Annotated in this window: 49 protein-coding genes; 25 read left to right on the plus strand and 24 right to left on the minus strand. The window is 43.7% G+C overall.

Translation table 11 applies throughout. The features are described 5' to 3' along the window. The 5 genes from AACT23_RS12415 to AACT23_RS12435 form a co-directional block, all read left to right on the plus strand. Nucleotides 1–669: bacteriophage T4 gp5 trimerisation domain-containing protein (locus tag AACT23_RS12415; protein WP_445286081.1), on the plus strand; the 669-nt coding region annotated here is incomplete at its 5' end. Next, the gene (locus tag AACT23_RS12420; RefSeq protein WP_013868308.1) at nt 645–1,466 is read left to right on the plus strand and encodes a DUF4123 domain-containing protein; all 822 of its coding nucleotides are present in this window, start codon (nt 645–647) and stop codon (nt 1,464–1,466) included. The genes AACT23_RS12415 and AACT23_RS12420, both read left to right, overlap by 25 nt. Continuing rightward, nucleotides 1,463–3,598 (plus strand): T6SS phospholipase effector Tle1-like catalytic domain-containing protein, encoded by a 2,136-nt coding sequence (locus AACT23_RS12425; protein WP_094126652.1) that lies wholly within the window; start codon nt 1,463–1,465, stop codon nt 3,596–3,598. Before AACT23_RS12420 ends, AACT23_RS12425 begins: the two co-directional genes overlap by 4 nt. 1 nt (nt 3,599) lies before the next feature. Continuing rightward, nucleotides 3,600–4,337 (plus strand): DUF2931 family protein, encoded by a 738-nt coding sequence (locus tag AACT23_RS12430; RefSeq protein WP_094126654.1) that lies wholly within the window; start codon nt 3,600–3,602, stop codon nt 4,335–4,337. 76 nt (nt 4,338–4,413) lie between these two features. Further along, complete coding sequence (locus AACT23_RS12435; protein WP_094126656.1) at nt 4,414–4,809, plus strand: MAPEG family protein; 396 nt, start codon at nt 4,414–4,416, stop codon at nt 4,807–4,809. 5 nt (nt 4,810–4,814) lie between these two features. On the opposite strand, the gene AACT23_RS12440 is transcribed toward AACT23_RS12435, so the two are convergent. Beyond that, nucleotides 4,815–5,447 (minus strand): START domain-containing protein, encoded by a 633-nt coding sequence (locus AACT23_RS12440; protein WP_094126658.1) that lies wholly within the window; start codon nt 5,445–5,447, stop codon nt 4,815–4,817. A 172-nt stretch (nt 5,448–5,619) separates the two neighbouring features. Between AACT23_RS12440 and AACT23_RS12445 the strand changes: the two genes are divergently transcribed. After that, nucleotides 5,620–6,369 (plus strand): substrate-binding periplasmic protein, encoded by a 750-nt coding sequence (locus tag AACT23_RS12445; protein ID WP_094126660.1) that lies wholly within the window; start codon nt 5,620–5,622, stop codon nt 6,367–6,369. 57 nt (nt 6,370–6,426) lie between these two features. On the opposite strand, the gene AACT23_RS12450 is transcribed toward AACT23_RS12445, so the two are convergent. After that, nucleotides 6,427–7,383: an AEC family transporter gene (locus tag AACT23_RS12450; RefSeq protein ID WP_094126662.1), complete on the minus strand. Its 957-nt coding sequence runs from the start codon at nt 7,381–7,383 to the stop codon at nt 6,427–6,429. 126 nt (nt 7,384–7,509) lie between these two features. Between AACT23_RS12450 and AACT23_RS12455 the strand changes: the two genes are divergently transcribed. The 3 genes from AACT23_RS12455 (at nt 7,510) to AACT23_RS12465 (ending at nt 10,704) form a co-directional block, all read left to right on the plus strand. Beyond that, a complete protein-coding gene (locus AACT23_RS12455; RefSeq protein ID WP_013868315.1) occupies nt 7,510–8,118 on the plus strand; it encodes a TetR/AcrR family transcriptional regulator in 609 nt (202 codons plus the stop codon). A 147-nt stretch (nt 8,119–8,265) separates the two neighbouring features. Further along, nucleotides 8,266–9,123 (plus strand): alpha/beta fold hydrolase, encoded by an 858-nt coding sequence (locus tag AACT23_RS12460; RefSeq protein ID WP_019283476.1) that lies wholly within the window; start codon nt 8,266–8,268, stop codon nt 9,121–9,123. 195 nt (nt 9,124–9,318) lie between these two features. Then, nucleotides 9,319–10,704, plus strand: a complete 1,386-nt coding sequence (locus AACT23_RS12465) for an SLC13 family permease (RefSeq protein ID WP_017045011.1) — start codon at nt 9,319–9,321, stop codon at nt 10,702–10,704. A 64-nt stretch (nt 10,705–10,768) separates the two neighbouring features. Here the strand turns inward: AACT23_RS12465 and AACT23_RS12470 are convergent, their stop codons facing one another. Beyond that, nucleotides 10,769–11,392 carry a DUF2057 family protein gene (locus AACT23_RS12470; RefSeq protein ID WP_026027524.1) on the minus strand — a complete coding sequence of 208 codons (624 nt, stop codon included), beginning with the start codon at nt 11,390–11,392 and terminating at the stop codon, nt 10,769–10,771. Nucleotides 11,393–11,866: 474 nt separating this feature from the next. Here AACT23_RS12470 and AACT23_RS12475 point away from each other — a divergent pair, with 474 nt between their 5' ends. The 7 genes from AACT23_RS12475 to AACT23_RS12505 all read left to right on the plus strand — a co-directional run bounded on the left by AACT23_RS12475 (nt 11,867) and on the right by AACT23_RS12505 (nt 20,615). Further along, entirely contained in the window at nt 11,867–14,416 is a 2,550-nt protein-coding gene (locus AACT23_RS12475; protein WP_094126664.1) for a glycosyl hydrolase family 18 protein, read from the plus strand. A gap of 159 nt (nt 14,417–14,575) precedes the next feature. Continuing rightward, nucleotides 14,576–14,947, plus strand: a complete 372-nt coding sequence (locus AACT23_RS12480; protein ID WP_026028428.1) for a GntR family transcriptional regulator — start codon at nt 14,576–14,578, stop codon at nt 14,945–14,947. Further along, the gene (locus AACT23_RS12485) at nt 14,944–15,807 is read left to right on the plus strand and encodes an ABC transporter ATP-binding protein (protein ID WP_017049278.1); all 864 of its coding nucleotides are present in this window, start codon (nt 14,944–14,946) and stop codon (nt 15,805–15,807) included. Before AACT23_RS12480 ends, AACT23_RS12485 begins: the two co-directional genes overlap by 4 nt. Beyond that, nucleotides 15,807–16,664: a hypothetical protein gene (locus tag AACT23_RS12490; RefSeq protein WP_094126666.1), complete on the plus strand. Its 858-nt coding sequence runs from the start codon at nt 15,807–15,809 to the stop codon at nt 16,662–16,664. Before AACT23_RS12485 ends, AACT23_RS12490 begins: the two co-directional genes overlap by 1 nt. 325 nt (nt 16,665–16,989) lie before the next feature. Continuing rightward, complete coding sequence (locus tag AACT23_RS12495; protein ID WP_094124805.1) at nt 16,990–18,876, plus strand: methyl-accepting chemotaxis protein; 1,887 nt, start codon at nt 16,990–16,992, stop codon at nt 18,874–18,876. 161 nt (nt 18,877–19,037) lie between these two features. Continuing rightward, nucleotides 19,038–19,772: an IclR family transcriptional regulator gene (locus AACT23_RS12500; protein ID WP_010316838.1), complete on the plus strand. Its 735-nt coding sequence runs from the start codon at nt 19,038–19,040 to the stop codon at nt 19,770–19,772. 6 nt (nt 19,773–19,778) lie between these two features. Continuing rightward, nucleotides 19,779–20,615, plus strand: a complete 837-nt coding sequence (locus AACT23_RS12505; RefSeq protein ID WP_013868324.1) for an arginase family protein — start codon at nt 19,779–19,781, stop codon at nt 20,613–20,615. A gap of 117 nt (nt 20,616–20,732) precedes the next feature. Here the strand turns inward: AACT23_RS12505 and AACT23_RS12510 are convergent, their stop codons facing one another. Together AACT23_RS12510 and AACT23_RS12515 are read right to left on the minus strand one after the other, a co-directional pair. After that, a complete protein-coding gene (locus AACT23_RS12510; RefSeq protein ID WP_013868325.1) occupies nt 20,733–22,301 on the minus strand; it encodes a methyl-accepting chemotaxis protein in 1,569 nt (522 codons plus the stop codon). Between the two features lie 23 nt (nt 22,302–22,324). After that, entirely contained in the window at nt 22,325–22,885 is a 561-nt protein-coding gene (locus tag AACT23_RS12515; protein WP_047688797.1) for a hypothetical protein, read from the minus strand. Nucleotides 22,886–23,326: 441 nt separating this feature from the next. Here AACT23_RS12515 and AACT23_RS12520 point away from each other — a divergent pair, with 441 nt between their 5' ends. Beyond that, entirely contained in the window at nt 23,327–25,204 is a 1,878-nt protein-coding gene (locus tag AACT23_RS12520) for a PhoX family protein (protein ID WP_094126668.1), read from the plus strand. Nucleotides 25,205–25,516: 312 nt separating this feature from the next. Then, nucleotides 25,517–26,272, plus strand: a complete 756-nt coding sequence (locus AACT23_RS12525; protein WP_094126670.1) for a phosphatase PAP2 family protein — start codon at nt 25,517–25,519, stop codon at nt 26,270–26,272. Nucleotides 26,273–26,358: 86 nt separating this feature from the next. On the opposite strand, the gene AACT23_RS12530 is transcribed toward AACT23_RS12525, so the two are convergent. Together AACT23_RS12530 and AACT23_RS12535 are read right to left on the minus strand one after the other, a co-directional pair. Continuing rightward, complete coding sequence (locus tag AACT23_RS12530; protein WP_013868329.1) at nt 26,359–27,063, minus strand: DUF445 domain-containing protein; 705 nt, start codon at nt 27,061–27,063, stop codon at nt 26,359–26,361. A gap of 97 nt (nt 27,064–27,160) precedes the next feature. Beyond that, nucleotides 27,161–29,005 carry an ABC transporter ATP-binding protein gene (locus AACT23_RS12535; protein WP_094126672.1) on the minus strand — a complete coding sequence of 615 codons (1,845 nt, stop codon included), beginning with the start codon at nt 29,003–29,005 and terminating at the stop codon, nt 27,161–27,163. A 511-nt stretch (nt 29,006–29,516) separates the two neighbouring features. Here AACT23_RS12535 and AACT23_RS12540 point away from each other — a divergent pair. Continuing rightward, a complete protein-coding gene (locus tag AACT23_RS12540) occupies nt 29,517–30,488 on the plus strand; it encodes an arginine deiminase-related protein (protein WP_017045022.1) in 972 nt (323 codons plus the stop codon). Here AACT23_RS12540 and AACT23_RS12545 read toward each other — a convergent pair. From AACT23_RS12545 to AACT23_RS12580, 8 genes are all read right to left on the minus strand, one after another. Next, entirely contained in the window at nt 30,478–31,434 is a 957-nt protein-coding gene (locus tag AACT23_RS12545; RefSeq protein WP_026028163.1) for a diguanylate cyclase domain-containing protein, read from the minus strand. The two genes, AACT23_RS12540 and AACT23_RS12545, sit on opposite strands and share 11 nt — an antisense overlap. 119 nt (nt 31,435–31,553) lie before the next feature. Continuing rightward, the gene (locus tag AACT23_RS12550) at nt 31,554–31,976 is read right to left on the minus strand and encodes a hypothetical protein (RefSeq protein ID WP_094126674.1); all 423 of its coding nucleotides are present in this window, start codon (nt 31,974–31,976) and stop codon (nt 31,554–31,556) included. Nucleotides 31,977–32,164: 188 nt separating this feature from the next. Next, on the minus strand, nt 32,165–33,046 hold the full coding sequence (locus AACT23_RS12555; RefSeq protein ID WP_094126676.1) for an L-ribulose-5-phosphate 3-epimerase: 882 nt from the start codon (nt 33,044–33,046) through the stop codon (nt 32,165–32,167). A gap of 8 nt (nt 33,047–33,054) precedes the next feature. Beyond that, a complete protein-coding gene (locus tag AACT23_RS12560; protein ID WP_088733123.1) occupies nt 33,055–33,702 on the minus strand; it encodes a 3-keto-L-gulonate-6-phosphate decarboxylase UlaD in 648 nt (215 codons plus the stop codon). Nucleotides 33,703–33,707: 5 nt separating this feature from the next. Next, complete coding sequence (locus AACT23_RS12565) at nt 33,708–34,529, minus strand: pyridoxal phosphatase (RefSeq protein WP_094126678.1); 822 nt, start codon at nt 34,527–34,529, stop codon at nt 33,708–33,710. 5 nt (nt 34,530–34,534) lie between these two features. Further along, on the minus strand, nt 34,535–35,227 hold the full coding sequence (locus AACT23_RS12570; protein WP_013868339.1) for an L-ribulose-5-phosphate 4-epimerase: 693 nt from the start codon (nt 35,225–35,227) through the stop codon (nt 34,535–34,537). 7 nt (nt 35,228–35,234) lie between these two features. Continuing rightward, nucleotides 35,235–35,717 (minus strand): PTS sugar transporter subunit IIA, encoded by a 483-nt coding sequence (locus AACT23_RS12575; protein ID WP_017049267.1) that lies wholly within the window; start codon nt 35,715–35,717, stop codon nt 35,235–35,237. An 88-nt stretch (nt 35,718–35,805) separates the two neighbouring features. Further along, nucleotides 35,806–37,566: a PTS ascorbate-specific subunit IIBC gene (locus AACT23_RS12580; protein WP_026028425.1), complete on the minus strand. Its 1,761-nt coding sequence runs from the start codon at nt 37,564–37,566 to the stop codon at nt 35,806–35,808. 390 nt (nt 37,567–37,956) lie between these two features. On the opposite strand from AACT23_RS12580, the gene ulaR reads away from it, so the two are divergent. Both ulaR and ulaG read left to right on the plus strand, forming a co-directional pair. Further along, on the plus strand, nt 37,957–38,712 hold the full coding sequence (gene ulaR, locus AACT23_RS12585) for an HTH-type transcriptional regulator UlaR (protein WP_026027147.1): 756 nt from the start codon (nt 37,957–37,959) through the stop codon (nt 38,710–38,712). A gap of 123 nt (nt 38,713–38,835) precedes the next feature. After that, nucleotides 38,836–39,903 (plus strand): L-ascorbate 6-phosphate lactonase, encoded by a 1,068-nt coding sequence (gene ulaG, locus AACT23_RS12590; RefSeq protein WP_013868344.1) that lies wholly within the window; start codon nt 38,836–38,838, stop codon nt 39,901–39,903. A 99-nt stretch (nt 39,904–40,002) separates the two neighbouring features. Here the strand turns inward: ulaG and glgX are convergent, their stop codons facing one another. Next, entirely contained in the window at nt 40,003–42,000 is a 1,998-nt protein-coding gene (glgX, locus tag AACT23_RS12595; RefSeq protein WP_013868345.1) for a glycogen debranching protein GlgX, read from the minus strand. A 438-nt stretch (nt 42,001–42,438) separates the two neighbouring features. Between glgX and AACT23_RS12600 the strand changes: the two genes are divergently transcribed. Then, on the plus strand, nt 42,439–43,713 hold the full coding sequence (locus AACT23_RS12600; RefSeq protein ID WP_026028891.1) for a carbohydrate porin: 1,275 nt from the start codon (nt 42,439–42,441) through the stop codon (nt 43,711–43,713). A gap of 65 nt (nt 43,714–43,778) precedes the next feature. Beyond that, complete coding sequence (locus AACT23_RS12605) at nt 43,779–44,630, plus strand: MalM family protein (protein ID WP_094126680.1); 852 nt, start codon at nt 43,779–43,781, stop codon at nt 44,628–44,630. 148 nt (nt 44,631–44,778) lie between these two features. On the opposite strand, the gene AACT23_RS12610 is transcribed toward AACT23_RS12605, so the two are convergent. The 3 genes from AACT23_RS12610 to AACT23_RS12620 form a co-directional block, all read right to left on the minus strand. Next, entirely contained in the window at nt 44,779–47,244 is a 2,466-nt protein-coding gene (locus tag AACT23_RS12610; RefSeq protein ID WP_013868348.1) for an amylo-alpha-1,6-glucosidase, read from the minus strand. A 76-nt stretch (nt 47,245–47,320) separates the two neighbouring features. After that, complete coding sequence (gene malE, locus AACT23_RS12615; RefSeq protein WP_026028892.1) at nt 47,321–48,499, minus strand: maltose/maltodextrin ABC transporter substrate-binding protein MalE; 1,179 nt, start codon at nt 48,497–48,499, stop codon at nt 47,321–47,323. A gap of 323 nt (nt 48,500–48,822) precedes the next feature. After that, nucleotides 48,823–49,740 (minus strand): LysR family transcriptional regulator, encoded by a 918-nt coding sequence (locus tag AACT23_RS12620; protein ID WP_094126682.1) that lies wholly within the window; start codon nt 49,738–49,740, stop codon nt 48,823–48,825. A gap of 218 nt (nt 49,741–49,958) precedes the next feature. Between AACT23_RS12620 and AACT23_RS12625 the strand changes: the two genes are divergently transcribed. Next, nucleotides 49,959–51,596: a glycoside hydrolase family 13 protein gene (locus tag AACT23_RS12625; RefSeq protein ID WP_094126684.1), complete on the plus strand. Its 1,638-nt coding sequence runs from the start codon at nt 49,959–49,961 to the stop codon at nt 51,594–51,596. Between the two features lie 345 nt (nt 51,597–51,941). Beyond that, entirely contained in the window at nt 51,942–53,087 is a 1,146-nt protein-coding gene (locus tag AACT23_RS12630) for a tetratricopeptide repeat protein (protein ID WP_017045034.1), read from the plus strand. 111 nt (nt 53,088–53,198) lie between these two features. Here the strand turns inward: AACT23_RS12630 and sstT are convergent, their stop codons facing one another. The 5 genes from sstT to AACT23_RS12655 form a co-directional block, all read right to left on the minus strand. Further along, nucleotides 53,199–54,416 (minus strand): serine/threonine transporter SstT, encoded by a 1,218-nt coding sequence (gene sstT / locus AACT23_RS12635; RefSeq protein WP_026028166.1) that lies wholly within the window; start codon nt 54,414–54,416, stop codon nt 53,199–53,201. 354 nt (nt 54,417–54,770) lie between these two features. Beyond that, nucleotides 54,771–55,214 (minus strand): copper chaperone PCu(A)C, encoded by a 444-nt coding sequence (locus AACT23_RS12640; protein ID WP_094126686.1) that lies wholly within the window; start codon nt 55,212–55,214, stop codon nt 54,771–54,773. Between the two features lies 1 nt (nt 55,215). Further along, the gene (locus AACT23_RS12645) at nt 55,216–55,824 is read right to left on the minus strand and encodes an SCO family protein (RefSeq protein WP_013868355.1); all 609 of its coding nucleotides are present in this window, start codon (nt 55,822–55,824) and stop codon (nt 55,216–55,218) included. After that, on the minus strand, nt 55,821–56,249 hold the full coding sequence (locus tag AACT23_RS12650) for a hypothetical protein (RefSeq protein ID WP_094126688.1): 429 nt from the start codon (nt 56,247–56,249) through the stop codon (nt 55,821–55,823). The genes AACT23_RS12645 and AACT23_RS12650 overlap by 4 nt, the downstream gene beginning before the upstream one ends. Before the next feature lie 143 nt (nt 56,250–56,392). Next, entirely contained in the window at nt 56,393–57,313 is a 921-nt protein-coding gene (locus tag AACT23_RS12655; protein WP_094126690.1) for a DUF368 domain-containing protein, read from the minus strand. Between the last annotated feature and the right edge of the window lie 358 nt (nt 57,314–57,671).

Here is a 57,671-nt window from a genome sequence, read left to right on the forward strand (position 1 = left end):
ACCAACAAAGCGCCGTACACACTGCCGGATAACAAAACTAAAACCGTGCTGCGCAGTGAAACGCACCAAGGAGAAGGGTTTAACGAGCTGAGCTTTGAAGACCAAGCGGCGCAAGAGAAAATCTACCTACACGCGCAAAAAGACTTAGACGCCTTGGTGCTCAATGACGCCACGGCGCACATCAAGCACGACCAGCACCTCACGGTGGATAACGACCAGTTTACGCACGTTAAACATAACCACCACCTCACGGTGGAGGGCGAAAGCCGCGAATCGGTTAAGGGTAGCTGTATATTAATGGTCGATGGTTCTTTACACGTAAAATCAGGGCAAGTTTGGACTAATGAAAGTGGAGATGAAATCCACATCAAAGCTGGACAAAAAGTGGTGATCGAAGCAGGGTCAGAAATTACCGTGACAGCCGGTGGCAGTTTTGTCAAAGTTGATCCTGCTGGTGTCCATCTTTCTGGGGCGTGCGTTAATTTAAACTCAGGCGGAAGTGCGGGCAGTGGTAGTGGTTTTAGTGGAGATTTACCGTTATTACCTGGTGAGCTTGAACTTCAAAAATCCCCTGCGCCACCTCAAACCACTCTTTACCAAGCGCTATTGCAAGCTGAAGAAGCACGAGTGCCAGCCGTAAAAGTATGCCCATTAGCCGGGGATGCCTAATGTTGAAATCGTGGTTTGAAGCACAGTCAGAGCATCAATATTGGTTGGTTGATCATAAACTTCACAAGCTTGCTTTAGCGCAAAATGGTGGTTTTGGATTTGAGGAAGCCGTGCCTTTATTTTATGGCTCCATGTTTGACTCAGTTATGCCGCTATCACCGTGGCTAATTCCTGTCACTGATATTGTCTTGGAGTTGCCAGAATCGCTCCTTGCTCAGGGACTAGTGTTGTCAAGCCAGGTAAGCACACAAGAAGTTTTGGGTCATCTGCGGAGCTTATTAATTGCCGCATTAGATGGCGAAGAAGTGATGTTTCGCTTTTATGATCGTGATGTGATTATTCCCATACTACGAGCGATGGATGAAACTGAGGTGAATCACTTTTTAGGCAACATCAACCAATTGGTGGCGATTGATCACCATGAAGAAGACGCTCTCATTACCTTCAGTAATACCTCATGCAGTGAGTTTGTGCTTCGCCACGGGACTTGGTGGAAGATGTTACCTCACCACTTAGCGCCTTTGTACAACATAAATGTTCATGCCAATTCCTTAGAAAGACGTTGGTGGGAGCTATTGCCGCATCTTTTACAACGCCTAGAATCACCGCAGCAGACGATACTATCAGCCTTGCAATCAGCATTAGAAAAGCAAAATAGCTACGAGGTCGCAGAGCAGCATGCGTTAGTTGCGCTCGTCACTGCAACCGATACCGCGCTTGATGATTTATCCCATCCTTTACATTTAACATCGGATGAACTGAAAGAGTTAAAAGCCATTAAGGAGAGCTGGCAATGAGAAGTACAACAGGAGTTAGCCCTTTTTGTGCGCCGTGTGAAAATCGAACGCATTGGATTGAAATTATCATCCGTGATGAGTTCAATAAGCCATTTGAAGGCATCACTGGTACTATCACTGACTCAGCAAAGCATGAATTTCCCGTCGTATTAGGTGAAGCGCCTATCTTGCTTAAAACGCTTGCCCCCGGCCCGGTGACGCTCACTCTAGATGCTGATCAATGGCTAAGAGAGGCTCAAGGTAAGTTGCGAAAACCCAATAATGAAGCTGACCCCACTTTAGATTTTGCCAAGCAATACCAAGACCATTTAGGAAATAGTGCCGTTTTTCTAAACGTAACCACTGGCGATCTAACCGAATTGACGGCAGAACAAGCTCTACCAGCGAGGCACCAAAAAGGTCAAGCGGATGCTTGCAACTTACTGACAGATAAAAGTTATGTTCTTAAAGTGAGAGGATTTAACTTTATTACCTTACGTGTAGGTATATTTTTTGATGGCACAGCCAATAATACTTACAGTGCACAATGGGGTAAAACTCAGTTAGAGAATTACTATCAAACATGGAAAATGAAATACAACGTTGATTGCGACATTATTTCCAGAAAAACAGGGCGGCTTAAAAACGATATTCCAGCCACTCACTTATCGAGCGAGTGTTTTGATTATCCTAAAAAAGACAATTTCTTTATCTCTTTATTTAAAAATGATGAAGGCGAAGTAGAGACAGTGGCAGGCAGCGCCACTAATGAGCTAACCAATGTACAGAAGTTGTTTGATCGTTATATTCTAAGCGATGATATCCGAGAAGGAGGAATATACACGGATGCTGTGTATATAACTGGTATAGGTACTGGAAATGATACCAATATTGCACCAGCAGATGAATCTGAAATTTTTGGGCAAGGTGCAGGGATAGGTCAATATGGTGTGACGGCAAAAGTGAGCTCAAGTATAGATCAGCTTACTGGCAATCTTGATGCCTTGAAGGCTAAGTTTGCTAGTGCTCAGCCAAATACAGTCGATGGTCTTGATAAGCTGCAGTTCGATGTGTTCGGTTTTAGCCGTGGAGCCGCCGCTGCAAGACATTTTATTAATGTGGTACTAGATGGCGAGCAGGGCGAGTTTGCTCAAGCGTTTAGTAAGGCATGCCAAAAGAGCGGCATTTCCTTGGCGTATGGGTTTGATTGGAGTGAAGCAGATGAGGCTAAAGCCAGCTGTGAGATTACTTTCGCTGGCCTGTTTGATACCGTTGCTTCTGTGGTTGACCTACTCTCTTTTGATTTTTCAACTCATCATGACAACGGTGATGTAAGGTTATGGCTTGATCCTCAGCGCGTTCGGCGTGCTGTTCACTTAACCGCCGATCCTACCATTGAGTGCCGCTATAACTTCAGCCTTAACCATCTTAACTCTGTTGATTCGGTAGATCATTTTCATGAATTTGTCCTTCCAGGAGCCCATTCCGATATTGGTGGCGGTTACCATTCACGCCTGAGCTACAACGAGAGTGATTACCTCTTGCCGATCTTAGAAAAAAAGTTGGTGAAGCGTGTTAGCCGCTCTTTCTCTGACCGCTGGGATAAGGATCGCGCCGAGCAATACGTGAGAAAAAAACTGGCTGAGTATAAGCAACGTGATTTAGCCACTGGCTGGCAGGACAGTGACTATGTAGAGCCAGAAGTTGAGTTTATTAATCATGGTAAAAAAGAGGGCGGAAGAGTGGTTGGTCGCCTTTATATAAAGCGAAAGGTGAAAGGAGAGCTCTCCCGTTTATACCTCAGATTGATGTATGGTTTAGCCGAGTTTCACGGGGTACCAGTAACCGATGATGATGGCTTTCTATGGCAAGACCCGGATCGTGGTGCTTATAGAGTTGTCGACTTTCCTGAACAATCGAATAATATTTTAGCTACCAGTTTTAAGACATTAAATCAAAAAGTACTGGATATGGCAAAGCAAGGGCAGTATGCCAAGTTAGAGAGTGAGTTTGATGCAAAACGTAAACAAGAGTTGATGCAGTTAAACTTATTTCACCATTCATCTGATGATAGTTTTGCACTCAAACCGCTTTGGGATGAAAGTCAAGGCTGCTATAAGCGCGCCAGCTACCCATGCGAAAAAGGAAAGTAGAATGTATTTAAAAAGTGTATCTGTTTTGATGATCACAGCATTGTTAAATGCTTGTTCATCGTATGCGGAGCCAATACCAGAGAAGGCATGGAGCGTTAGCGTCTCTATGCCCTCTTTTTACCCTGTTAAAGTGACTCAAGTCTATGGAGTCAATGAAGCGCAAGATTGGACATCTCCCTTACATACTTTTTCTCAGTTTATGAGGATCAGTGCATTCGATAATATCAACAAACGATTTCATGAATACGATGGCTTCGGATTACCAATCCAAGATTATGCAATGAACCAGAAAAAGCAGGTAGTACAAATTAAGCTACCACCCGATGCTCTTTACTTGTATTGGGTTTCACTTATCAACACTCAGTTTTATGTCACCAAATATACTGTATCTGAAGACGTTAAAAGTTTGATGGCAAGAAAAAGTCTTTACCAAAATCGAGATGGTTCATTGGGTAATGTTTGTTATCGCACCGAATTCGTGTTCGGTTTACTGCCCAATGGACAAGCCAAAGTTTGGCTAAGAGGTTGTGGCGAGACCGTATATCTAGCAGAATTAGCACCAGATAAAGTCATGGATCGTGATAGCAACGGTTTTACAGCTGACACATATAAAGAGGCTTCTTATTTAGGGCGTATTCACCAACGCGCAAAAGACGCAGGTGTATCAATTGACCCGATTCCTTGGGATAAAGTGGATAAGGTGTACTCGGCTCAGGAGATTAAGCCACTCCAGCACTAGAGATTGCTTTGAATCAGAGTAGTGATCTGAACGTGCTTGATGCACTACTATAGAGACACTGCTGACTTGAAAAGGAATGACCATGGTTACTGCTCTATATGCATCGATACTTTCAGTATTATTTTTGTGGCTAGCGATTAACGTTATTAAACAGCGTCGGGCTAACCAAGTGAGATATGCCGATGGTGGAGTACCAGCACTGCAATTAGCTCGCAGCGCGCAAGGAAATGCCGCAGAATACATTCCTATTACTTTAATCCTAATGGGGTTATTGGAGTTTAATGGTGCCAGTGTATGGTGGATCCACGGGGTAGGTATCACGTTTATCATTGGCCGAATTTTACATGCCAGAGCGATTTTAAGTGACCAACTGAAAGGGCGGATTCGTGGTATGAAGCTAACGTTCAGTGCGATGGTTATCTTGATCGTGCTGAATATTGTTTACCTTCCTTTTGGCCAAGTATTGGGTTAAGAATGCTATTCATTCACGGTAGGGTGAAGTTTCTCTTGGTAGGTGGCCAATTCTCGGCGCAAGCCTTTAAATGTGGTAAAGGCACTGTCAGTGGACAGTTTGTTCACTAACCAGTTAGGTAGTGCACCTCCTGGATTAGCGAAGGCAATATAATCGATGTGAGTCATACCATTAGTCAGTTTTTGCAGCGTCCAATGTGCGTTGACTTGAGTGATACGGATGTATCCCGGTTGTTCAGGCAAGTAATTTAGGGCATCCACTATGTCTAAACTTAAACCATTAGGTAGCATTTCAAATTTTGAATAAGTCACCATATCTCTGTTTTTAGCTGGCCATGGTGCCGAGAATTGGGTGTAAACAATATTCTCGGTATCTGAAATTTTTTGCAGCACACGGCTGTTACTCACGTTATCTATCCAGTTTGGTACATGTTCACTGTCATCTAATAGCCGCATAAAAGCGAAATAGCTGGTGGGTACGAACATTTGCGCCCGTATTTGGACTAAGCCATCGCTATGGTGGCGCGAGTAGATCGTAATGCCGTCTTCTGATTTTACCTGTAACCAATCGACCGAAGTCGCTGCCAAACTAGCAACATTGCTAAATAGTAGGCTTAAACCGACTATCCATTTCATCATGGTTCTTTCCTCATTGATGTTGTAGCACGTGGCCTTATTTTTGTCGTGTTGGTTACAAAAAGTGGGTTTAAGAACTGCACTAGCATAAAAACATAAATATATTATGTATACGTTTTGTTTTATTAGTTTTTGTTATGTTTCTTAAAAGTTTGCTCAATGTTCAGGTACGGCAATGAAATCTTTAAGATGGTATGAGGTTTGGTTCTGTCTCATCCTATCATGGATTTCTATCCCCGCATGGGCAGCGCCATCCTCAATACACAATAGTCATATTATTCGTATTAGTGCGGGTGAATGGCCGCCGTTTATTGGTCAACACCTTGAAAATAATGGTTTTGTTGCTGAGATCATCCGTAAAGTATTTAAGGATGCTGGCTACGAAGTTGAGTTTCATTTTTTCCCATGGGCGAGAGCATACGCCGAAGCCAAAGCTGGACGTTATGATGCGACTGCCATTTGGATGTTTAACCAAGAGCGGACGGTAGATTTTTATTATAGCGAAGCGGTGAGCGATGAACGCTTCGTGTTTTTTCACCATAAAGAAACCGACTTTCACTGGGAAAGCCTCTATGATCTTAAGGGGTTACATTTAGGAGGTGGCATTGCCTACAGCTATGGTGCCGAGTTAGACAGATTGTTAGAGACGCAGCAAATAAACATGTCTCGAGTCAATGATCCAAAACAGAACTTCGAACGGCTGGCGAAAAAGCGGATTGATCTCATGCCAGAAGAAATTCATATCGGTTATTACACTCTGGATAAATACTTACCGCAATGGCGAGAAATGATCACGCACCATCCCAAACCTTTTCTCATCAATAATAACTATCTGTTGTTCCCTAAAATGGGTGAACGAAGTGAACAATTGTTGACGCTATTTAATCATGGACTGAAAGAAAGTGATGTCTCCATGATGGAATGATTCGCTTTTTTTGAATGGCCCTTCCTTCTTACCCTTCCGCAGTGAATTAAAAGGCGGTTAAATTAAGTTCAGAGACGCGAGCAGGAAGATGCCTAGTGTACAAGTAAACAGTGAAAATACGGTCGTCAATGCAATGATGTTGGCCGCTAAGGTTGCATTTCCTCCCATTGCTCTTGCCATAACATAACTGGCCGCAGCGGTAGGGGATGCACTCATCAAAAAGACTAGCCCGAGATCTAACCCGCGAAAGCCAAAAAGTAACGCACCCGATGTGATCAATATCGGGGCGAGAATCAGCTTATGGGCAGTGGCAAACCAAGCCGGTGATTTGTCGCTTCTGAGTGAACCTATATTGAGTGAGCCGCCAGTACACAGTAGTGCTAATGGTAGTGTCATATTGGCAAAGTATTGGCCAGCATCAGTGACCATTTTCGGGATTGGAAGAGATAAGGAATAGCATAAAACACCGAGCAGAATACCAATAATCAGTGGGTTTTTGGTGAGTGTTTTGGCAATTACTCCTGCGGCTTTGAGCCCTGAACTTTCCCCTTTTGGCGTGAGTGTTATCACCGCTTGAATATTATAAAGGATAGTGGTTGCGGCAACGTACATCGCCGCTAATGCTAGCCCAGGTTCGCCATAAGTATTTGCGACATAAGCCAAAGCGATAATAGCGGTATTCGCACGAAACCCGCCTTGGATGATCACGCCGTGATCCAGATGTTGTGGGAACGCTTTTTTGGTGAAAAAAGTCGTGAAAAGAAAAAATAGGAAATTAGCGAGTAGTCCATAGCCGATCAGTGCTGCACTGGAAGAAAAATCGTGCTGTGATTTGACTATGCTAAGAAATAGCATGGCTGGTAAGGTGACTTGGAATACGATGCGTGACGCGACATCGATGAAATTATCGTTGATAACCCCCGTTCGCTTCAGTACAACGCCCAGTACTAACATCAAACAGATAGGCCCTGTAATTGAGGCCGAAAACAAAAGTTGTTCGATAATCGTTGTCATATCAATCCATTGAAGTTGCTCATAGCGTTGCTATTCTTCCACAGTTCCTCATTTTGCAAAATCAAATTTGCAAAAAAGAACGAACGTGCTAAAAATAGCATGGTATGAAGTGAGAGTCGGCATAATATGAGCAAAGGTAGAATTACAAGAGAAAATGTACTGAACAAAGCGTTCGAATTAGCCAGTGAAAACGGTTTGGAAAGTCTCACTATCGGTGAGTTGGCAAAACAGTGCGGTTTATCAAAAAGTGGTTTGTTTGCGCATTTTAATGCTAAAGAAAATTTGCAAATTGCAGTATTAGAGCATGCCCATTCTGTGTTTACTGAGCGTGTTATTACGCCGGCTCGCCTGATTGGCGACGAGAATATCGAAGCTAAATTGCGAGTGCTGTTAGAGCACTGGTTAGGTTGGAATCATTCATTCCAAGGCAGTTGTATGTTTTTAGATGCGTGGAAAGATGCCGCAACTTGTGATTGCGCAATTCAAAAAGTACTTAAAAAAACCATCGCGACTTGGATTCATTACTTGCAAATTCAAATTCAAAAAGGGGTTGATAGCGCACAGTTTCATCCGAAGTTGGATGTAAAGCAGGCTGCTTATGAGTTGTATGGACTCTATTTAAGTGCTCATTTGTTCTACTCGATCTACGGCCAAATGGAAAGTTATCAACATTTTTGGAAAGGCGTGGGCGATTTAATGTCTCGATGGCGAAATATAGTGAAGCAGCAATGTTAGCTAATTCTCGCTTTTCACAGCGAGAAGAACGAGCCCGCAACAGCGAAGATGCACTTTTATTTAACAAAATCAAATGCTTAACAAAATAAAAATTTTTAATTAGAAATAGTACGAACGTTCTATTTTCTCGAGAGGAAGGGCAACTCAGTGAGTGAAAAAATCTATTTTAGCACCTCAAACACATTCAGTGTGAAACGTACATTGGTTAATATGAGCACTCGTCTTCATCACACGCTCGCACCGTCACATGCCAAAAAAGTTGCACGAAATGTATTGTTGACTCCGGCAAGAAGTAAGCCTCAAAACCAGCCGCCAATTGGCCTGAAAACTGGCCGTGTAATGTGCGTTGAAGGGGCTCTGACGACTTATCAACTCGGAAGTGGTCCCATTTGGTTATTGACTCATGGTTGGTCTGGCACGGCAAGTCAGTTTTATCCACTGATGGAGCATATTGCGGCACGTGGTTATACGGCATTAGCTTATGATCACCCAGCACATGGTCAAAGCGAGGGCGTGTATGGTCACATTCCTGCGTTTGTTGGAGGGTTGGAAGCGATACTCGATAGTATTGACAATGTTGCTGGTATCGTTGGACACAGTATGGGGACGGCCGCCGCATTAGAGTGCCGACATCATAAAATTGAGCATTGTCCAATGCTATTGGTCGCGCCCGTGCTGGATTATTTGGATAACTTATTCAGCAGTGTGGCAAGGTCTGGCTATTCGATGCGCTTATTTGAGGCCGTTGTTGCGGAAGTTGCCGATCAATATCGTTATCCCATTCAATCTATCGATCCTTACCATAAGCTTGCTCAGCGTCAATCTCGCAGCGTCATTGTTCACGATGAGAATGACAAGTTCACCAAATATTCTGTTTCAAAGCGAGCGGCAGAAGAAATCGAGAAAGTGTCACTTATTACCACCCAAAACCAAGGACATGGACGTGTGATGAAAGGTGAACAAGTTAAGTCCGGATTTGATTTGTTGGCAGGAATACCATGCTAAGGTGTTCGTTTTAAGTTAATTTGAAGCCGTAATTGGATGGGCGTAATTTAACCAATAGTTTTCCATTTATTTCAAAGTGTTAAATTGTTAACCATAGTCTTGATAAGGTTAACAATTTCGCAATAATTATTATCTCCTTGTTTGAATATGTGTGATCATATTGTTGCCAGTAGGCCCTCATAAGGAAAAATAATAATGAATAGAAACGATAGTGTCCCTTTACCCTCCAACACCCGAGAATGGTTTTTTAACCGCAACAGCCTTATCATCCTAGCCGATATTGTCCTGTTTTTTGTCCTGTACAATGCCTTACCTGTTGATACTAATGTCGCTTTGGGCATTAGTATGCTGGCATTTATTGCTGTGCTGTGGTTAACGGAAGCTTTACACGTCACAGTCACGGCCATTCTTGTACCTATCATGGCCATCGTTTTTGGTGTTTTTAACACCCAAACGGCGCTCAATAACTTTGCTAACTCGATTATCTTCCTATTTTTAGGTGGATTCGCATTGGCTGCTGCTATGCATCGGCAGGGGCTGGATAAAGTTATTGCCGATAAAGTTCTTATCATGGCGCGCGGGAAAATGAGCGTTGCGGTATTCATGTTGTTTGGTGTGACTGCCGCGCTTTCAATGTGGATCAGTAACACCGCCACCGCTGCGATGATGCTACCGCTTGTGCTTGGAGTGCTCAGCAAAGTGGATAAAGACCGTGGTCATTCGACCTATGTTTTTGTGCTGTTAGGTATTGCTTACAGCGCCAGCATTGGTGGTATTGCAACCATCGTAGGAAGCCCTCCTAACGCGATTGCCGCGGCTGAGGTTGGTCTTTCATTTACAGATTGGATGAAATTTGGTGCTCCAACGGCGGCGATTATGCTGCCCATTGCGATTACTATTTTATATTTCGCATTAAAACCGGATCTTAATGGAGAGTTCGAGCTCAATTATGAACCTGTTACTTGGGATAAAGGTAAAGTCGTCACGCTTGGTATTTTCGCATTAACGGTTTTTTGTTGGATATTTAGCAAACCAGTCAATGCCATGCTGGGTGGTTTTGCGAGCTTTGATACTCTGGTTGCGCTGGGTGCGATTGTTTTGGTCAATTTTGCCCGAGTGGTGCACTGGAAAGATGTAGAAAAAACGGCAGATTGGGGGGTATTACTGCTGTTTGGTGGCGGCATTTGCTTGAGCAACGTACTTAAGCAAACGGGAACCAGCGTTTTCCTAGCCAATGAACTAAGTGCCCTGATCTCTCATTTAGGTCTGTTCTTTATTGTATTCGTGATTGCTGTTTTCGTGGTGTTCCTAACGGAATTCGCGAGTAATACAGCCAGTGCAGCGCTGCTTATTCCGGTGTTTGCCAGTGTTGCTGAAGCCTTTGGTATCTCACCCGTGATTCTATCTGTATTGATTGCTATTGCGGCTTCTTGTGCATTTATGTTGCCCGTTGCGACGCCACCCAATGCGATAGTGTTTGCCTCTGGACACATTAAGCAAAGTGAGATGATGCGAGTGGGTATGATGCTAAATATTGCTTGTATTGGCTTGCTGACCATGATTGCGATGCTGTTCTGGTAAGCTAAGCACAAACTACTTCAATACTAATGAGCTCTCAATTCAGAGAGCTCATATTGAGATGTTATTACTGTTGGTTAACGAATTCTTTAAAGCGTGCTTTCGTTTTCTCATCAGCCTTGTTGTACCAAAAATGCAGCATTTCTTCGGCGGCGTTTTGTACATTTCCTGACTGAGCTAGTTCATTTTGCAGCATAGCAACATCCGTCATTCCAATAGCTGCAATACCCCCTGCGCGATTATAGTCATTTGCTTCACGGATATAGTCACGGCCTACTTGATACCCTTCTTTAAGAAGGCGATCTTGCTTTATCTCTAGTGTTTGGCCTGCTTGGTCAATCAGTGACCATTGCATTGTTTTAATCTCTTTCTCTGCTCGATGTGCATCACGGTATTCAGGCATGGCAAAATTCAGTTTTGCATCCTTTGCGGTGAATGTGGCAATGACTGCATCGCTTTCGATAATCACGCGATCATTCCCTTGCGTAAAATAAGGCGCGTATTTGAAGACGATTTGTTGTTCACCATCGGCCAGCTCAAGGCTTTTCGCTGAGGAAAATAGGCTGCCAGAAGTTTCGGGCTTCTGACCATTCACCGCTAATAAGTTAATGGTGTCTGGAATTTCAAGAGTGATATTAGCCAATACAGAGGCACTAAAGATCATGGTTAATGTACATAAAGCCGGTTTAATTAGGTTCATTATTTTATCCTTGCAAGCAATAGAGTAGAGGTTGCCGATAGTTGGTTGTAAAAGCAAGTTCTCAACGGCATAAGTGACTAATTTTCATTGAAATGTAACATCTTTAGTGCGAGGCATGCGTCATGCATTCGTCAATATTATCAGATCGTTAGTCACGTGATAATGTCATTCTCTTAATTTTAAATTATGCCATTCAGTCTTCTTCAAAGGCCTTAATTAGCGTAAAAAATTAAACTTACCTGCTTTGCTTTGTCAAAATTCTGAATTCCTGACTCAGAATTGCTTTTAAGATGTAACACGGTGAATCCCCATAACAAAATTTTAACGATGACTCGAAAAGCGTTTTTATTTTTTTGCTAAAAAAAATAAGTCTTGTAAATACTGAAATGGATGTTCTTCAATGCCTTATCAGAAGAGCAGCTTGCTTAAATGTAAGTGAAACATTCAGAAATGAGAGATATAGGTATGAATCGTATTACTTTGTGCGCCGCAAGTATTGCAATGGCTCTTTCGGGCACGGCAATGGCAGCACCAGCAACCCCTAGCGTCGATGTCTATGGGTCGAATAATCTACAGTTTTCTAAAGTTGAATTAGCCATGGAAAGCACGGCTGGTTATAACCAAATGGTCAAATATTATGATCAAGCGCCGATTGCCGTTAAGTTTAACCAATGGAGTGGTACAACAGGCAACACGTATAAAATCTATTTTGATGGCGCACAGGTCGCGACAGGCCCAATCACTGGCAGCCAAACCACCGCAAACTTCAGTTATGCACAAGGTGGTGTTTACCAAATGACAATCGAAGCTTGCGACGCGACAGGTTGCAGCAAAAGTGCACCCGTTGAGATAACAATTGCCGATACCGATGGCTCACATCTCAAACCTTTGGTGATGAATATTGATCCCAATAACAAGACTTACACGACCGATAAAGATACGGTGGTTGGAACCTACTTTGTTGAGTGGGGCATCTATGACCGAAAATATACGGTAGATAACATCCCGGCTGATAATCTGACGCATATTCTATACGGCTTCATTCCAATTTGTGGCCCTAACGAATCATTGAAATCCGTTGGTGGAAACAGCTACAACGCGTTGATGACCGCATGTAATGGGGTGAATGATTACGAAGTGGTGATCCATGACCCTTGGGCGGCCTATCAAAAGAGTTTCCCGCAAGCGGGTCACCAATACAGCTCTCCGATCAAGGGCAACTATGCCATGTTGATGGCGCTCAAACAGCGTAATCCAGACCTCAAGATCCTTCCTTCTATTGGTGGTTGGACACTCTCTGACCCATTTTTTGATTTTACCAACAAGGCCAATCGCGATACTTTTGTTGCTTCAGTGAAGAAATTCCTAACCACTTGGAAATTCTACGACGGTGTTGATATCGACTGGGAATATCCTGGAGGAGGTGGTCAAGCAGCGGATCGCGGTGACCCAGTCAATGATGGCCCTGCGTACATTGCGTTAATGCGTGAACTGCGTGCCATGCTTGATGAATTGCAATCGGAAACTGGTCGTACTTATGAGCTCACGTCAGCAATTGGTGTTGGTCATGACAAGATTGAAGATGTTAATTATGGCGAAGCCATTCAATATATGGATTACATCTTTGCCATGACTTATGACTTTTATGGCGGTTGGAATAACGTATTAGGCCACCAAACCGCGCTTTACTGCGGATCATTCATGCGCCCTGGTCAGTGTGATGGGAAAGGAGTAGATGAAAATGGCGAACCTTATAAAGGCCCAGCTTATACGGCGGATAACGGTATCCAGTTACTGCTAGCACAGGGTGTCCCTGCTAATAAGTTAGTCTTAGGTGCGGCTATGTATGGCCGTGGCTGGGAAGGGGTGATGCCGGCTTCATTAAGTGATCCAACCGACCCGATGACAGGGGTAGGTAACGGAAAATTGAAAGGCACTTCCGCGCAAGGCGTGTGGGAAGCGGGTGTGATTGACTATAAAGGCATCAAATCATTCATGTTAGGGGCTAATAATACCGGTATTAATGGCTTTGAATATGGATACGATGCACAAGCTGAAGCACCTTGGGTTTGGAATCGTACAACGGGCCAACTGGTTACTTTTGACGATAACCGTTCAATCAAAGCCAAAGGCGCCTATGCTCGAAACCTTGGTTTGGCCGGGTTGTTCTCTTGGGAGATTGACGCTGATAATGGTGACATCCTAAATGCGATGCATGAAAGCTTAGCAGGAGGAGGTACTACACCCCCCGCGAACCGCGTGCCCACTGCAAATGCAGGTGTTGATCAATCGGTGGTTGGTCCGGTGAGTGTTGTTCTTGATGGCGGTGCATCAAAAGACAGTGATGGCACTATTGTCAGTTACGTGTGGCAGCAAACGGCGGGCACAGCAGTGAGCTTAGTAAACGCTAATTCTGCACGAGCCAGTTTTGACGCGGCCGAAGTGGTACAAGTACAAACGCTGACGTTCAAGTTGACGGTCACAGATAACAAAGGCGCAACGGCTTCTGATGTTGTGACTGTAACGGTCAAACCTAAAGCAACTGAGCCTGTGAACACGCCACCAGTGGCGGTGATTACTGCGCCAAGCAATGCCAGTGCTGGTGAGGTTGTGGTGGTGGACGCTTCCGCTTCAAGTGACGTCGATCAAGACACCTTAACTTTCGTATGGGATGTACCTGCAGGCTTAAATGCAACCATTCAAGGTGCGAGTGTTTCGTTTGTTGCTCCTGAGTATACACAAGACACCACGCTAAGCTTCACTGTAACTGTCAGTGATGGTAAAGCGGCGGCCTCTGCAAGTGCATCGGTTATCGTGGCGAAGAAAGATTCTGGTGGTGGTGACACTTGCAGCAACTTGTGGGATAAATCAGCGGTTTATACTGGCGGTCAACAAGTTTCTTGGGCTGGTAAAGTATGGGAAGCCAAGTGGTGGACAACTGGCGAAAACCCATCGACTACTGGTGTGTGGGGAGTATGGAAAGAGATTGGTCCTGCGAGTTGCCCAACAAGCTAACGGGTTTAATAAACTTTTTATTGCAAACAATGACTTCAAGCCTCGTTCTAACACGAGGCTTTTTTGTGCGTTTTTCTATGTTTTTTCATTCATCACTTGCAATTCAATATTTTTGCTTTAGTGTTATATATGTGTATAACACTATATCGGTATAAAATTGTGACAGATTGGCAAGATAACCAACCCATATTCCGTCAGCTAGCCGACAAAATTACCGAGCAGATCCTACAAGGTATTTGGCTAGAAGATAGTGCGTTGCCTTCGGTAAGAACCGTTTCGGCAGATATGAAAATCAATCACTTAACTGTCATGAAAGGCTATCAACTGCTTGTTGACGAAGGCATTGTTGAAAAAAGACGAGGTCAAGGTATGTATGTCGCGAAAGGAGCGCTAGCGCAATTACAGGCGAAACAAAAGCAGCACTTTTTAGAGCAACAGATCCCAGAAATTGCACAAACACTCAAGCTATTGGCGATGCCGCTTGAGGATTTTATCAACCAACTACAACAGCATATTGAAGGTGACCAATGAATCCATTAGTCGAAGTCAACGGTGTATCTAAACAGTACGCAAAGCATGCCGAGTCGGAAGCTCTGCAGAATGTGAGCTTTAAGCTCTACGCAGGACAGGTGCTCGGTTTGCTCGGACATAATGGTGCGGGCAAGTCGACCTTAATTAAGTCGTTGCTCGGTGCTCACCATTATCAAGGTGACATTTTGATCCAGGGCTTAAATCCGATTACGGAACATGCGCAAGTGATGGCGCATCTTTCCTACATTTCAGACGTCAATGTGTTGCCAGATTGGATGACGGTTAAACAAATTTTGCGTTATACGTCAGGCGTGCATCCCAGCTTCTCGTTAGACAAGGCCACGCAAGTCCTTACACAAACCAACATTCGTTTATCAAGTAAAATTCGTACCTTATCAAAAGGGATGAAAGTACAACTGCATTTAGCCATTGTGATTGCCACCGATACCAAAGTGCTGATTTTGGATGAGCCAACTCTTGGTTTGGACCTAATCTACCGTGATACCTTCTATCGTCACTTACTCGAATGGTTTCATGATGGTGAGCGTGCCTTGATTATTGCTAGTCATGAAGTATCGGAAATTGAACATTTGCTAACGGATGTGCTGATCTTGAAGCAAGGTAAGGTCGTGCTGCAAGACTCAATGGAGGCGATTACACAAGGGTATTTTGTTCTAGAGGCCAGTAACGCACATCAAGACGTTATCCAAACCTATCGTCCTTTGGCATCTCAGCCAAGCTTGGGAACAACAAAGTGGTTGTTGACTTCAGAACACCGTCAAGCCGTTGAAGGGCTTGGTTCTATTTACAGTGTAAAACTTGCTGAACTATTTCTTGCCTTGCAGAAGGAGAACGCATAATGCACCCCAGTATTTATATGCTTGAAAAAGAGCTGATTGAAAACAAAAATGTTACGCGTATTCCTTTGTTTCTATTGGTATGCGGAACCCTATTGTTCATCAGTTTGTTAATGAACAATACACTGCAACACAACCTGTTTTTTGAGATGGAATTTGGTGGCGACATCAGTGATGTCCATGTCGAATTTGTGGATGATTTCAACACCTTTATCATCATGCTTGTTGGTTTTATTTCGCTAATGCTCAGTTCACTCTATTTCCCCAGAACATTCCGCAAGGAGCGTAAAGAGGGAAGCTCGATGTTCTGGCGCAGCATGCCAGTGACGAACAATATGACCCACATAGTGAAACTGGGGTTTGGCTTATTTGTAATCCCTGTGATCTGTTCCGTGTTAGTCATTTGTGCGGACGTTCTGCTGTGGGGGCTTAACTTAGCGACAGAAAACCGTTTAGCCCTATTATTTGAACAACGTTCTCTAGGATATGCCGTTCAACACTGGTTGAATTACCTCAGTATCATGTGGGTGATTGCTGTGACGATGCTGCCATTAGCCTGTTTTACTTTAGTTATCTCACAGATATTTAATTCGCCGATCCTTGTGATGTTCGTGGGCGGTTTCGCGCTTAAATGGATCTCGATTGTTATACTGAATTCTGACATTGTAGGGGAGTTTTACCACGCGATTTTCAACTTGCCGTTGCAGTTAATGACTTCTTCAAACATGTTCACGGCTTTTGAAGGTGCTGGTTGGGGTAATTTATTTGTGTATATCATGATTGGTATCGCCAGTTACTGGATTAGTCACAAGCTCTATAGTACTGATGAACTTTCATTGAAGTCACTGTTGACCCGATAAGTTTCTGGTTAATTGTGGTCAAAAAGAGAGCGTTTGTTCTCTTTTTTTTCGCCTATTTCCTGCGGTTACTATGGTGAGGCTAGAAAAGGTTAGACCAAAAAATTCACTCAAAATTAGAAGTTAGTTCCAAAGTGATGAGTAATCAACTCTCTGACTCACATGATATAAATGTGTTAAATGCACTATGCTATTTTGTAGTCCTTTGTGAGCAATGACAAAGACGTGGACCGCTTCAAGTTTTATTTTGAGGCTTGAAATTATAATGTCCAATTGATCGAGAATTCTATCGGTTTGAGTTAAATTACTATTACAAATAGGTCTACCTATGTTTAAAAAAATGTCGTTAAAAAACAAACTGGCGATTTCAGCCAGCGCTGCCATTATTCTTGGGGGATTACTCGTTGAAGCATTGTCGTATCGAGCTGCACTGGAGCGATTAGATATTGATGTTGAACAACGATTACAAAGTACCACCGCTTCTTATAATCAGTATGTGACGGACTGGTTACTGTCGAAAGAGCGTGCTTTAACCTCGCTGTCGCAAGATGCCGAGAAACAAGCCATCGTGACACATTTAAAACAAGTTCGAGATTCTGCAGCGTTTGACAACGTATTTCTTGCTTACCCCGACGGTTCGCAAAACAACGCTAATGGTGTCATCTTGCCGCCGGGGAACGATGATCCGCGCAAATGGGGCTGGTATACAAACGCTAAAGCAAACCCATCAAAAGTGTTTATGGATAACCCAACCGTTGCTGCGGCAACTGGCGCTAATGTGGTTTCATTAGGTAAGGCACTGAATTTAAATGGCCAACAAGTCGTTTTAGGCGCCGACGTAGAAATTACTGACATCCTCAACAGCATGAAGCAAGTTATTTTGCCGGGTGAGGGATATATGTTTATTGCTAACGATAAAGGCAATATTTTTACCCATAGTGATACTAAGCTGCTCAATAAAAGTGTTTCTGATCTGGGTTTAAATTTCGCTGATATCCGCCAAGCGATTGCGAAAAGCAGCGATTTATTGGTGGATATTCGAGGTGAGGAGTATGTTCTCTACGCTCGAAGCATCAACGGAACGAATCTCAGTACTGTTGTGGTCATCAATCACGATTCGCTCATCGCACCTTTATCTGAAGCTACCTTCAGCCAGCTCATTGTTACTGCCGTTGTGGTCATACTCTGTACTCTGCTGTTCAACTTATTGTGTAATATTTTGTTCCGTCCTTTGAATAATGTTTCTCAAGCGTTGGCACAAATTGCAAACGGTAGTGGTGACTTAACCCAACGTATTGAAGTAGAGAACAGCGATGAAGTAGGTGAATTGGCCAGAAACTTCAATACCTTTGTGGAAAGTTTACAACAACTTATTGGCCATATTCGTCACCAGTCTCATCAATTGGAAGCGCAATCAGAACATGGCGCGCATCGCGCTAATCAATCGGCATCAGAGCTTAGTCACCAGCAGCAAGAAATTGTGATGGTCGCTACTGCGGTCACTGAAATGGCGTCGGCAACGCAAGAGATAGCCTCTCACGCAGAGCAAACGGCAAAAGCGGCGCAAGACTCGGCCACCAGCACCAACAATGGACATGCCTTGGTGATTCATACCAAAGGCTCGATCAATAACTTGGCAAAATCAGTGAGTGAGGCCAGTGGCGTGATTGCCGCACTAAACCAACACGCGCAAGAGATTTCGACCGTACTGGCAACCATTCAAGGCATTGCAGAGCAAACCAACTTACTTGCGCTGAATGCAGCTATTGAAGCTGCGCGAGCGGGTGAGCAAGGCCGAGGTTTCGCAGTGGTAGCAGACGAAGTCCGTGTGCTTTCTCAGCGCACCCATACTTCTACCGAAGAGATAAAATCAACCATTGATACCCTGCAAGAAACGACCAAACGTGCGGTATCGTTGATGCAAAGCAGCTCAACGCTCGCTGAGAACTCAGTGGAAGATGCCGATAAAGCATCCGGTGCGCTTGAAGAAATTAAAGCAGCGGTTGCCTTGATCAGTGATATGGCGACGCAAATTGCGACGGCAGCCGAAGAGCAAACGCATGTGACTAGTGAAATTACACAAAATGTTACTTCTATCAAGGATGTGACGGAGCAACTGGTCATTGGTGCAGAAGATAGCTTGAGCCAATCCAATGAACTCAAGCAGCAAGCGGAAGAGCTGAGTGCAAAAGTAGCGACATTTAAATTAGCGTAACGGTTGTTTCTTTTTTGTTCAAAAGGCTCTGCGGAGCCTTTTTTTGATCAGATTGTTATGTTTTCTCACTTAATGAGAAAGCAAGTCTGTTATTAATCTTAAATTCTCGATATATAAGAATCATAGTTGAGGCGTGGAATAAATGAGGCTAAAAAGAAAACATGAACGAAACGAAATTATCGGCCAGCCAAGTTAATGAAAAGTCACTGCAATTATTGATGCAAGTGGCGGTAAATGAAGAGCCAGTATCAGCGAAAACCTTGAGCGAACAATTGCAAGTTCCGCTGAGTAGTTTGTACCGACATCTGAAGATTTTGAAAGAGTGGAACTTGATCGAAGAGAGCCCACACGACAAAACGTTGATCATCGGTTCGGCGGCTCTACTTTTAATGCGCAGTTATGAAACGAGTCAACACAATTTAGATGCAGTCGATGCGGTGTTAAGTCGATTACAGAAACAGACAGGCGAAATGGCGGCATACATGGTTCCGGTGGGATACCGAGCCTTGTGCGTTAGCCAAAAAGAAAGTATGCAGGCACTTCGATGCAGCTTCGTCCAGGGTCAAAGTCAACCCCTGCTTCGAGGTGCCTCATCTAAAGTGATGTTGGCGTATTTACCCGCTCCGCGCTGTGAAAAAATTCTTCGTTATTTTGGTGAAGACCACCAAATGGAAAAATGGCAGACAGAGTTGGAAAAAATACGTCGTAATGGGTACGCCGTGAGCACGTCAGAAATTGATCCTGGCGTTTCCGGAATTAGTGCCCCCGTAATGAAAGGGAGTAAGTTGATCGGCGCAATTTCAGTGATGGCTCCAGCCCATCGTGTTGAAACCAACAAGCAGCGGATCATTTTACATGTATTACAGGCAGCAAGAGCGTTGCCACCAGAAAGGTAATTCATAATGCTAAGTTTATTCAAACGCTACCGTATGAGTCGTACACAGAGCCAACCCGCTTATCCATTCACGTTCATGACACTCTGTGAACAGATAAAGCCAATGTCTCAAGTAGAGTTTGAATTTGCTCAGCAGAGCCTTGAATTTGCATCAGATTGGCTCTATCAGCGTCAATCCACGCCTTGTTACTCTGATGCGGGACATATAGTCGTCAAAGATAAAAATGCCACCCGTTTTCAAGACACCTTGAGCCATCAATTAGCACTGAGCTCAGTGCCCGTCGTACTAGCGAATTGTCACGAAATGCTGCTCAATGCATTACCAGTGATGGCTTTTGAGAATGACGAAGTTGGTATTGTGAGTATCGGACATCATTTTGAGCTGAAACAAACGCTGGACCTACAAGTTGGCTCTGCATTTCATTTTGCACTCTCTCGCTATAACAATACGCGCCTATTTTGTATTGGAATTGATGAAATGCATCAATCCAACCAAGTGTGGGAGTATGCAGAAGATTTAGGCTGTGATTGGTTAACGCTGAATGAGTGTGGTTTTCGTCATCGTAATCAACTAAAAAGCCAATTAGGTCACTACATAGAGCATTGTGATCAACTGATCGTGACGATTGATTTAGCCTCTTTAGTTCCGGGAGTGGGGGTTGATGAGAACAACGCGTTAGATAACCAAATGGTACTAAGAACGTTAAGGCAATGTGCGCTTTCGGGCAAGGTAAAGCTTATCCAACTGGTGGGGGCGAAGGATAAATTGATTTATTCTAAGCAGACCAAAGAAATTTTAGATGAGCTATGTGCTTTATCGCCAGATGTGATCCACGCTGCGTAGTGACATATTGATTCTCATACATACCAAACAAAAACCCCCAGCTGTCTGGGGTTTTTGTTTTATGGAACTCAACTATTTGAAGTATGCTAAGTGTGTTGTTCGGTTTTTAGTATTAGGTTAATGAGCACTAAACTTGCTGAGTGATAATGAAGTGGCTTGTGCTTTCTGGAAGAGCTCTTTACTACAATCGCTCATCACTTTGCTGTCATTAAGTAGTTCGAGTGAATGTTGATTAAGATTGCTCAGTTGCGTTAGCAAATCTTCAACATGTGACAGTTGCTCATCAGATGAATTGACCGCTAAGTGGTTGGCGTTATTCGCTTGATTAACATCCTTGATCGCTTGGCTGACTAACTCGTTACTACTTTCAATCGCTTCAACGCAACTCATTGATGCATTGACACTTTCCCCCATGTAGCCGATCAAGTCTTTCGAAAAGTTACTAAGCACGGTAAGGATCTCTTCCACTTGGTTGGTTGAAGAGGATGTTTTTTCCGCTAGGTTACGCACTTCGTCTGCCACGACGGCGAAACCGCGACCATTCTCACCCGCGCGAGCCGCTTCAATGGCCGCATTGAGCGCAAGCAGGTTTGTTTGATCAGCGATCGTACGGATGATCTGTAAGATATCGGTGACTTTTTCAACCTGGGCATTTAGGCTCTCAGCGGTTTTTGCTGTTACTTGTGACTTTTCTGCTAGGTTTTTATTTTCACTTAATGCATGTTTAAGTTGTTGTTGACTTTCTTGCCCAGAAATAACGGCTTGTTGTAAAGACAGCGACGCAGTATTGATATTCTCAGTGACTGACGCAATGCTTTGCCGAGCACCTTCACCAATTTGTACTGATTGCGCAATTTCCCGCTGCTGACCATTGATATTGTGTTCTAGCTGCTTCACTTGTCGTTCAACAGCTTTCGTAACATCAGTGACATTGCAGATGTTTTGTTCAATAGGGTGGAAGGTGTGTTCCACTTTTTCAATGAACATATTGATTGCTGTGGCAAGGTCACCTAACTCGTTATCTTTGTTAAATGGAATTCGTTGCTTGAGGTCACACCGACCAGAAGCCAATGATTCACATAAGTTTTTCAGCTGATTTAAAGGATGCAGTAGAGCGCTCCTCAAAATAAAAAACAAGCCAATAAAAGTAATCAACACGAAGGTTATGCCAATTGAAATGGCCCATAGCCCCAGTTCCTTGGAAATGGCATTGACCTTGTCAAATTGCCACTGAGTGACTAAGTAACCCACCAATTTTGCTTCCTTGCCCGACGTTAATGGGTTGATGATGATCACGTGTTGTGTGCTTTGTTCAATAATGATGGCGTTGGTTGATGCTTGGGTCAGCGCATTTTTTATATTGACTCCGCTAGGAGATACGGACTTCTCATTTAATTGATAGAATAAAGATCCATCTGCAAGGAAAACCGCTATATGTTTGAGTTCTTTATTGCTGCTATCGACAGCGACTTTAACCCGCTCTTCCAAGCTCTCTACTTTGTTAAAGCGCACCGAAGTGGCGACGTTTTCAGCTAGAGAAGCCGCCATTTGTTGATAAGTTTGAGCGCTCAGCGAGTACATCACTGTGGCACTTTTCGACCATAGAGCATAGGAAATAGCAATCAGCGATACAACGCTAAGTAGCGACGCACTTGCCACTACCAACCGACTAATACTAAGTCTCATATAGAGTAATCCTGATCAATGAGTTAAAGAGCTTCTACGTTAACGCCGATGGTGATGGCACCAATCACTTTCCCTGAGCTAGGGTCAACCACGCTGTGGCTTATCTGTGACTGAAACATTTGGGTCGACTCATCTTCTTCTATCTCACCAATTAGATATGCGCTTGGACCTTTAAGGTAGGTGTCTTGCCACTTCTCCTCATCTCCTTGCCAGTAGTCAGAAGTAATCTCGCTTTGGGCGACATTCAGCCCTTTGTTATCCATAGCAAAGATCTCCGTAATTAGCCCGTTGCTAGCTTGTTGAATCGATTTAAGTTCAGAAGATGCGGGGGAAGAGAGCAGTTTGTTGATCAGTGGAGCATCGGTTTGGCCCACTTGGCTACGCCAATCCTTGTCGAGTTGATCAATTTGCATTTGAGTTAGGTTAGCGTGTTGAGCGTTTTGAGCATTAATGGCTTGGATTAAAACGGGATTAGCAATGATTTCAGCCACCTTGGTATCAATGAAGTTTTTTAGCGCCCCTTCAAACTCATTAGCAAAGGAGGAAAAGGAGAAACAAGCGATCAGGCAAATAAAATATTTCATAACAGACTCCAGTCGAGTTAGGTATTTTGCGTTGTGTATAAGGTATGTAGTGATCTTAGATGTTCATATTCATCCATATGCACTTTGAGCCTAGTTTAAGAATAGAAAACTGTAAAAAAATAGGTGTGATTTGAGCGCATGATCAAATGAATATTCATCTCTTGCCAAACAAAACAAAAAACTATCCGTTTTGACAATTGACAAGCTTGATGGCGGTTCCGGTTGTATTGTTTTCTCGACGAGGTCGGTTAGAAAATATCGATTTGGAGTGATACTTGTGGTGACCCAGCTGTGCTGAATGGCTTATTTAGCTAACGCATAGATTTTATTTTTTAACTCACTGTCACCGTTAAGCAATGTAAATTTAACTTATTTGTCACGATAGACCGCTAAGCTGCTTGCAAAATCCAATAACAAGACAAGTAAAGTCAAGGAGCAAACATGTGGAAGCGTGATGAGCAAGAGTCTCAATTTAGTGAAATGATCGAAGCGAGACTCTCTCGCCGCCGTTTTATGGCGGGTAGTGCGGCAGTCAGTGCAGGCGCGTTTTTATCTTTAAATCCAGTTGCTAAGGCTGTGGCGGCAAAGTCGAGCTCTTCACTGCTCAATTTTGAAGCCATTCCTGTCTCAACGGCAGATGCCATCGTTGTTCCTAAAGGGTATAAAGCGACTCCGTTGATTTCATGGGGTGACCCCATTTCTGTTGATGCTCCTGAGTTTGACCAAAGTGGTAAACAAGATTCACGAGCACAAGAGCTTCAATTTGGTGATAACACTGATGGCATGAGCTTCTTCCCCATTTCGGATGATCGCGGTGTACTTGCGATTAATAATGAATACACCAACTACGAATACTTGTTTGATCACAAAGGTAAATCGATGACAGCAGATGATGTGCGTAAAGCGCAAGCTGCGGTCGGCGTTACTGTCGTTGAAGTGATGAACAAAAATGGCCAGTGGACGGTTGACCGCGCAGGGAAGCGTAACCGTCGTATCACGGCAAACACACCAATGTTGCTCACAGGGCCAGCTGCAGGCCATACGCTAATGAAAACCGCCACTGATCCTAAGGGCTTAAATCCACTGGGAACTTTTAACAATTGTGCGAATGGTCAAACGCCGTGGGGGACATACTTAACGTGTGAGGAGAACTTTGATGATTTCTTTGGTAGTAACCAAGATGGCGTGAAGTTAACGGCTGATCATAAGCGTTATGGTATTGAAGCCAAACCCAGTGATTATCAGTGGCACCAACATGATGAGCGTTTTGACGTTGCGAAAAACCCCAATGAGCCAAACCGCTTTGGTTGGGTGGTGGAAATTGATCCGAACGATCCAACATCGACGCCACTTAAACGCACGGCGTTAGGCCGTTTCAAACATGAAAATGCGGCGCTTACTCTCAACAAAGATGGCCATGCTGTGGTCTATCTGGGGGATGATGAACGCGGTGAACATCTATACAAATTCGTTTCAAAAAATCGCTACCAAGCTGGTAACGATGCGGCGAATCGCAATTTATTAGAAGAAGGAACCCTCTTTGTCGCTAAGTTTGATATGAATGAGAAAGAACTGAAAGGCTCGGGAAAATGGCTTGAACTGACCTTTGGTAAAAATGGTTTAACGCCAGAAAATGGCTTTAAGGACCAAGCAGAAGTGATGATTTTTGCTCGCCGCGCAGCGACTCAAGTGGGTGCTACGACAATGGATCGTCCTGAATGGGTTGCGATTCACCCTGATAATAAGCACGTGTTCTGTACACTGACCAACAATAAAAACCGAGGTAAAGAGGGGCAGCCTGTTGGTGGTCCTAACCCTCGCGCTAAGAATAACTATGGCCAGATTCTGCGCTGGATGCCAGCCAATGAGGATCACACTAGCACTGTGTTTGCATGGGATCTGTACTTGATTGCGGGCAACCCAACGGTACATAAAGGCGATCTCTATGCGGGCAGCGACAATATCTCAGCAGACAACATGTTCAACAGCCCAGATGGTATCGGCTTTGACAAAGCGGGTCGCTTGTGGATTCAAACCGATGGCAACTATTCCAACAAAGGGGATTTTGCCGGGCAAGGCAACAACCAAATGTTGTGCGGGGATCCAATTACTGGTGAAGTAAAACGTTTCCTAACTGGGCCGATTGCTTGTGAAATAACAGGGTTAACTTTTTCACCGGATCAAAAAACCATGTTTGTTGGCGTTCAACACCCTGGGGAAGATGAAGCGCCATCGCATTTCCCATACGGTGGAACCACCAAGCCGCGTTCGACCATTATGATGATCACTCGTGAAGACGGCGGGGTGATTGGCGCATAAGCCCTGATCATTTCCTCTGAAGGGAGCTGCGGCTCCCTTTTTAACATTCTTGCTGTCGGTCAACGCTGTTGCCATCATCCATTCACGGTCTTGGAGTCTCCTATCTTGCACGAAAGAAGACGTTGTTTCGGTTAGGCAGGACATGGTCTGGTTTGCCTTTCCTACACGTTATGTATGAATTCTTTGTGTCAGGAAAATAAGTAAAAAGGGTGAGATCGGGGCGATTATTTTCCCTCAAATTGACAATTGCTTGATACGTTCTTTGCGTGTCGTCCGTTATTATGCTGATCTTCAATAATCCAGCGGTGTCTATTGAGCGTGAAAAAGCAAATCCAAATGAAAAAATCGGGCTTAGTACTCTTAGCCTTGTTCTCGTTGCTGTTAGTTCCCATCTCATTGGTTGGGTCTTCGATTGATTTGACCACGCCAGTGAGCGAGGGCGTCGGTGCATTTTTTACCTATTTAACCGATTCGGCTGGTTGGCAAGGTTTTGGCTTTACCTTTGCTTTGTTGGCTTTTTTGGCAACACGGACAGCGACTTCCCGCATTGAACTGCTTAACCGCATTATTCAAATTGGCTTGTTATTGGTGATTGGTATGGCTGCCAAAACGGGTTTAAAACATCTGACAGAGAGCCCTCGTCCATACACCGAATTAATGACGTATGAGTTACTTATCCCAAACCCTGCGCATTTTTATAAATTGAGTGAATTACAAAAAGAAAGTGTGATGACCGACATCGCAACCCAAGTCAGTGACTGGCGTTTACGTCATTGGCAGGGTGAAAAGGACTATTCATTTCCTTCTGGCCATACGATCTTCGCTGCTATTTGTCTGGCTTTCTTTGGTGGCTTGTTTATTGAACAAAAGCGCTATATTTTTGCGGCGGGTCTACTGCTTTGGGCCTGTGGGGTCGCCTTTAGCCGCTTATGGTTAGGGATGCATCGTCCGGTTGATTTATACGGCTCCTTGCTGTTTGTCAGCATGATTTACCTTGTGATACCCAAAGTGTACCCCTTAGATCACCCTAAATTAAAACCACTATTAACGCGTCTTCATCTCTGTTAATGGGTCACTAGCGATCATAAAAAAGCCAGCACATTTAAACGTGCTGGCTTTTTTGTAATCACATTCAATCACATAAGTAACGGCAATCAGGCAAAGAAGGAGGAAGCCACACCAATCAAACCACCGAATACTCCACCCCAAACAACCAACCAGCCAAGGTGCTGTTTAATCATCTTCTGTACCATCTCTTTCACCAATTTAGGCGTGAGTTCATTGAGACGTTGATCGATGATGTTTTCGATGTTAGCGGTGATCTCTTCAATCATCTCAGGAGCTTCTAACTGCTCTTTGAGCGCTTGTTTAACGCTATCGCTTTGGCTGATATCAATCATAGATTGCTGCATTTTTTCGACAAACGGTTGCTTGAGTGGTTGTAGCGCGTCGGTTCCACCAAACATCGCCAGCATGCCGCCAAATGGAGAGTTTGCAATCACTTCGACCAAAGAATCAAAGGTTGGGTTGAAGTCAACTTTGGCAATCACAGGCTCAAGATCCAACGTTTTACTGCCCGTCATCTCTTTACTGAGGAAGCGGTCAATATTGGACTGGGTGAAAAATTGCTCCATCATCAGGCTCTTGATTGCGGTTTTGAACTCTTCAAAGCGAGCAGGTATCACACCCGAGCCATAGAGTCCTGGCACTTTTTCAAACAGCATGTGAATCGCAAGCCAGTTGGTGATTGCGCCAGAGAAGGCAAATAAGCCCGCATACAGCGCAATAGTGTTATCCAGTTGATAGCCCGCTGCAAGGAGCGCTAGCGCAATGATATTAGTGAGTAAGCTCTTGTTCATAATCCAAATCTAGTTAAATAAAGGGAATGGGCGAATTCTAAGGAAAAAGAGTGAATTGTGGAAGCATCAACGGAGCGCAAACTCCGTTGATAAACCATTAAGCAATCTCAACGTCGTCGCAACCGATAAAGCCACCCGTTTGGTGCGCCCATAGGTGTGCATAAATGCCGTTTTGAGCGATCAACTCTTGGTGTGTGCCTTGCTCAACGACGTTACCTTTATCGAGTACGATCAACCTGTCCATTGCGGCAATGGTTGATAAACGGTGAGCAATGGCAATCACGGTTTTGCCTTGCATCAGCTCATTTAAGCTCTCTTGAATTGCCGCTTCCACTTCGGAGTCGAGTGCGGATGTGGCTTCGTCGAGTACCAATAGTGGCGCATCTTTTAACAGCACGCGGGAAATAGCAATTCGCTGGCGCTGGCCGCCAGACAGTTTTACGCCGCGCTCGCCCACTTGCGCATCATAGCCTAGGTTACCAAATGGGTCGGTGAGTGTTTCGATAAACTCATGCGCGTGTGCCTGTCGGGTGGCTTGCAGCAGTTGTTCCTCACTTGCATCAGGGTTGCCATACAAAATGTTATCGCGGATCGAGCGATGCAGCAGTGAAGTATCTTGCGTCACCATACCAATTTTGCTGCGCAACGAATCTTGGGTGACGTCATTGATCGCTTGCCCATCGATGCGAATTTGCCCACCTTCAACATCATGAAAACGAAGCAGTAAATTGACTAAAGTTGATTTTCCAGCGCCAGAACGCCCTACTAAACCCACTTTTTCACCCGGTTTAATGGCCAGGTTTAAATGGTTAATAACGCCTTTATTCTCGCCATAGTGGAAACTCACGTCATCAAATTCGATGCCACCTTGTGCAACCTGCAACGGTTTTGCGTTGGGTTTATCTTCAATGGTGATCGGTTTCGAGAGGGTTTTCATGCCATCCACGACTGTGCCCATGTTTTCAAAGAGTGCACCGACTTCCCACATGATCCATTTCGACATGCCATTAATGCGTAATGAAAGGCTGATCGCAATCGCGATTGCACCAATACTGATGGCACTCTGCATCCATAGATAAATCGAAGTCGCCGCAATCACGAACACCAAAATATAGTTGGCGAGTTCAACGCACAAGTTAAAACCAGTCACTAAACGCATTTGGCGGTGAACCGTGTCTAAAAAGCTCTCCATGCCTTGTTCGGCATAGTCGGTTTCTCGGCGGGTGTGTGAGAACAACTTGACCGTGGCAATATTGGTGTAGCTATCGACAATGCGCCCCGTCATGGTTGAGCGAGCATCGGCTTGTTCTGATGCCACTTTTTTAAGCTGTGGTACAAAGTGAAGTTGAATGCAAATGTAGGCCGCGAGCCAGACGAGCATCGGCACCATTAAACGCCAGTCTGCTTGCGCCAACATCACCACAATCGCAGTGAAATAGACTGACACATAGACAAACACATCCAAGGTCTTCATCACTGTTTCGCGGATGGATAACGCCGTTTGCATCACTTTAGTGGCAATTCTTCCCGCAAAGTCATCTGGGTAAAAAGAGAGGCTTTGCTTGAGCAGATAACGGTGCGCTAACCAACGGATCGACATGGGATAATTGCCGAGCATAGTTTGGTGGATCAACAGTGAATAGATGCCAATCAAAAGTGGCATGATCACGAGTACCAAAATAGATAAACCGATCAAGGTGTCTCGGTTCTCAGTTAGGAAAGTCTCTGGGTTACTGGATGAGAGCCAATCCACCAGTTGGCCCATAAAACCGAACAGTGATACTTCAACAACGGCAATTAACGTGCTGATTAACGCCATTAAAATGAGTGGTTTTTCAAAGCCGCGCGTGTAGTAACGACAAAAGGCCCATAAGGTCGCAGGAGGCTGTTTGGGTTCCTCTTTGGGAAAGGCTTGGGTAAAGCTTTCAAATTTTTTATACATCGAAAATCCTTATGCCAATTCTCGCTAAAGTATGAGAGACCAAAAGCCTAGAACGCGAGAATCTAACGTTGAACTCCTATAAGGGGAGCAAATGATGGAGTAAGCCGAACAGAAGTATAACGAAATCACAACATAAGTGGCGGATTACTTTTCGCGCTTGGCTCTAGAAAACGGCGCCTGATTAATACTGTGGTCAATGCAGCAAGCATCGGCTCGAATGGTCAGTAACGTCCATCGGGTGAAAAAATGAAGCGAGTTAAATATCGTTATCGACGATAAGAGAACCATAAACGAGTTGCGTTACGTTTAAGTGAGTTTTTACTGTGAATATTTTTTGAATAAGGGTGAATATTTTTAGGTGTGATGAGGATTTTGCCGTAATTTTTAATGTGAAAAATAGTTTTCTCAGTAATTAATAGGAGTTATTCGATGAAATAACCCAAAATTCAGTCAATGTTGTTTTAACATTATGCTTACAATTGGCCTAAAGTGAGTAGAAGGGAAAGTTTCTATGATGTTGCAGGAACAAGTGATCACACAGCCAGCCGTGAATACGGTGCAAAATGCCAATTGTGTCGTAATGGTGCCGCCAAAAGAGTTCAAATTTAACGCTCAAACGGCACAAGATAATGAATTTCAACACCAAGTTGCATTGAGTACCGAACAAGTTCGCATCCAAGCCATGGCCGAATATCAAAGCATGGTTGAGACACTGCGTCTCGAAGGCGTACAAGTAGTGGAGTTTGATTACCCATTATCTGAAGTGGAAACGCCAGATGCCGTCTTTCCCAATAACTGGTTTAGCACTACGCCAGAGGGAACCTTGTTTACCTTTCCGATGGCTTGTAAAAATCGACAGCAAGAAGTGCGCCCACAAGCGTTGGTTGAAGCTCTTACTTTGTCAGGCCGTAAGGTATTGGCGCAAGATTCGTTGCTCGCGTATCAAGACCAGCAGGCTTATCTTGAAAGCACCGGTGTGATGGTGATGGATCACCTTAATCGAACCATCTATTCGGCGTTGTCACAGCGCTGCGACCGTGAAGTGCTAGAGGAGTACGCCAAACGTATCGGTTATGATCGCGTGGTCTCTTTTCAAACGGCGTTGCCTTCAGGCCAACCGGTTTATCACACCAATGTGATGATGGCGGTTGGTGAAGCATTCTGCGTGATTTGCGATGAAGTGATCCCGGAGTTTGAACGTCGTTTTGTGGTTAAATCACTGGCCAAAGATAAGCAGATCATCTCAATTTCACTTGAGCAGATGAACTGTTTCTGCGGCAACATTTTACAATTAGAAACGGCGGCAGGGGATAAAGTGATCGCTATGTCGCAATCGGCGTTTGATGCCTTTTCGCCGGCGCAGCGTGCGCAGCTGGCCAGTCACGGTAAGTTACTGCCGTGTAATGTGAAGACCATTGAGGATATTGGCGGTGGTTCGGTGAGATGTATGTTAGGGGAAGTGTTTTTGCCTTCTATTGGCTAAGATTGATGTACTCAACGCCATTTTTGCCATTTTTCTTCACCTGATACATTGCTTGGTCGGCCAATTCATATAAGGTTTCAAAGGTATGTGTTGAGGTTGTGAATTGGCAAACACCAATACTAAAGCCAATCTGCACTTCTCCATGGCTTAATTTTAGTGGTGAATAGGCTTTGGTGAGCAAACTGTCGATAAACTGCTTTAACGTTTCTGTGCTTTGGTTGATGCACAATAGGACAAACTCATCGCCGCCCAAACGAGCAATCGATGATGGTTGAGGCGCATTTTCTTGAAGCCATTGAGAAACTTGGAGCAGCACGAAATCCCCAGCTTGGTGCCCAAGATGATCATTGACGGTTTTAAAGTCATCCAAATCGATAAAAATCAGTGCCGCAGGGTGTTCGACAAGATCATTCATCTCGTCAAACTTAGTTTCTAACGCCTTTCGATTTAATAGGTTGGTTAATGGATCTTGCGCAGCGAGTTTGGAGAGTTCTAATTCATAATGTTTTTCATTGGTAATATCCGTGTGGGTGCCCATCATACGCAGCGGCTTTCCATTCTCATCATATTCAACGATTCGGCCGCGATCCGACACCCAGCTTTGACCTCCATCTTTGCGGATCATCCGGTGTATGACCTGATAGGTGTCAGCCTTGCCATTCAAATGGTCCTCAAAAGCGCCCACGGCTAAGTCATAATCATCGGGGTGGAGTTTGCTTTTCCAAATGTCGACGGTGGCGTCTAGCTCGTGTGATTGATAGCCAAGCATATCACCCCATTCTCTATTGAATATTTTAAGGGTTCCGCTAGGAATGTGTTGTTCCCAAAGACAAAGACCAGTGCCTTCTAGCGTTGCATTCAGCTTTTCTTCAAGAGAGCTGTTTTCTTTTTTGAGATGCTCAACTTGCTCTTCAAGCTGCTTGATTCGTTTTAAGTACTCTTCCATAAACCGTGATGAACCGAGTCTGCATTTATGTCGAGTGTGCCACAGTTTGCCGATGGATTCACAAGGTTGTTGATATCTTGTTCAACATACATCTCATTTTTTCCCGTGGGTCACAAAGCTTATTTGGTTTGAATAAATTTGCTGTAGGTACTGACTCGGCCGTTGATGTACTCAATACCGCAGTGAATGCTGTGTTCGTTATTGCCAACAATCTGATATTCGACAATAAATTCACCACTGATCACTTTGATAAATAAGAAACCGTCGATGACTTTCCATAATCCTTGCAGTGTTTTTTCACCAAACAGATCTCGCTCGACCAACGTGCCATTCGGCTTTAAATGCAAAGCGGAAGAAAAACCGTCTACATTCACTTTTACCCAAATATGCTGGTGAGCCTCAAAGCTTAATATTTTGCGTCGACACTTAACCCATTCTGCCAGTGCTTGCTCTTGGGTTGGGGTGAGCGTAGGGAGCGCTTCCATTTCTAAAAGGGTGTGATGCTTTTCATACCAGAAGAGTTGTAAGTGAAGTAATTTCATTGGTTCTCAGAGTGTTATGCATCGGGGCGTTATCAAAAAGCAACTCTGCGCGATTGTGTTGGTGATGTCAATATTTGCCAAGAAAAGCTACCGCGCTCACGGGGGAGAGGGCGCGGTATTATCCAATATGAGGATGAAGGATGCATAAAAGATGCACCCGAGCACAATTTATAGGTTGAATAAATGAGCTATAGGTTGAATAAACGAGGCGAATCAGCAGCATCACAAGCTTGATTTAGCCGCTGTTGAGCGGTACGAATGTCGCGTTGCCAATCTTCATTTTGTGCCCACATCTCAATCACCATCGGCACAACGCAGTGTGTCTTTTTCAAGGTTTGGAAAATGGCGTCGAAATTAACCTCTCCTTCTCCAATCACTAAATCTCGAAATTGGCCAGCGTAGTTTGGGGTGACACAATGGGTATCTTTAAGGTGGATCTGAGTAATGTGAGGCATACCAAGTGCCAATTCAGTACACACATCGTAGTTCCAACCTGAAATGTTGCCTACATCTGGATACGCCATAAAATAGGGTGAGGGTACTTGCCGCTTGAGAATTTCGAACTTGCTCAGTGAGTTAAGATAGCGGGTATCCATGATCTCCACTGCCAGCATCACGCCAGCACGCTCGGCCAATTTGGCGGAAAGCTGCATGCCTTCAATGAAACGTTGATGAGTTTCTTTATTAGCGGGTTCGTAATAGACATCATAGCCTGCGAGTTGGATGGTGCGAATACCCAGTTTGTAAGCTAAGGTAATCGCTTTCTCCATGTGCAGAATGGCTTGTTCTCTAATGGCGGGGTCTGACGAGCCAAAAGGAAACTTACGGTGCGCACTTAAGCACATCGATTGCAGCGGGATTTGGTATTGCTCACACCATCTTCGTAGCTGATAGATGGTTGCATCATCCCAGTCTAAGCGTTGACGACGTTCATCCGACTCATCAACGGATATCTCTAAAAAATCAAACCCCAGCTCTTTCGTTGTGGCGAGCTTTTCTTCCCAACTGAAATGATTGGGGAGCGCTTTTTCATACAACCCGATACGTTGGCGTGGCAAATGTTGATACATACGGCCTCCTAGCACCAAAAACGATCGATTTGACTGCGCAGTGCTTCGGCAGTGGCGCGACCTTTTTCACCGACCAATGCACGCCCCGCAATGAACGTTTTGGCCTTAATGCCTTCAAATAAATAGAGATCTTCTGGAACAATGCCACCTGTGATGGAAAGTTCAAGCCCCATATCGGATAGAGTTCGCATCTTCTCAACATCTTCGCTTGTCCAACCAATACCGGCCAGTTCGGCATCTCTTGAACGGTGATAAATGGCTTGGGTGATGCCAAGATCAATCCACGCTTGTGCATCAGCAAAGGTCCAGTTGCCGTAAATTTCGATTTGGATTTCGCCATCCAGTTCATCGGCGACTTTCTTACAAGCGCTGATGGTGGCGATATGCGCTGCGGCAGAAACGGTGATCCAATCCGCGCCAGCTTCAAATGCCATCCGCGCTAAAATAGCGCCGCCATCGGTGGTTTTCATATCGCACACTAGAATATGGTCAGGGTGATTATGGCGTAACGTTTTGACGGCTTTCATGCCTTCAGCAAAGGCGAGGATGGTGCCCACTTCGATGACATCCACAAAGCTTGCTACGTTTTTTGCCACTTCGATGGCAGAAATAAGGTCAGTTTGGTCGAGAGCGATTTGGATCATTGGTTTAGTCATGAGAGTTATCCTTGAATTTTGTCACGGATCAAATGGGCGAGCCCGTCGTGATTGTTATCGGTTGTACAAATCAGTTTGGCGTGGGATTTCACCGTATCGTCGGCATTGAGCATCGCCACGCCGAGCCCGGCGTAGTCGAGCATTGAAATATCATTATGGTTATCACCGACGGCCAGCACGTGATTGGCGTGGTAGCCAAGCGATTGCACATATTCAGCCAAGCGCTGACCTTTACTATTGCCTTTGGCAGCAAAGTCGATGCGATTCGACCATGAACGCTCACCGTTGAATGTCTCTTGTACCCAAGCTTGTTGGGCAAGGCGTTCAACGGAACTCGGTAGCCCTTCAACTACAAATTTCCAAATAAACGTTTCTTGCTCGACGCGGTGACGAAACGAGTCAATTTGCTCGATTTTGGGCTGTGCCGTCGGTGGATACTGGTTGGCCCATTTTTCTAACGCTTGCATGTAGGCGATTGGGTTACGCTTGGAATAGGTCATCGCGTCGGTCACATACATCACCAGTTTCATTTGAAACTCTTTAGCCAAAGCGAGAAAGGTCAATGCATCGTGCTTGGTGATGGCATTGTGCTTGAGCACTTTTTCATTTTGGTAGTCATACACGTAAGTGCCGTTGCAGCAGATGATGGGGGTTGTGAGCCCCAATTCTTGATAATAGGGTTTAGCCGCCGTGTGGTGACGGCCAGTCACGATCACCACGTGGCAGTGTTGCTGCGCTTGTTGAATCGCCTGCTTTAGCTGAGGATGAATGGTGTGTTCATCAGTCAACACCGTGCCATCAAGATCGAGCGCGAGAACTTTATACATAGCCGCTACCTTTGGCCGTAGTAAGCGTTATCACCATGCTTACGTTGATAGTGTTTATCGGATAATTCCGGTTGAATTTTGATGCCACTGTTGAGTGAACGAGTCGCCAGCGCCATGGCGGAAATCTCTTCCAAGACGACAGCGTTATGAACCGCATCGTTAGCATCTTTGCCCCAAGAGAAAGGAGCATGCCCGGCGACAATCACGCTTGGCACTGCCATCGGATCAATGCGACGATGTTTGAACTCTTCGATGATCACAAGGCCGGTATTTTTCTCATATTGGCCAGCGATTTCATCGCAAGAAAGTTTGCGTGTGCAGGGGATGTCACCGTAAAAATAATCGGCGTGAGTGGTCCCTAAAGCGGGAATGTCAATGCCCGCTTGCGCCCAAATAGTGGCACTGCGCGAATGGGTGTGTACCACGCCGCCAATCTCTGGATAAGCTTTATAGAGTTCGAGGTGAGTGGCGGTATCACTGGATGGATTAAGTGTGCCTTCCACAATCGCGCCGTTAAGGTCAACGATCACCATGTCATCGACTTTCATCACATCGTATTCTACGCCGGAAGGTTTGATGGCGATGACGCCCTTCTCGCGGTCTATTTCTGATACATTGCCCCAAGTAAAAGTGACTAAACCGTATTGGGGAAGCTTAAGATTTGCCGCAAATACTCGCTGTTTTAGTTCGCTATACATGGCATCCTCACTCGACCAATTGCGCCGCTAACGCTTCATCAATCACTTGGTAAACATCCTGCGCGGTACGACAACGGCGCAGTTTATCGAGATCAACGCCAGTCTCGCTCTCTTCATCATCCAGCACTTGGGTTACTTCCATTAATCCTTCCATATGCTGATCAGACGAGCTGCCCGCTAAGGTGATCAGCACATCGACCGGTTCATCTTCGCCGTCAAAATAGACAGGCGTTTGCAGCGTCACTAAAGCAAAGGCGGTTCTGATCACGCCATTTTCAGGACGAGCATGAGGCAGGGCAAGATTAGGCGCGATGACGATATACGGGCCTAATTGTTCAACGCTGCTGATGATGGCATTGTGATAGCAGGGGTGGATGGCTCCTGATTTGATCAGCCTATCCGTACCGATTTTGATCGCCTCTTGCCAAGTGCTCGCCTGTGCATTTAATTGGATGGAATCATTGTCGATCAGTGATTGTTTCAGTCCCATGGTTCTATCTCCAGAGTGGGTGCCAGTGCGTCTGGCACCTATTGTTTTTGTACCTATCGTTTTTGTACTTATCGTTTTGTAGTAATAGCTATTTCAAAGTGACAAAGTTTTTATCGATGATATCGAGCAGCTCATCACCAAAAGAGTTCGGATTCAGCATGTTTTGTACGCCGAGCACAAATTTGCCTTCTCCGGGCTCCATCTCACCAGAGAGATGTTTTGATGAGACGATGATGTCGGTGGTGGCGAGCTTAGATTTATAATCAGATACTGCGCAGGAATCCATCACGTGTGGAATGCCTTTTTTCTCCAGATACTTACCGATTTTCATCTTCATCATCATTGAGGAGCCTTGCCCATTGCCACACACGGCTAAAATGCTGACTGGGCGCACGCCATCACTGACTTTCAGTGCTTGTTCGACGGCGGCGATGACTTCTGGATCGTCACTGATGTTTACTAAACCTTGTGCATCTTCCTCTTCACGCAGTTTTTTAGAGGCGAAGAACATGTACACACCAGCCAATGCAATCAGCACAAAGAAGAACAGTTTTGAGACGGATAAGCCTTGCATGATTGGCGGGAAGACTAACGCCCAGTCGGCCATGCCCATCCAGCCACTGAATTCAGTACCGTATTGGTTGAAGATATGAATGGCCCAAGCTGAGCCAACGACTTCGATGATACCCATCACAAAACAGATCTTCATGACCGCGCGCCAGCCGCCAAAGTGGTTGGCAAAAACACCAATGGTTGCGTTGGAGAAGAACATCGGGATAAAGCCGGGAATGATCATGATCGGTGCATCAAAAGCGAGCATGGCCAGCACCGCCGTAAATTGACCAATCGCGCCCCACATAAAACCAAACACCATGGCGTTAGGTGAGAACGCGTAGATAGCGGCGCAGTCAATGGCTAAAACCGCGTTAGGAATGACGCGCTCTGAGATACCTTTAAAGGCTTCAGACAGTTCGGCAACGAACATACGCACACCCGCTACGATAACTTGAATCGCTACCGCAAATTTAAGGCCAGTTTCCAGAATGTAGATAGACCAATGGGTTTTTCCCGCCATTGCTTGCAGGTTGTCTAAACCAAATGAGAGCAAAATAATGCCGAAAAATAGCGTCATCACAATCGCGGTTGCGGCAATACTGTCGTGGAAAATGTGCAACCATTTAGGCAGCTCAAGGTGGTCGACACTCTCGTTTTTGTCGCCCAATTTGGGGGCAATCTTAACCGCAATCCAAGACGCGACTTGTTGCTGGTGGCCGATGGAGAAACCGGCTCCACCCGTGACGGCTTCGGTGGGTTTGAACATAATGTTGGACGAGATAGACCAGTAGAGCGCCATCAAAACAGCCGAATAAAGGATGGTTTCCCACATGCTTGCGCCCAGCACAAGGTAGAACACCGCAATTAATCCTGCCTGTTGGAACATAATATGCCCCGTTAGCATGATGGTGCGAATGCCTGTGTAGCGGCGCAGCAAAACGAGCAAGATGTTGATCGCCAGTGCCAGTAGTACGGTATAACCAACCCAAGAATAATCATCCCCCATGATTTCCATGGTGGCCATCATTGAGGTGTACGGGTCGATAACCGAGCCAGTTAAACCATGATATTCCGATAATTTCTCAATCACAGGCTTAAAGCCTGCCACTAAGGTCCCTGCACCCACCTGTACCAACATAAAGCCGACGATGGTTTTGATCGACCCTTTAATGATAGTGGTGGTATCTCTTCTTAATAACCAGTAACCGATAAGGGTGACTAAGCCCAGCAGCAAAGGTGCTTTAGTCATTACTTGGCTATAAAAAATGTAGAAGATATCGTAGATGAACTGCATATCTTTACCCCTTGATTCTCTATTTATCGTTATGTGTATTCCCGTCTTACTCGAAGCTGGGTGTAGGTCAGAGTGAATCAGCAAGGTGATGCCGATTTCAATCCTGTTTTGCTCACGAAATAGACTTTACCAATCAAAAGTAATCATTCAATGCTCATTTGTGATTATTTTGATTTTTATCAATTTCTTCGCCAAATGGAGACATTATTTGATACTCAAGTCACAGTTAAAATTTTATTTCAAATAAAATCAATTGGTTATGTTTTATTGTGAGCGAGAGGGAAGTTTTGTTCGTCCAGTGTTTGACATTGTGATGGATGAGAAATAGAATCAAAACAAATCATAAATAATCACCAAGTAATCACTTGATGAAAAGATAAGGTGATAACCATGAACGAAGTACAAAGACATAACGAGATACTGTCTTTGCTAGACAATATGCGCACCATCAACGTCACGCATATTATTGAGAAATTTAACGTGTCACCAGCAACGGCCCGCCGCGATATTTCTAAGTTAGATGAGCTAGGTAAGCTGAAGAAAGTTCGCAATGGTGCTGAACGTTTAGAGATTAGAAAGCGAGCGTGGACGCCGTTAAATATCGACAGTACGGATCATTTCCATGAAAAATCACAGATTGCCATGGCTGCGGCTAAGCTCTGCAACCCAGGTGACAGTGTGGTAATTAACTGTGGTTCTACCGCCTTCTTGCTCGGTAAAGAGTTGTGTGGCCAAGATGTTCAAATCGTGACTAACTATTTTCCACTGGCCAGTTACCTTATCAATGAAGATCACGACGATGTAATCATCATTGGTGGGCAGTACAACAAAGCACAAAACATTTTCCTCAACCCCGCCCCTGATTCGTTAGGTGGTTATGCCGGACATTGGATGTTCACCAGTGGCAAAGGGCTGACGGAAAATGGCCTATACAAAACCGATATGCTCACCGCCGTTGCCGAGCAACAAATGCTAGAGCAAATCGGTAAGTTAGTGGTGGTAGTGGATAGTTCTAAAGTTGGGCAGCGTACGGGCATGCTATTTTGCCCCGCCAGCAAGGTTGATATTGTTATCACTGGCAAAGCCGCCGATCCGCAAGTTATCCAAGCGCTACAACAGCAGGGGACAGAAGTGATTCTGGTATAGAAAGCACTTCGCTCTACACATTCTAATAATAAACACAGGCTCAGTGTCTTCACCTTTGGTTAAGACGCTTGGCTCCCTACATCCAAAATTTGTCTAACTGATCGTGAAATAAAAGGTGTTGCTATGAGTAAAATTGATGAAATCACACGCGATTCATGGGTTCTCAGTACGTTTCCTGAGTGGGGAACTTGGCTGAATGAAGAGATAGAAAAGACCGAAGTGGAAGCTAACACCTTTGCTATGTGGTGGCTTGGTTGTACAGGCATTTGGCTAAAAAGTGCAGGTAATACCAATCTTTCGATCGATTTTTGGTGTGGGACGGGTAAGAAAACGCAAAAGAATGCCTTGATGAATCAACAGCATCAGATGATGCGTATGGGGGGCGTGCGTGAACTGCAACCCAACTTAAGAACGTCTCCTTTTGTGTTGGACCCATTTGGCATCAAAGAGATTGATGCGGTACTGGCGACGCATGATCACGCTGATCATATCGATATTAATGTCGCAGCAGCTGTGCTGCAAAACTGTGGTGAGCATGTGAAATTTATTGGGCCACAAGCTTGCGTTGACCTGTGGCAAGGCTGGGGAGTACCGAGTGAGCGCTGCATTGTGGCGAAAGTGGGTGATTGCATTGAAGTCGGCGATATCAGTATCCGAGTGCTGGACTCTTTTGATCGCACTGCGTTGATTACGCTGCCTAAAGGTGTTTCATCTTATGATAAGGGGATTCTTGATGGTATGGATGATCGCGCGGTCAACTACTTATTGGAAACCTCCGGTGGCTCAATCTACCATTCAGGTGATTCGCATTATTCGAACTACTATGCCAAGCATGGTAATGACTACAAGATTGATGTGGCGCTGCTCTCATACGGTGAAAACCCACGAGGCATCACAGATAAGCTGACTGCATCTGATATTTTGCGCGCAGGTGAGGCGTTAGATTGTGAAGTGGTGATCCCATTCCATCACGATATTTGGGCTAACTTCCAAAATGACCCGCGTGAAATTGAAGTATTGTGGCAAATGAAAAAAGATCGTCTGCAATACGGTTTTGCGCCATTCTTTTGGCAAGTGGGTGGAAAATACACCTACCCAACCGACAAAGGACGTATGCATTACCAGCATTTCAGAGGCTTTAAAGATATTTTTGTCGATGAACCAGAGCTGCCTTTCAAAGCATTCTTGTAATGTTCTGAAAGCAAAAATTAGAGAAGAGAAAGAGGCCAATTGGGCCTCTTTGTTTATTGGCAATATCTTTGCTTATCAAGCGATGTGCATCGCTTGATTTTATACTTCAGGTTGGTAGTGCAAAATTGTCATTGATATGGGCGACTGTAACAGCTCCCCTTCTGCATGGCCGGGTTGTACGTTACGTAAATTGGTATCGCATATCACTTCCCAGTTTTGGTTACGATCTTTAGGTAGAGTAAAACGAGCGGGTGCGTTGGTTTGGTTGATCAAATAGAGCATTTCAGCCCCATCCGATCCAATGCCCATCTGCAATGCCACAGAACTTAAGCGGTTCCAATCATCATGTTCCATCAGTGTGCCATCCACGCGTCGCCAGAATACGCGGTTGGCATTACGTTCCTCACCGCTAAAAGCACGAATAAAGGGCACCATATAAAGGTGTCTTGCCGCCACCATTTGACTCAACCAATGTTTGAAGTAGCTTTTGCGTTCGGTCATGTTCCAGTCAAGCCAACTGATCTCATTGTCTTGGCAATAAGCGTTGTTATTACCTTGCTGAGTATGAGAAAGCACATCCGCGGTGAGAATATGAGGAATGCCAAAAGCAAAAAGTAAGCTCGCCATCATATTGCGTTTTTGCTTTTCGCGAGTTGCTTTTATCACCATGTTCTCTGTTTCGCCTTCGACGCCATAGTTGTCGGAGCGATTGTCACCGTGACCATCTCGGTTTTGTTCACCATTCGCTTCATTGTGCTTATGCTTGTATGACACCAAATCTTGCATGGTGAAGCCATCATGATAAGTGATGTAATTGACGGTCAGTTTGTAGGGCCAGTTGGCGGCACTGTACAAGTCGCGCGAGCCCATTAAGCGTGTGGCGAACTCTTTTAAATAGCCTTGATCGCCGCGCCAGAAGCTGCGTGTGATATCACGTAATTTGTCGTTACATTCATTCCAACCGAAAGGAAAATTGCCTACTTGGTAACCGTTTGGACCGATATCCCAAGGCTCTGCAATCAATTTAACTCGTTTTAACGTTGGATCTTGCGCCACCGCTTTAAAGAACGCAGCATCGGGGCTGAAATTATCGCCATTTCTTCCAAGCGTTGCGGCCAAATCAAAACGAAAACCATCGACTTGGTATTCGCTAACCCAGTAGCGCAGCGTGTCCATGACTAGGTTAAGGGCGGGTTGATAAGAGAGATCAATGGTGTTACCACAACCGGTAAAATTCGCGTAATGTTGACCGTGTTTTAAATAATATTTAGGGTCGAGTGCTTTTAAATTGAAAATAGGCCCATCTTCGCCCCCCTCCGCTGAGTGGTTATAAACCACATCCAGTATCACTTCAATTCCGTGACGATGCAGTTCTCTGATAGCCGTTTTCAGTTCCGTTACCGCATCTTTTTGCGCATAACGTGGATCTGGCACCATAAACAGGTAGGGGTTATATCCCCAATAGTTGACTTTGCCCATATCCAATAGATGTGGCTCATGCATACAAGCCGCGATGGGCAGTAGCTGTAGTGTGTTGATGTTTTGCTTGCGATAAAACTCCAGCATCTCCTCACTGATTAAGCCTAAATAAGTACCTTGTTCTGCTTTAGGCACACGTGGATTGAGTTTGGTCACCCCTTTGACATGGGTCTCAAATAAAATAGTCTTATCGCGAGGTATGTGTGGCTTTTTAGTTGATTGCCAATCGAATTGATCGTCGACCACGACACACTTAGGCAGCTCGAAACTCTTTTTTGAACTAAATGGTGTTTTATAGCCTAAGTTTTTATCTATCGCCTTCGCGTAGGGGTCGGAAATATAGTGCGGCTCGTCACCATTTAAAATGAGGTAACCGTATTTTTGCCCTGCTTTAATGTTTGGCACATGAGTGTACTTCACGCCCGCATATTCATTCTCTAACTCGTGGGTGGTGAAACTTCCCTGTTGATCAAACAGAGCGAGTAGAAGCTGTTTATTTGCTGGAGCATGAATAGCAAAATTGCAACCTGTGTTATCAAGGGTTGCACCGAGTGGGTAAGGGCTAGAAATAGTACATTTCATATGGGCATCTTTAATTGTTATTTTGCTGCACGTCATCGCTTTAAGTAAAAAGCTTTGTTGATATTAGGTCAAGCGCCCAATGAATAAAATTTGAATGTAATTTTATTTCATTTTAATGATGTTATTGGCCCTAAATAGTGATCAATAAGGCATTTTGTATTCTATTTTATAACCATTAACTGATCTCCTCCCCCTGAAATCCGTGATCCGTGCTTTAAAAACGCCATACTATAAAATTACTCATCCTTTCTCCTCCCCCCCAAATTACTTTGAGGTGGAGGAAGCAAGCCTATTACGCCTTTAGTAATCTTATCACCGTTGAAACAACTGGGGACTTAGTCCCGTCTTACCTCTTCTTTTAGCGTCTATCTGTCAACTGCCTTGCAGGTTCCAATAGGAGAAGAGTGAAAGTTTTAAATGCTGTCCGTAGTTAAAATTTTCCATAAATATAAATCGTCCTTAATGGAGTTAAGAATGAAAAAAGTAAGTGTAATTGCTGCCGCAGTGGCTGCTACTCTAGCAGCAGGTTCTGCTTTTGCTGCAGAAACAGATGTACTAAAAGACGGATGGGAAGTTCATGGGTATGCTTCAATGAATTTCCGCATGGTTGATGGTGAAACTGTTGATACAGAGTTTGGTAAACCAGATTACAAAACAGCGGGTACTCATGGAAAAAGCACCAATCAGGTTGAGTTTGTAATTAAGAAACACACAGAACATGAAAATGGTGTTTGGTCAAATTTCACTGTTCGTTCTGAATACGGTAATGGTAACTCGTACGCTTATTCTTCATCTGGTAGTCAAAAAGCCAATGACACTGCACAATTTGAAGTGAAAGAAACTTTTGTTGAAATCGGTGGTTTATCCTACTTAGGAGAAGACACATCTATATGGGCTGGTCAACGTTTCCTAAACCGTGCTGCTGGTATTCTTTCTGGTGAATTTTGGAAACAATCTTCTGGCGTAGGTGCTGGTGTTCAAACTAAGCTTGCTGGCAATACTGCAGGATTTGCGGTGGTGGTTGCCGATCCTGATGCAGGTGCAGCAACGACAAACCCTGAACGCACAACGCTTTCATCTTACGATCTGTACTACTACGGTGTCGATGTTGGTTTTGGTAGCTTAGACTTTGATTTTAAATACATGGAACAAGCGAACAAAGACAGTAAATCAGATGATGGTTTTGGCGCATCAATCACGTTAAATTCTAGCTATTACGGCTTGGATGGTTGGGCTCAATCTGCTATTGCATATGGTAAAGGTGTTGCGCAAAACCGTGGTGTTAACTTTGGTGGCTGGTCAGGCGGTGATGATAAGCAAGAGTCTATTTTCTTGACTTCTTACGGTGTACTGAATATTTCCGAAAACTGGCAAATGGGCTCTGAAATTACCTATTTTGGTGCGCTGGATGAGTTATTTGGTGCTAAAGATTTGAAACGTTATATTGCTGCTGTTCGTCCATCGTATAAAGTGAATGATAACCTACGTCTTGAAATGACAGGTTCTTATGCTCATGAAGAGGGAGCTGAAGGTTACTGGGGTCGTACTGGTGAGGCACTAGAAAGCGATATTTTCAATGTGGAATTAGCTGCTGCATTTACAGTCAATGCTGATTACTTCGGTCGTCCACAAATCAAACCATACATTAGCTATATTTCTGCTGATGATGAAGCAAGCGCATCACAAATTGGCATCAAAGATGGCAAAAATGAAACAGTTATCGGTGTCCACACTGAAATCTGGTTCTAACTCAACTAAGATTTAAGGCAGCCTATTGGCTGCCTTTTTTGCTTTGTAAATGATAGAGAATAACGATGAATAATAAAAAATCATTAATGACCCTTATCCTCGGAGCAGCTTTGACTGCCTGTAGTTCAGTTCCATCTACCTCAAACCTTTCGTCTACTGAGGCTATCTCATACGCAAAAGTATGCTGTAATAATTATGCTGACTTTCCTTGGATTGAGCTACAAAGCAATGAAAGTATCGAGTTTGATATTGATGAAAGTGCCCCTATTGGCCACTTTACAGATGGCAATAGCTATTTTAATGCTTTTCAGCTCCCTCAACGTTCAGCAAAAGTGCAAATACAGCTTAGTAGCTACATGTTTGATAAAGCGGTATTTTTGCCAAAATTAATTATGTTAGATCAGACGTTCAATATTGTTTCTGAAATTGATTTACCAAAATTTAAAATTAAAACCTCGGATGCTTTTACAAGAACACAATATTATGTAAACGTTCAGGTAGACTCTAAGCAGACACCTTATTTTATTATTTACTCTCCAGAGCAATATTTTGGGAAAACAATCAAGGTCGATCATCCAGCGAAGGTTAGAGCTAAAGATCTTGGTGAAGCGATGCCAATGGTCACGGACCCTACATATATATCATCCCACTTTGGTCAATTTAAACTAGAAATCAAGACATTATCTTTACAGTCTCATCAAACAAAGAGGAAAATTGAAAAGCCAGCATCAGAACAAACTGCAGTAGCAGTAGCAGTAGTTGTGCAGATAGAAACGAAAAAATATTACATATCAGCTATTGAAAATGCCGTCAATACTGGTGATGTAGCAAAAGCTCTAAGCTTATTAGATGAAGCGAAAATGTTGAATGTTGATGGTGCTCAGCAAGCATTTATTAAAGCCGTTAATGCCAAATAATTAAAAACTTAAGGTAAGCGTTATATTGGTATGTCATCGTTTTTATGGATGATTCTTATCCTAGATTTCTATATCCCTGATGGGCACTGAATGGTGTGGTTTCTGATATATAAGCTCCTTCATTGATGATGAAGGAGCTGTGGTTATACTAATCAACTGCCTTTTGTAAGTTTTGACTATGACGCTTGGTTTGAAGGTAGTCGTTCTGCTTTAAAGAATTATGCGTTAAATGCCAATTGGGATAAGTGAACTTTAATTTAGAGAGTTCAGGATAAGATGGAGCCACTACTTTTTTTACAATAATATCATTTCTGTTGAATTTAATATCATCAGTGTTTACATCTAGTATTATTTCCACGTTTTTTGTTAAGTCGCACTCAATATTTATTTGATAATTCCCCAACTCCAATATGAGATTCAATATGAGATCAGCCCTCAGGTATCGTGGATTGATCATATAACTAGCCTTACCATCGCGGCATTGCCAGTTGAAGTATAAATTCTCATCTTGACCATATGGGAGGGTCGCACTAAAGCTTGTCCAGCATGACGGTAGTTTCGGTGAAAGATTAATCTTATTTTTCGACAATTCTGGTTTAAAGCCTAGGTAATCTTGTTGAGCATTTCGTGCATATTCTGAAACAGACCAGGCTTGAGCATAGGTACCTGTTTCTATCAAGTTGTCTTCATCATGTTGATAAGCATCGAGGTTTTCACTCATTGTGCCACGATGTCCTTGCTGCAAAATTTGTTTGGCTAAGTTTTTGGATAATTGAAAAGCCAAATCTTGCTTGCTAAAACTTGTTAATGCACTGACGGTAAAACCAGCGTTCCAACCCCAAATCGTACCGTTATGGTATGCCGCATCTTTATGGTACTCAGAGCGATTATCATGGTAGGGGTGAAAATCTTCGTGATATTGCTCTAAGGAACAAATACCCCATGGAAATAAAAGATGATCAATGCTATTTCGAATAATAAATTGCCCAATTTCTAGTGGGAGAAAGGCTTCTGTCTGTGGGATAGATAGTACCATTAATTGATTTGGACGTACGCTATTATCTGGTATATCGAACTCTTTTAGATGATCAGCTAGTTGTTTTTTATCCTCATCCCAAAATTTTCTGATAAAACTCATCTTTAATTTTTCAGCTAATTTTAAATAATATCGATGATCTAGATCATTTTTATTCATTTCTGCCAGACGTGCCGCAACATGAAAGCTTTCAAATAGCAATGCTTGAATATCATTAGCTTTCGGTCCGCGAGGAGACCATGGAATTTGACCTTTGATTTTTGCATCCATCCAGGTATCGGGATGACGATGTTTTAGTAACCCATCTTCACTAAGATAATTACTTTCTATCCCATCAATAAATCGTTTTACAATCGGATAAATATCCTTTGCAAAAGCGATATCGCCACTGTAATTAATATATTCCATCACCTCCCTAATCATCCAAGGCGTACCATCGGTCGTGTTATATATTATGTCCGTTTTGCTCGTTACTCGATTGGGAATACGACCGTAATTGACTGAAGTATGATCTTGCATTTGCATGGAAGCAAAATTTTCAATGATTGCTCTGGACTCTGGAAATTGACCATTAATGAGACTTGTCCCAGATAAGGCTATGAACGTATCCCTTCCCCAACAGTCTTTGAACCAGGGTAAACCAGCCCATATACCAGAACCAAACTCTTGGTTCACAAATGTACGACTTGCCAATCTAGACCACATCACGGCTCGGTTATACTCCAGATCGTTGGTCCATAGATAATTACGTGTCAGAAAGCGATACAGATTGTTTTGAAAAATAATATTTGCATGGTTTTGCGCTGCGAGTTGAGCTCCTTTTATTGCCTCTGTTTTGGTGCTTTCAAAGTAGAGGTAAATGACTAGTTTTTGGGTTGATTCAGTGGAACTAATCATCAGCTTTACATTAGAATCACTTAAACCCATTAATTTAGAGGTGGTTGCACATTCATCGGTTGCCATTTCTTTGGCAATAACGGATTGATTTGCGCTAATCGCAATAAAACGTGGTTCTTCGCTAACAGAATTTGCGTCATTTACTTCATAGATAAGGACGTCATCGATGCATTCAGGTTTGCTTGCATTTACTAATATATTAAGCTCAGGGAGTATGGCAAGAGATTGTTTGGACTCAGAGGTGATGGTGAGACAAGCAAGTCGTTGACCTTGTAATAAGCTCAAACATTCTACAGAAGATGTACCAACATAGTGATGTTCAATGCCAAAAGGCATCAAGCGGGCTTTACTGGCTTGTGTTTTATCATTGATGTTACCGTTTACAAATGACGCAAATTGACCTAAATACCAACCTTGAGAATGACGGTAATTACCGCTTGAGCTGAAGCCATAGGTATGTCCTTGATAATATCCATCCACGCCATCACTGAATACATAAGAAAATTTTGAGGTACTTTCTATTGCTAGATTTGAAAATAAATTTTCTAGCTCTAAAGTGCCATCAATTCTTGGTGTACTCGGTTCTACACCACATATCGGCGTGAACTCCTTACATATGAGAAGGCGTGTTTGTGTTTGGTTTATTGAGGTAATTTGAGAATGTCTATATTTTGAAGTCATGACCGATACCTATAAAAAGGGGTACAGTAGACTGTACCCAAAGGTGAACATGAAAATTGTGCTTGTTGGGGATGAATTATTTCGTGATTTGTTTCGCTGCCATATCTAATGCTTCTTTGACACCTTGTTTTCCTTGCATCGCATTATCAATCGCTGCCCCTTCGGCAAACCAGTATGCTGTCATCTGTGGGATATTAGGCATAATTTCACCATTTTCGGCGTTAATCATAGTGGCTTTGATTCGCTGATCTTGTTCTAAGATTTTTTGAAACGATTTTAACGTTACTGCGCCAAGTGGCTTATCGTCATTCATGATTTTTAGTGCATCATCTTGAAAGACATAATTTTCTAAAAACTCAACGGCAAGATCAGTATTCGGGCTGGCCGAATTAATCCCAGCACTTAGAATGCCAACAAAAGGATTACCTTTGCCACCGTTTAGCGTTGGCAGCTCTGCAACGCCATAATTTATGCCTAATTTATCTAAATTACCCCAAGACCATGGGCCGTTTATCGTCATGGCCACCTCTCCTTTGCTGAATGCAGCATCAGAGACGGCATAATCCATGTTTGGGTTCAATACACCTTGATTAACCATATTAACTAAAAACTGCAGACCGTTGATTCCTGCTTCATTATTAACTCCGGTACTTTTGGCATTGTAACCCCCTACAATTTTTTCAAAAGCATAGGCACCGCCAGAGGAAATAACAGGCCAAGTAAAGTAAGCATTTTTAATATCCCACATGATGGCTTTTTTACCCTGTTTCTCCATTGTATTATGAATACTGACTAGTTCTTCCCAAGTTTTAGGCGGTGTTGGTAACAGATCTTTATTGTAAATAAGAGAAGGGGCCTCAATAGCAAGAGGATAGCCAACCAATTTTCCATTAACGGTAACGGCATCCCAACTGAAATCGACCAACTTTTCTTTAAATTGCTTACTTGGTTTGATTTCGTGAAGCAAGCCTGCTTCTGCATAGCCACCGAATCTATCGTGTGCCCAAAAAATAATATCAGGACCACTGCCAGTTGCAGCGTGCTGTTGGAATTTCGCTTCAAGCGATTCTGGATGCTGAACAATGATTTTAATTCCAGTATCTTGTTCAAATTGTTGGCCTATTTGCGCTAAGCCATCATAACTTTTATCACCGTTAATCCAAATGGTGATTTCACCTTCTTGCATCGCCATCAGTGGTGCCGCCATTAAAGTGGCCAGTGTACAGATAGACAGATTCTTAATTGAATTTTTCATCACTATTTCCTGTTTTACCTAGGCCCGAAGCGAATATGGTACGCATGAGTCCTTGAGTGTAAGTCCTGTTGAAAATATAACGGCTTTTGCTTGCAATAAGAAATAGATGAAAGTGAGTTTGATATAGATTCTATCAATATCATTGCTCTAATATTGATAGAATGTAACTACGGTAGATAACACGGTGAGTTTTTCTACTTTCAAAAGTGTGAACCAAAACAAAAACTATTGTTGTAATGCCCGCTTTGTGTGCCGGAAGCCTATTTTATCAAGGCTTTAGTCCACACTGATCTTCAATAATTTGTTTAGTAGGGTGTTAGCCTTCATAAGGAAGAGGTATATTTCGTTAGTATTTCAATAAAACTGGTAATTTTGGGGTCAGCTATGCCTTGTTTAATATAAATTCCTACATTACCTTTTTTCTTTTTGTTGATGGTTAATGTTGCAATATTTCTTCTGGCCATCCAATGGCACATTTTATCGCTATATGGCATTACAGCGTTAGCCATCTCTAATATATCTATGCTAGCAAATAAAGAATCGACATCATAGATGGCTCTTTTACTCTCTCTTTGTTCCGTATATTGTTTAGCCAGTGATGCATGTTCAGCCAACATTGTACGATGTCGAGAATGATCCGGCGTGACGCGGATGAGAGGGTATTGGGCTTGTTCAATCAGAAGTTCATCATCACTTTTTTTTGTATTCAATATCGGATGGCTTGAACATACAAAAAATGCTTCTTGGTCTCGGAACAAAGGTTGGAAATGGACTTTACACCTTTCGTGTAGATCTTGAATTTCATGGCCAATAAAGAGGTCAATATCTCCCTGCACCAAATGATGGATCAAAGAAAGGTTATTGCCAAATTCCAAATGTATTGAACAATTAGGGGTGTTTTTTTGATATAGGCATACCGTATCGCGAACAAATAATTCCCACCACGCTTCCCCAGTGCCAAGCTTTAATTTTCCTTGATGTCTCTGTTGCATATCGGTGAACTGATGTAACAGTTGTTGCTGCTTTTCTTGTTGCTCCTGCACATACTCCCTAAATAGTTTGCCATAAGCGCTGAGCTCTACACCTTTTGAGCGGCGAATAAATAGCTCAACTCCAAGTTCATGTTCAAGCTTTTTAATTGCTGTGGTGAGAGATGGTTGACTGATATGCAGTTTCTCTGCGGCTTGCTTAATATTATTTTCAATCGCAACCATCAAAAAATATCGAAGGGATTTATCCATGCTGTTTTATCTTGTCTTCTGCTTATTGCTATCATGTTTGGCATAAATCACATTTTAGGTGATGTTTTTTTAATCTCTTTGCATGCAGAGAGGCCTAACTATAGTGATTTTTCTTATGATATAGGTATTGGCTATATCATATGGGGAATGTTCTATTGTTACTTTGCGTCAGCTCTCATTATGATGAGCAATAAATTAATTTACAAAAAGGCAATATCATGGAACCCAAATGGTGGCATAGCGCTGTGGTATACCAAATATACCCGCGCAGTTTTTACGATTCTAATCACGATGGTATCGGCGATTTAAATGGCATTATTAGTAAGCTTGATTACCTTGCAGAGTTAGGCATTAACGTTATTTGGCTATCTCCTGTTTATCAATCTCCAATGGATGATAACGGTTATGATATTTCTGACTACCAAGCAATAGCTCAAGAGTTTGGTTCCATGGAAGATATGCAGCGTTTACTGAGCGAAGCACAAAAACGCAATATTAAGATAGTGATGGATCTTGTCGTTAATCACACATCGGATGAACACCAATGGTTTTTACAAGCGAAGCAATCGCGAGACAATCCGTATCGAGATTACTACATTTGGCGGGATGCAAAACCGGATGGCAGTGTACCGGATGATACAGGGTCAATTTTTGGTGGCAGTGCTTGGCACTGGGATGAGCAAACGCAGCAATATTACTTCCACCTTTTTTCTAAACGTCAGCCAGATCTGAATTGGGAAAACCCTAAAGTGCAGCAAGAAGTGCACAGCATGATGAATTGGTGGATTGAACAGGGTATTGGTGGTTTTCGATTAGATGTTATTGATTTAATTGGCAAAGAAATTGATAAGGGCATTACTGGTAATGGCCCGCGCTTGCATCCGTTATTACAGCAAATGAATGCCGCCACCTTTGGTAATCAAGATCTGCTGACCGTGGGAGAAACTTGGGGAGCCACACCAGACATTGCAAAACTGTACAGTGCGCCGAGTCGTCGTGAGTTATCGATGGTTTTCCAATTTGAACACATCACTTTGACGTGGGAGCATGGTGACAAATGGAATCCTATTCCGTTAGATCTTAAGCAGTTTAAACAGGTATTAACCAAGTGGCAGATTGAGCTTGCCGATCAGGGTTGGAATTCATTATTTTGGAATAATCATGACCTACCACGCGCTGTATCTAAGTATGGTGATGACAAACGCTACCGAGTTGAATCTGCGAAAATGTTGGCAACGAGCTTACACTTTCTGAAAGGCACGCCTTATATTTATCAAGGCGAAGAGATTGGTATGACGAATGTGGCCTTCGATTCGCTCGATCAATACCGAGACATCGAGACGTTAAATTTTTATCGTGTGAAGACAGAATCGGGCGTTTCTCATCAGCATATGCTGGATGCTATTCATCAAAACAGCCGCGATAACGCTCGAACGCCAATGCAATGGTCAGCGGATAAACACGGCGGATTTACTCAAGGTTCTCCGTGGATAGAGGCGAATCCTAACTACCTAAAAGTCAATGTTGAACAAGCGCTTGCTGATAAACAATCGATTTACCATCACTATAAAAAGTTAATTGCACTGCGTAAAAAACACCTGTCCATCGTCTATGGATCGTTCACGCCTTTATTTGAAGAACATGACCAAGTGTTTGGCTATGTGCGCGAGTACCAAGGTGAGCAAATTGTCGTGGTCAGTAATTTTTCATCGGCCACGGTTTGTTTAACAATACCCGAAAAGTTTCAATTGAGAGCGGTGGAGTGTTTGAGCTCTAATTATCAAGAGATTGAAAAATTAGAAGAAAACCTAGTACTCGAGCCTTATCAATCCATCGCGGTTTTGATGAGAGAGTAAAGTGAGTGGCTCATTTTTGATCTGGAATGAACGCAGCGATTTGGCTGCGTTTTTTCATTCATTGACCCAAATCGGAATCTATTCCTCAATTAGTGTGATTGTGCGTAACACTCTTGAAAAGAGTACGGTACTATCTTAGTGCTAAGGCTATGTGGCTTAATTAATCCACGAGCATTAGATATCACGAGCATTAGATATAGAGTGGCCTCTCTGTTTTGGATGAACGAATTTGACTGTTTCGTATGCTTTAAATGGTTCGAGACAGAATGAATGTGGTCAGACTTTTTCAAAGATTGAGAAAAATGGTCGATAATGAAGTTAATCAGCTAAATAAGATTTGAATCAATGAGCACTATTGGGATTGCCATAGGCGCAACCGGGTTATCACTTATCCTCATCTTCGTGTGGATGTTTTCGCTCTCTTTGCGCAAAAAACGCTTAGAGGAAGAGAGAAAAGAGAGAGAAATCGCTTATCGCAAAGCGATAGAAAAATCACGTGAACAAGAAAGACAAGATCGCTTGTTTAAGGCCGAAACAGGCCATGTGCCGACGATTTTGTATTTAGCGAAAGAAGCCGAACGAACCAACCTCAAAGAGGCGATGTACTGGTATGACAAAGCGGCAAATTATGACAATGTTACGGGAATGTATGGTGTTGTTCGGATTTGCCAAAAGTTTCGAGATGATCTGATTTTGCGGGAAAAAGAGAAGTTTTGGCAGACTTGTATTGCAGGAATTGAAGGTAACTTAACCGCAAAGTATGAAACTGGCATGGCCTATATTCATGGCCGTGGCGTGGAAGCGAATACTGCGAAAGGAGTCTCGTTAGTACAAGAGGCTGCGGAAGCGAATTTGCTCGACGCTGTGATTTTCATGGGGGATTGGTGTGTTTCACACGACAATATCGCGCCATCACCAGCGGATTCAACATTTTGGTATTCCAAAGCCGCGAAGCTAAATAGCCCGATAGGACAGATGAAACTAGGCTTGAATTACCTTAAGGGTGTTGGTGTCGCAATGGACCACAGTAAAGCTTGTTATTGGTTAGAGCGAGCTTCTGAAAAAGGTCATGTAGAGGCGATGTATCACGCAGGAGAAGCTTGGATAGATAAAGGTTCAAATGGCAATGCTATTGCTTATATTTGGTTATTTTTATCGGCTCATTTTGGTTTTGAACCGGCAAAGGTGCTAAGAGATCAAGTGGGCTCACGTATCGGTGTCGATTCTGTTGTGGGGTTACAATCGTTGGCCAAACCACTCATGAAGAAAATCGGCGCGGGTACTGTAAGTAAACACTCAATTATTAAGGCGCTGAACAAGCTCTACAAACGTGGGATCCCTATCCCAGAGAAAGGGGAGTTGCCTGATGAAGATGATCTCTCATTGAGCGTAGTGGCGGATGCCTCCGAAGAGCGTTTGTCATCCAGCCCATCTGATGATCATGAGGTTCTAACGCGATTAGATTTCTCCAATACTTCAATGGACAGGTAATGCTGGATCGATAAAGTGGCTAAGCACTGTAAATAAAAAATCTCTCAAATAAAAATCCCCAGCGAATCGACTGGGGATTTTTGTTGGTATCGGTTTTAGTGTATCGAATGATTATGCTGATTTATTGTGCTCAGCTTGGCAAACCGCAGCGGTGAAGACAACATCTGTGGAGCTGTTGAGCGCGGTTTCGGCTGAATCTTGAATCACGCCTATGATAAAGCCAACGGCAACAACCTGCATTGCTACGTCATTTGAAATGCCAAATAGCCCACATGCGAGCGGGATCAGCAGCAGTGAACCACCTGCCACACCGGATGCGCCACATGCAGAAACAGCAGCAACGATGCTCAGTAGCAAGGCTGTCATCAGGTCAATTTCAATACCTACTGTGTTTACTGCCGCTAGGGTGAGAACCGTGATAGTAATGGCGGCACCAGCCATATTAATGGTCGCACCGAGTGGGATCGAGACTGAATAAGTATCTTCATCCAGTTTTAGTTTCTCACACAATGCCATGTTTACTGGGATGTTGGCGGCGCTTGAACGTGTAAAAAATGCGGTGACACCACTTTCACGCAAGCACTGGAACACCAATGGATACGGGTTTTGGCGAGTTTTCGCGTACACAATGATTGGGTTGACAACTAATGCGATGATCAACATAGCACTGAGCAATACGAATAAAAGGTTGGCATAACCAGCCAAAGATTCAAAGCCAGTCGTGGCAAACGTGGATGCAACCAAGCCGAAAATACCAAACGGTGCTAGGCGAATAATAAAACGCACAATTTGTGAAACGCCGTGGCTTAAATCTTCAAATACGGCTTTAGTTGTTGCTGAGGCATGGTGTAAAGCTAAGCCCAACCCAACAGCCCATGCCAGAATGCCAATATAGTTTGCACTCATTAGAGCATTGACTGGGTTATCAACCAGCTTAAACAACAGGGTATTAAGCACTTCAGCGATGCCTTGAGGAGGCGTTGCACCTTCTGCCCCCGCAACCAATGTTAAGGTTGTAGGGAAGATAAAGCTCAATACAACGGCAGTAAGAGCGGCGGTGAAGGTTCCAAAAAGGTAAAGCACCACGATTGGGCGCATATAAGTGTGTTGGTTTTTCTTTTGGTTTGCGATGGACGCGGCGACCAAAATAAACACGAGGATCGGCGCTACGGCTTTAAGTGCGCCAACGAAAAGGTCGCCAAGTAGGCCGACGCTTTTCGCATCATCGGGTGAAAGGGTTGCTAATATCCCACCGAGAACGATACCGGCGAGTATTTGCAGAACCAAATTGCCACGCGCAAAACGGGCGAAAATATTGTTGCTTTGCATAGTTATCCCTGCAATAAATCGAATTACATCCTGCATGACCTAAATACTACGAAGCCATAGCATCGGTTATGGTAGACAAATAGAGTTATAGTGACATCAGTGAACTCCACTGAAGGGGGTAATGATATCTACGCGGGATATTGTGTCTAGAATTAATTGATAATCAGCACAAATAATTAATCAATGTGTGGAAATGCAATCGATTTTGAGTGAAATGTAAATAAAATGTAGCATTTGTGGTGGTGGAATGATAAGCCTCTCGTCGGGATGTTTCGCTCTCGCCATTAAACTGGACAATGAGCGGTTAGTGCGATGATAAAAGAGGGTAAGCCAACATCGCTCACCCTCTTCTTTTTAATGGTGTGCCATACCACTCATCACTTTTTTTACTGGTGCAGTAATGGTTTGCTGCTCACCATTGGCAAAGGTCAGTTGTACGTCAATCTTTTCACCTTCAACCAATGGTTTCTTCAAATCAAAAAGCATGATGTGCAAGCCGCCCGGTTTGAGTTCGACCTGCCCTTTGGCCGGAATTTTAAATTCAGTGACTTGACGCATTTTCATCACGTCTCCTTCGGTGATTACATCATGCAACTCAACTTTCCCTGCCACATCGGTGTTGGCCGATACAATGAAACGGTCCGTTTCACCTTTATTCATGATTTGAGAAAATACTGCGCTGGTGGTGGCGGTTGGTGCGGTAGCACGTGCGTAAGGGTGATGTACCATTATATCTGTGTTCGCAAAAGCTAGTGGGCTAAGGGCAAGGCTTGCTAAAAAAAGAGCATTGAGCTTCATGTTATTTTCCTTGTGATGACGTCATTATTGTTTTGATGGCTTCAACAATGGGAGCCGGTGAAAGCGTGTGTGGAACTTTAGTGATTAATGTTCCATCTGGTTGTAAAAAGTAGAAGTAGGAGCTGTGATCTAATGTGTATTTCAGTTCAGATCCCTTTAATTCGGTTTTGCGGAAAATGACGCCATACTGATGCGCCAGTGGTGTTGTAATGTCTAAAGGAGCAGAAAGCCCCTCGATCATAGGGTGGAAATATTGGGCGTATTGATGAGAAGCATCAGCAGCGTCACGCTCTGGATCGAGAGAGATAAATAAAGGGCGCAGCTTTGCTTTGGTTACATCATCCAGTTGATTGAGTGCACCTGCTAACATAGCCAGAGATGTTGGGCAGACATCTGGGCAGCGTGTAAAGCCGAAGTAAACAACACGTATGCGTTCATCTTTAGTATCAAAAATAGAGATGGGTTGATTTGCTTTGCCAAATAAAATTACTTCAGAAGATGAGCTATTACCGCTCTCTAAATCCATACTTTGCTGCGTATCAAAATAGGTTTTTATGCCAAAGCCTAATACAAACGCAACCACCAATGCTAGAGACCAATTTTTACTCATCTTTCCATCCTTATTGCCGGAAATACTTGGGTACGACCATCAGAGAGTTCGCCAATCCATGTCATTTTTTCAGTCGTGCAAACTGGGAGTACAATCTGTGCTGTGTAGAGCCCGTCTTCCTGCGGCGTCAGTACATATTTAGCGGTGCCCATCTCCATCTCTAGCCCATTGAGTGTGAGTGTGAGTTTACTTGCATTGGCTTGCGGCCATTCAACGGTCAGAGTGTTAGCCACCAAAGGTTGAGATTTATCGTGTGCCAATGTCATGACAACATCTCCTTGTCGACAAGGGGCACTCGACAACTGGCAATATCGATTAATGTCTGGAGAAGAGTTTGCTGAAGAGAGCCAATTGAAAATATCGCTGCTAAAGTAACCCGCTAGCAGGGCTAGAACAAAGACGCCGATTTTGATTGCGTTGTGCATGGGGACAATCCAAGCGGTTATAAAACGCGAATGTTATCACAGCTATTTTTTTTCAGTGGTGACGAATAGATAAAATGTGCAACAAATCAATATAGTAAAGGTGAGTTTCCCCACCTTTACTCATTCATGCTATGCGGTGTGATTTACACATCGTGATGTTTTGCATATTGCTCCAAGCCAAGCACAAGGGCAACAGCGCAAAGCATCAATAAAATGGCTACCAGCAGTTGCGAAGGCTGTGAAGTGATGGACTCAAATTCCAATGGAGAAAGGTTTCGCTGTAGTAAAGGAACGAGCTCGCCGTGAGAATTGGTTCGCCAAGTGAGCGTTTCTTTCCAAGGCCAGATTTTGGGTAAGGTGCCGATCATTAATCCCGTAAGAAAAATTAAGGTCAAATCTCTAAATTGTTTGAGTAACCAAGATAATACGTGAGAAAAACTCAGTAAACCACCGACACATCCGAGTAGAAAGAGTGCCAAAATATCGGCTTGCATCTCTTTCACCGCGCCCAGTACCGGTGCGTACATACCAATCAGCAACAGGATAAAACTGCCAGAAATTCCCGGTAGAATCATGGCACAGATGGCAATAGCACCGGCTAGAACTGTGTTCAGCGCTGTTGGTTCCATCTGCATTGGGTTAAGTACCGTAATACTGTAAGCAAACGCAATTCCCAGCAAAGCGAAGAGCAACCGAGAAAGTTTGAACTGCTCAATTTGTTTCACAATATGGAACACCGAAACCAGAATTAAACCGAAGAAGAATGACCAAATGGGAATAGGATGCGTGGCTAACAGCCAAGAAATGAGTTTAGCCAAAGAGAGGATACTGGTGAATATTCCCCCAAACAGTGCGAGCAAGAAGAAGCCATTAATATGTTGAAATGCGGCGGCTAACCCATCTCGTTTGACTATGCGCAATAAACTCGGATTAATCCTACGAATGCTTTCAAGCAAAGTGTCATAGATACCAGTGATGAATGCAATGGTTCCACCCGAAACACCCGGCACAACATCGGCGGCGCCCATGGCCATCCCTTTTAAAAACGTACTGAAATAGTTCATTGAATCTGCATGATTAAGTGTATGTGCCGGAAGTATATAATGAAATAACTAAGAAATGCTTGTACAAAAGATGAGTGAGTGGTGCTGGCTTAAGGTGAAAAAGCGCAGAAAGTTAGTTTGTTTTATAGCAACTGGGTGAGTATTGTTTTGCATTCGTTTCGCATAATGCAATTTGCGTAATGCAAAAAAGTACTACATTTTGATGAATTAATGCGATGCATAGCTAAAAAGCAGACCTTTTTTAGTTGGCATACTTCATGCATAATACTATTCGACCCTTCTTAAAGCCGAGGGTCACCTAGCCAACTGACGTTGTTAGTGAATGAATTTGTTCACACTATATATAAGCCAATCGCAT

Source organism: Vibrio sp. V09_P4A23P171, from assembly GCF_963875615.1.
Lineage (GTDB): Bacteria > Pseudomonadota > Gammaproteobacteria > Enterobacterales > Vibrionaceae > Vibrio > Vibrio anguillarum.

Bases quoted from the DNA above. Each gene is read 5' to 3' on its own strand.
- AACT23_RS12500 (WP_010316838.1), top strand. From the start codon at position 19,038: ATGAACGAAACGAAATTATCGGCCAGCCAAGTTAATGAAAAGTCACTG.
- ulaR (WP_026027147.1), top strand. From the start codon at position 37,957: ATGAACGAAGTACAAAGACATAACGAGATACTGTCTTTGCTAGACAAT.
- AACT23_RS12485 (WP_017049278.1), top strand. From the start codon at position 14,944: ATGAATCCATTAGTCGAAGTCAACGGTGTATCTAAACAGTACGCAAAG.
- AACT23_RS12545 (WP_026028163.1), bottom strand. From the start codon at position 31,434: ATGGAAGAGTACTTAAAACGAATCAAGCAGCTTGAAGAGCAAGTTGAG.
- AACT23_RS12505 (WP_013868324.1), top strand. From the start codon at position 19,779: ATGCTAAGTTTATTCAAACGCTACCGTATGAGTCGTACACAGAGCCAA.
- AACT23_RS12530 (WP_013868329.1), bottom strand. From the start codon at position 27,063: ATGAACAAGAGCTTACTCACTAATATCATTGCGCTAGCGCTCCTTGCA.
- malE (WP_026028892.1), bottom strand. From the start codon at position 48,499: ATGAAAAATTCAATTAAGAATCTGTCTATCTGTACACTGGCCACTTTA.
- AACT23_RS12430 (WP_094126654.1), top strand. From the start codon at position 3,600: ATGTATTTAAAAAGTGTATCTGTTTTGATGATCACAGCATTGTTAAAT.
- AACT23_RS12535 (WP_094126672.1), bottom strand. From the start codon at position 29,005: ATGTATAAAAAATTTGAAAGCTTTACCCAAGCCTTTCCCAAAGAGGAA.
- AACT23_RS12515 (WP_047688797.1), bottom strand. From the start codon at position 22,885: ATGAAATATTTTATTTGCCTGATCGCTTGTTTCTCCTTTTCCTCCTTT.
- AACT23_RS12560 (WP_088733123.1), bottom strand. From the start codon at position 33,702: ATGACTAAACCAATGATCCAAATCGCTCTCGACCAAACTGACCTTATT.
- AACT23_RS12630 (WP_017045034.1), top strand. From the start codon at position 51,942: ATGAGCACTATTGGGATTGCCATAGGCGCAACCGGGTTATCACTTATC.
- AACT23_RS12650 (WP_094126688.1), bottom strand. From the start codon at position 56,249: ATGCACAACGCAATCAAAATCGGCGTCTTTGTTCTAGCCCTGCTAGCG.
- AACT23_RS12565 (WP_094126678.1), bottom strand. From the start codon at position 34,529: ATGTATAAAGTTCTCGCGCTCGATCTTGATGGCACGGTGTTGACTGAT.
- AACT23_RS12580 (WP_026028425.1), bottom strand. From the start codon at position 37,566: ATGCAGTTCATCTACGATATCTTCTACATTTTTTATAGCCAAGTAATG.
- AACT23_RS12440 (WP_094126658.1), bottom strand. From the start codon at position 5,447: ATGATGAAATGGATAGTCGGTTTAAGCCTACTATTTAGCAATGTTGCT.
- AACT23_RS12610 (WP_013868348.1), bottom strand. From the start codon at position 47,244: ATGACTTCAAAATATAGACATTCTCAAATTACCTCAATAAACCAAACA.
- AACT23_RS12495 (WP_094124805.1), top strand. From the start codon at position 16,990: ATGTTTAAAAAAATGTCGTTAAAAAACAAACTGGCGATTTCAGCCAGC.
- AACT23_RS12570 (WP_013868339.1), bottom strand. From the start codon at position 35,227: ATGTATAGCGAACTAAAACAGCGAGTATTTGCGGCAAATCTTAAGCTT.
- AACT23_RS12555 (WP_094126676.1), bottom strand. From the start codon at position 33,046: ATGTATCAACATTTGCCACGCCAACGTATCGGGTTGTATGAAAAAGCG.
- AACT23_RS12605 (WP_094126680.1), top strand. From the start codon at position 43,779: ATGAATAATAAAAAATCATTAATGACCCTTATCCTCGGAGCAGCTTTG.
- AACT23_RS12575 (WP_017049267.1), bottom strand. From the start codon at position 35,717: ATGGGACTGAAACAATCACTGATCGACAATGATTCCATCCAATTAAAT.
- AACT23_RS12425 (WP_094126652.1), top strand. From the start codon at position 1,463: ATGAGAAGTACAACAGGAGTTAGCCCTTTTTGTGCGCCGTGTGAAAAT.
- AACT23_RS12620 (WP_094126682.1), bottom strand. From the start codon at position 49,740: ATGGATAAATCCCTTCGATATTTTTTGATGGTTGCGATTGAAAATAAT.
- AACT23_RS12490 (WP_094126666.1), top strand. From the start codon at position 15,807: ATGCACCCCAGTATTTATATGCTTGAAAAAGAGCTGATTGAAAACAAA.
- sstT (WP_026028166.1), bottom strand. From the start codon at position 54,416: ATGCAAAGCAACAATATTTTCGCCCGTTTTGCGCGTGGCAATTTGGTT.
- AACT23_RS12450 (WP_094126662.1), bottom strand. From the start codon at position 7,383: ATGACAACGATTATCGAACAACTTTTGTTTTCGGCCTCAATTACAGGG.
- AACT23_RS12435 (WP_094126656.1), top strand. From the start codon at position 4,414: ATGACCATGGTTACTGCTCTATATGCATCGATACTTTCAGTATTATTT.
- ulaG (WP_013868344.1), top strand. From the start codon at position 38,836: ATGAGTAAAATTGATGAAATCACACGCGATTCATGGGTTCTCAGTACG.
- AACT23_RS12540 (WP_017045022.1), top strand. From the start codon at position 29,517: ATGATGTTGCAGGAACAAGTGATCACACAGCCAGCCGTGAATACGGTG.
- AACT23_RS12420 (WP_013868308.1), top strand. From the start codon at position 645: ATGCCCATTAGCCGGGGATGCCTAATGTTGAAATCGTGGTTTGAAGCA.
- AACT23_RS12455 (WP_013868315.1), top strand. From the start codon at position 7,510: ATGAGCAAAGGTAGAATTACAAGAGAAAATGTACTGAACAAAGCGTTC.
- AACT23_RS12475 (WP_094126664.1), top strand. From the start codon at position 11,867: ATGAATCGTATTACTTTGTGCGCCGCAAGTATTGCAATGGCTCTTTCG.
- AACT23_RS12645 (WP_013868355.1), bottom strand. From the start codon at position 55,824: ATGAGTAAAAATTGGTCTCTAGCATTGGTGGTTGCGTTTGTATTAGGC.
- AACT23_RS12465 (WP_017045011.1), top strand. From the start codon at position 9,319: ATGAATAGAAACGATAGTGTCCCTTTACCCTCCAACACCCGAGAATGG.
- glgX (WP_013868345.1), bottom strand. From the start codon at position 42,000: ATGACGTGCAGCAAAATAACAATTAAAGATGCCCATATGAAATGTACT.
- AACT23_RS12445 (WP_094126660.1), top strand. From the start codon at position 5,620: ATGAAATCTTTAAGATGGTATGAGGTTTGGTTCTGTCTCATCCTATCA.
- AACT23_RS12550 (WP_094126674.1), bottom strand. From the start codon at position 31,976: ATGAAATTACTTCACTTACAACTCTTCTGGTATGAAAAGCATCACACC.
- AACT23_RS12640 (WP_094126686.1), bottom strand. From the start codon at position 55,214: ATGAAGCTCAATGCTCTTTTTTTAGCAAGCCTTGCCCTTAGCCCACTA.
- AACT23_RS12625 (WP_094126684.1), top strand. From the start codon at position 49,959: ATGGAACCCAAATGGTGGCATAGCGCTGTGGTATACCAAATATACCCG.
- AACT23_RS12520 (WP_094126668.1), top strand. From the start codon at position 23,327: ATGTGGAAGCGTGATGAGCAAGAGTCTCAATTTAGTGAAATGATCGAA.
- AACT23_RS12600 (WP_026028891.1), top strand. From the start codon at position 42,439: ATGAAAAAAGTAAGTGTAATTGCTGCCGCAGTGGCTGCTACTCTAGCA.
- AACT23_RS12655 (WP_094126690.1), bottom strand. From the start codon at position 57,313: ATGAACTATTTCAGTACGTTTTTAAAAGGGATGGCCATGGGCGCCGCC.
- AACT23_RS12510 (WP_013868325.1), bottom strand. From the start codon at position 22,301: ATGAGACTTAGTATTAGTCGGTTGGTAGTGGCAAGTGCGTCGCTACTT.